We start from the raw sequence: 57,671 nt of genomic DNA, 5'->3' as shown, positions 1-57,671 counted from the left end.
TCAACCACGCTTTTCAACCAGGCCAGTGTTCCGGCAATATCTTTATCATGTAGCATACCGATAACCGCCAGCACGCGCCCGTTTTTCGGTAACGCTTTCATGCGTCCGGTAAGATATTCCGCCGCATGAGGATTATGGGCGACATCAAAAATAACGCGTGGCGTCTCGCTCACAATCTGGAAACGTCCAGGCAAAATTGCGCTGGCGATACCGTCGCGAATTGCCTTTTCACTGACTTCCAGGCCGCTGGCACGCAGTGCCGCCAGCGCCGTTGCGGCATTCGGTTGCGGGACAAGTGGCAACGGTAATCCCGCCAGCGTGCCGTGAGCATCGGTAAATGACCAGTCATGGTCAGTGACGGAATAATTCCACTCAACGCCACAACGTTGCAACAGTGCGCCTTTCTCCTGTGCTACATCGGCAATGGTGTAAGGCATTTCCGGTTCACCGACGATTGCCGGTTTTTCGCTGCGGAAGATCCCCGCTTTCTCACGACCAATGCTTTCACGATCTGGCCCCAGCCAGTCGGTATGATCCAGCGCGATACTGGTCACCACGGCAACATCAGCATCGACAATGTTAGTAGCATCCAGACGACCGCCCAGACCTACTTCCAGAATCACCACATCGAGTTGCGCCTCTTTGAACAACCACAATGCCGACAGCGTACCGTATTCAAAATAAGTCAGAGAAATATCGCCGCGCTCGGCCTCAATCTCGGCAAAAGAAGCCGTATGGGCCGACTCCGCCAGTTCTTTGCCCTGTATACGAACGCGCTCGGTATAACGCACCAGATGCGGCGAACTGTAGACCCCCACCCTGTACCCTGCCGCCATCAGAATCGACTCCAGCGTACGGCAGGTCGTGCCTTTGCCATTAGTTCCCGCAACGGTAAACACAAACGGTGCAGGTTTAAGGACGCCAAGACGCGCCGCAACCTGGCTGACGCGATCAAGGCCGAGATCGATAGTTTTACTGTGCAGGTTTTCCAGATAAGAAAGCCACGAAGCCAGAGGCGACGCGGCTTGAGGAGTGCGTTTGATAATCATGGTATCCGCTGATTCGTTACGGGGAGAATAAATAGCAAAAGGGCAGAGCCAGTGGCCCTGCCCTTATCAGTTATCAGGCCTCTGGTTCCTGATCCGGCACCGGTGGCACCACTTCGCCTTCACGCGGCGCATCAGGATTAGGCGCTGGCAGATTCATCAGCTTCGCCAGAATGCTCGCCAGTTTCAGGCGCATTTCCGGTCGACGGACGATCATATCGATGGCGCCTTTCTCGATCAGGAATTCACTGCGCTGGAATCCTGGCGGCAGTTTTTCGCGAACGGTCTGTTCGATAACGCGCGGACCGGCAAAGCCGATTAACGCTTTCGGTTCAGCAATATTGAGATCGCCCAGCATCGCGAAGCTTGCAGAAACACCGCCCATAGTCGGGTCGGTCAGTACAGAAATGTACGGTAACCCGCGCTCCTGCATTTTCGCCAGTGCTGCAGAGGTTTTCGCCATCTGCATCAGCGACATTAACGCTTCCTGCATACGTGCGCCACCAGAAGCGGAGAAGCAGATCAGCGGGCAGTTATCTTCCAGCGCTTGCTCAACGGCACGCACGAAACGAGCGCCAACCACTGAACCCATTGAACCGCCCATAAAGGCGAATTCGAATGCCGCAGCGACAACCGGCATACCGTACAGAGTGCCTTTCATCACCACCAGCGCGTCTTTTTCGCCGGTTTCTTTCTGCGCAGAGGCCAGACGGTCTTTATACTTTTTGGAGTCACGGAACTTCAGCACATCTTTCGGCTCAAGCTCGCTACCCAGCTCCACAAGGCTGCCTTCATCTAACAAGCTATGCAGGCGGTTACGCGCCGACATACGCATGTGATGGTCACACTTCGGACAGACCTCAAGATTACGTTCCAGTTCAGCGCGGTATAAAACCTGACCGCAGCTATCACACTTAGTCCACACACCTTCAGGAATGCTCGCCTTGCGGGTGGGAGTAATGTTGCTTTTAATTCGTTCAATCCAGCTCATTAGGGACCTTTCTGTCTGAACCTGGTTCGATGCCAGTTTTATCTTTGGGGACGCATAATGCCATTTTTGCCCCCAACAGACCATGAATGTTGCACATTAAAACATAACAGCCCGAAACTTTGGATAAAAAAGTGGTCGAACCGCGGAGTTACTTTTTATTTTGCAGCGCGTTTGTGACGAATAAATTCGAAAACCCCAGGCAATATTGAAACAAAAATAATGCCAACAATCATCAGTTTAAGGTTACTCTGAATGAAGGGGAGCGTGCCGAAGAAATAACCTGCGTAGGTAAAAATCAGTACCCACAACAGTGCACCAATCACGTTAAAAGCGGCGAAATGACGATACGACATGTGACCCATTCCCGCAACGAACGGCGCGAACGTTCTGACGATCGGTACAAAACGGGCGAGAATAATTGTTTTGCCGCCATGTCTCTCGTAAAACTGATGAGTCTTATCAAGATAACTACGACGAAAAATTTTCGAATCCGGATTACTGAACAGTTTGTCACCAAATAACCGCCCAATGGTGTAGTTGACCGCATCACCCACAATTGCAGCAATCAACATCAGTACCACCATCATATGGACGTTGAGATCATTAGTCTCCAGAGATGCCAACGCGCCAGCGACAAACAGCAACGAATCACCAGGCAGGAATGGCGTTACCACAAGCCCGGTTTCACAGAACAGAATCAAAAACAGAATGGCATAAACCCAGACGCCGTACTCTGCGACCAGTTCCGCCAGATGCACATCAATATGCAAAATAAAATCGATGAGGAAATAAATCAGGTCCATAATTGCCTATGCCTTGTACTCTTCATTTCTCAGGCTGTAACTGCATTGGCTACAGCCTGAAATTTTTAGAGCATTATTCTCATTAGTCCGCCAGAAACAGCGGGCCCATTGGCGGTTTTGGAAGATCAAATCGGTCAGGGTAATCTACCGCAACCAGATACAGCCCTTCCGCTTTCGCCGTTGCTGCCGCCAGCGTTCTGTCCTTTGCCGCTAACAGCTCTGCTATCCAACTCTCTGGCTGGTTGTGGGCGCCTACTTCCATCAGGCTACCGACAATATTCCTCACCATATGATGTACAAAGGCATTCGCTTTGATATCTACCACCACATAAGGACCATGTCGCGTGACGTTAATATGCATAACGTTGCGCCACGGCGTTCGGGACTGGCACTGCACCGCGCGAAATGAGGTGAAATCATTCTCGCCCAACAAGCATTGCGCAGCCCGATGCATCCGTTCGGCATCCAGCGGTTCGTAGAAGTGGGTCACACCTTTACTCAGCACTGCCGGGCGCAGCCGATGATTGTAGATGATGTAGCGATAACGGCGAGCCGTGGCGCTAAATCGGGCATGAAAATCATCAGGTACAGCTTTAACCCAACGCACGGCGATGTCACCAGGTAAATTCGCATTTACGCCTAATGTCCACGCGGCGTCTTTGCGCTGCGCGGTGGTTTCGAAATGCACTACCTGCCCGGTGCCGTGTACGCCTGCGTCAGTACGCCCGGCGCAGAAGACGGTGATGGGCTCGTTCGCTACCTGGGAGAGCGCCTTTTCCAGCTTCTCCTGCACACTGCGGACTTCGTTCTGCCGTTGCCAGCCGTAATACCTACTGCCGTCGTACTCAATGCCCAGCGCAATTTTATAAACTGGCGGTTGTTGCTGGTCGGACATTAGTACAGATACTCCTGCACCAGTTTCTCGGCGATTTTCACTGCCATCAGTGCGCCGCCAAAACGGACGTTATCGGCCACCGACCAGAACTGGATTTGCTCTGGAATACCGTAATCATTGCGCACGCAGCCCACAGAAAGATGCGGCGTACCGGAAGCGTCACCCACCTGAGTAGGAAACTCGTTCTCTTCAGAGAGCACAATATCTTCGCCCTGGGTAAAGGCATCACGCGCTTCTTCTGCCGCCAGCGGACGCAGAGCTTCAAAGTTGACCATCTGAGCGTGACCGTAAAATACTGGTGCCTGCACGACGCTTGCCGAAATCATCAGCCCTTCGTCCTGCATGATTTTGCGCACTTCATCGACGATACGACGTTCTTCACGCACGCTACCTTCCCTGTCCGGCAGTAACGGCAGCATGTTGAACGCCAGCTGACGTCCGAAGAAATCTTCTTCGTCAATCGGAATGCCGTTGAGCAATTTCGCACTCTGCCCCGCTAACGCATCGACCGCTTTTTTGCCCTGGGCGGAGGCTGAAATCAGGCTGGTAACGCTAATACGCGACAATCCGCCCTGATCGATTAACGGTTTCAGAGAGGCCAGCAGCTGGCTGGTCAGGCTGTCCGGTACGGCAATGACATTACGGTTACGGTAATCAGCAAGTACAAACGGGTTTACTTCCGGCACCACCAGCGGTACGTCGGGTTCGAGAGCAAACAATCCGCTGCTGTCGATAACCAGGCAGCCTGAGTTGGTTGCTTCTTCAACCCAGGTCGCGGTCGCTTCTTTGCCTGCGACAAAAAACGCCAGTTGCGCCTGCGTCCAGTCAAATTCGGCAGCATCCTGCACGGTGATTGTCTTACCACCAAAGCGCAGATGTTCGCCTGCGCTTTCGTTACGTGCCAGTGCATAAATTTCCCCAACCGGGAACTGACGTTCAGCCAGCGTTTCAATCAGGGCTTCGCCCACAGCGCCAGTTGCGCCCAGGACGGCAATGTTCCAGCCTTCAGACATGGTGGTTTACTCCAGAAAATGCAAAGCTCCCTGCCTATGTTACAGCAGAGAGCATGAAGAAGAGATTAACGAGCCGGATGATGAACGGCGTTAAAACCCAGTTTACACAGTAATGATGCCGCACTGGCGTCATTACAAATCACATACAGAGACGACCATTCACGGCGCTCAAGGTAATTTTTGCGCAGTTTATCGAACTCACCCGGTATTCCGGCGACTTTACGCAACGGCGCATCGTCGCGGCGCACATCATACACCAAATGCACCAGCCTTTTTAGCGTCGGCTGATCGAGCGGACCATGCAGCGTGATGCGGCCAAACTCCGGCGCGGGCAGCAATGTATCCAACGCCACGTGCTGTTCATGGCCAATAAACTTGCTGTAGGCTTCAAACACTTGCGTTGTGCCACGCGCTTTACCTTCGAGGGTATAGCCCGCGATATGCGGCGTGCCGATATCCACTTTTTGCAGCAGCTCGACGTTGAGTTCTGGCTCGCCTTCCCAGACATCCAGCACCACGCTTAACTTCTGACCTTCATTCAGGCAGGTCAGCAGTGCCGTATTATCGACAACGGCACCACGGCAGGCGTTAATCAGAATTGCCCCCGGCTTCAGGCTGCGAATCAGTTTTTCATCCGCCAGATGCCGCGTTTTGTACGGACCATCTTTAAAGAGTGGCGTATGGAAAGTCAGAATGTCTGCTTGCGCGACCAGTTCATCAAGAGGACGGAAATCCCCCTCATCCCCACGATCGGCGCGTGGTGGATCGCAAAGTAAGGTGTTGATCCCCCACGCTTCCAGCCGCGCCTGTAACCGTCGCCCGACGTTGCCGACGCCCACGATCCCCACGGTACGCTCGTGCAGTGAAAATCCATCGCGTTCGGCGAGCATCAGCAGTGACGAGAAAACATATTCCACTACCGCAATCGCATTGCAGCCAGGTGCAGCAGAAAAACCAATTCCCGCCTGCTTTAACCACGCTTCATCGACATGGTCCGTCCCCGCGGTCGCGGTGCCAATAAATTTTACTGGTTTTCCTGCCAGTAAAGATTCATTCACTTTCGTGACCGAACGCACCATCAAAGCATCTGCATCATCCAGTTCAGCAACTGGAATTGGACGCCCCGGAACCGCTTTCACCTCCCCCAGACGACTAAATAATTCGCGGGCATAAGGCATATTTTCATCAACAAGGATTTTCACGTTTGTGGTACCTGTATGAGAACGAGAGTTAACCGGACAAGTGTGCCATAATCTCGCGGCCAGGCATACTTGCGATGATTTCAGGTATAAGGATACGTAATGATACAACCAATTTCCGCCCCTCCTGGGCAACCACCGGGTCAGGGGGATAAACTGTCGTCTGGCGCAGGCAATCAGCCTTTATCCAGCTTGCAACGTACAGTGCTGGAAAGTTTGATAACCAAAGTGACTTCGCTGACGCAACAGCAGAGCGCGGAATTGTGGGCTGGTATAAAGCACGACATCGGTCTGCCGGGCGATTCACCGTTACTTTCACGCAATTTCCCCGCCGCAGAACAAAACCTTGCACAACGTTTACTGGCCGCGCAAGAAAGCCATTCTGTCCGCCAGCTTTTGGCGCAATTGAGCGAGTACTTACGGCTGGGGAATAATCGTCAGGCGGTCACAGATTACATTCGTCATAACTTTGGTCAGACGCCGCTGAATCAACTCTCACCGGAGCAATTAAAAACCGTCCTGACGCTGTTACAGGAAGGGAAGATGGTTATCCCGCAGCCGCAACAGCGCCAGGCGACCGATCGCCCCTTGCTACCGGCAGAACACAATACGCTTAAGCAACTGGTGACTAAACTCGCGGCGGCAACAGGAGAACCCAGCAAACAGATTTGGCAATCTATGCTGGAACTTTCTGGGGTAAAAAATGGAGAGTTGATCCCGGCCAAAATGTTTACCCACCTGGTTACCTGGTTGCAGGCACGCCAGGTGTTAAGTCAGCAAAATACACCGACACTGGAGTCGCTTCAGATGGCGCTAAAACAGCCACTGGATGCCAGCGAGTTGACAGTATTATCGAGCTATGTTGAGCAAAAATATGGCCTTTCTCAGCATTCAGCCCTGACTTCCGCGCAGGCCGAGGATATCCTCAACCAGCTTTATCAACGGCGGGTGAATGGGATTGAACCGCGAGATATTCAACCGTTGCTCAATCCCTTTACGCCATTCATTAACACGATGCAAGAAATGGCCATGCGCCCCAGCCTGTGGATATTGCTGACCGCCATCATCGTGATATTGGTCTGGTTATTGAGTTAACCACGACGAAATGACAGTATCGTCACGATAATCCCCAGCACCGCCGATATCGCCCCGGCAAGGAATACCGACGAGTAGCCAAATGTGGTCGCCAGGACACCTGCCAGTGGCCCGGAAACACCGAGGGCGATATCCTGAAACGCCGCATAACCGCCGAGCGCAGTACCGCGAACCTGAGACGGAACGCGCTTAACCACTTCCACACCAAGCGCCGGGAAGATAAGTGAACACCCGGCCCCGGTTAACGCCGCACCGGCTAACGCCACCCACGCGCCAGGCGCTTGCCAGAGCAGCAACAAACCTACCGTTTCGACAAGCAAAGAGACAATCGCCACTTTCACGCCGCCAAAACGGTCTGGCATCCAGCCGAACATGACGCGCATCACGACAAATGCGCCGCCAAATGCGGTGAGCGTAAAGCCTGCCATCGCCCATCCTTTGCTGGCAAAGTAGAGCGATACAAAGGTTCCGATAACCGCAAAGCCAACGCCCTGAAGCGCCAGACCAAGACCCGGTTTCCAGATAAGTCCGACAACGCTCCACAGTGATGGACGTTCTCCCGCCATTGCCGGTACTTTGCGTACTGTGCCGTTACAAGCCCACGCCAGCAGGGGCAATTCCATTGTCGTAAGCGCCAGTGCGGCAAAACCGTAATGGCTATGAATCAACAAGCCAAGCGGTGCGCCCACCGCCAGTGCGCCATAAATCGCCATTCCGTTCCACGACATCACTTTGCCTGAGTGTTTTGGCCCGACAATGCCCAATCCCCAGGTCAAAGCGCCCGTCAGTAACTGGCTTTCGCCAAAACCAAGAATCAAACGCCCGACGACCAGCAGGGCAAATTTAATTGGTGCGGAGACAGGCAAAAGCGCCGCCAGCAGCAGCGCGCCGCCAGCCAGACCACAGGCGAACATGCCCTGAAGCGCCGAACGTTTTGCACCATATTGATCGGCCAGTCGTCCGGCGTAGCCACGCGTCAGCACCGTAGCCAGAAACTGAATGCCGACGGCAATCCCGACCATGGTGTTGCCATAGCCCAGTTCATGATGAACAAACAGCGGGATAACCGGCAACGGCAGTCCTACGGTCATGTAGGTTAGAAAAACCGCAAAAGCGATGCGGAAGAGCGAAAAATTGGCAGAAGATCGTGTTTCTGTTTGGCTTACAGCAGTCATGCATTACTCCAGAATGCAGCGCAAGGCGAGGAGTCTCCCCGTCTCATCTCTCTGGTTTTCAGGGTTACGGTGCGTTGGCAGGATTTAACGCGTACGTCTTTTCAGAAGGAAATCGACAAAACGGGAAGTTTGCCTGGAACAGGCGGCGATTGTCAATGATGTGAAAAAGGGAACCATCGGGTTCCCTTTTGCGTTAGTGCCGGATGCGACGCTGACGCGTCTTATCCGACCTACTCCGAATTAATCTTTCAGCTTACGCATTACCAGCGTGGCGTTGGTGCCGCCGAAGCCGAAGCTGTTAGACATCACGGTGGTCAGTTCGCGATCGGTCGTTTCGGTCACGATGTTCAGACCCGCAGCCTGCTCGTCCAGCTCTTCAATGTTGATGCTCGGGGCGATAAAGCCGTGTTCCAGCATCAGCAGAGAGTAGATAGCTTCCTGTACGCCAGCAGCGCCCAGAGAGTGACCGGTCATTGCTTTGGTTGCAGAAATCGCCGGGCTCTTATCGCCGAACACTTCACGGATAGCCGCCAGCTCTTTCACGTCGCCAACCGGAGTCGAAGTACCGTGGGAGTTCAGGTAGTCGATTGGGGTATCAACACCGTGCATCGCCATCTTCATGCAGCGCACTGCGCCTTCGCCAGACGGAGCAACCATGTCTGCGCCATCAGACGTTGCGCCGTAGCCAACGATTTCAGCGTAGATATGAGCACCACGTGCCAACGCGTGTTCCAGTTCTTCGACCACCACCATACCGCCGCCGCCAGCGATAACGAAACCGTCACGGTGAGCGTCATAAGTACGGGAGGCTTTTTCCGGGGTGTCGTTGTATTTGGTAGACAGCGCGCCCATTGCGTCGAATTCGCAGGCCATTTCCCAGCACAGCTCTTCGCCGCCGCCGGCAAACACGATGTCTTGTTTGCCCAGTTGGATCTGCTCTACTGCGTTACCAATACAGTGTGCGGAAGTCGCACACGCGGAGCTGATGGAGTAGTTAACGCCGTGGATTTTGAACGGCGTGGCGAGGCAGGCAGAAACGCCAGATGCCATCGCTTTAGTGACCACATACGGGCCAACCGCTTTCAGGCCACGCGGGCCGCGCATTGCGTCAGCGCCGAACACCTGGAAACGCGGAGAGCCGCCGCCGGAACCTGCAATCAGGCCAACGCGCGGGTTATTCTGGTAAGCTTCCGGGGAGAGGCCAGCATCTGCAATTGCCTGCTCCATAGAAAGGAATGCATAAATGGATGCGTCGCTCATAAAGCGCACAACTTTGCGGTCAATGAGGCCAGTGGTATCCAGTTTTACGTTGCCCCAAACGTGGCTACGCATGCCGGAATCCTTCAGCTCCTGAGAGAAAGTGATCCCTGAGCGTCCTTCACGCAGAGATGCCAGGACTTCCTGCTGGTTATTACCGATGCTGGAAACAATGCCCAGGCCAGTAATCACTGCACGTTTCATTCAATACCTCTGTAAGTCGCACATAGAGTAAGTTTCGAATGCACAATAGCGTACACTTGTACGCCGAACAAGTCCGATCAGCCAATTAATAGAGAAATTTGCGTAGCCTGGCACACATCGCTAAGATCGAGCCACCGCCTGTAAGACGAGTAACTTACGTGAAACACTACTCCATACAACCTGCCAACCTTGAATTTAATGCTGAGGGTACACCTGTTTCCCGAGATTTTGACGATGTCTATTTTTCCAACGATAACGGACTGGAAGAGACGCGTTATGTTTTTCTTGGGGGTAACCAATTAGAGGCACGCTTTCCTGAGCATCCGCATCCTCTGTTTGTGGTAGCAGAAAGCGGCTTCGGCACCGGATTAAACTTCCTGACGCTTTGGCAGGCATTTGATCAGTTTCGCGAAGCGCGTCCACAGGCGCAGTTAAAGCGCCTCCACTTTATAAGTTTTGAGAAATTTCCCCTCACCCGTGCGGATTTAGCGCTAGCGCACCAACACTGGCCAGAACTGGCTCCGTGGGCGGAACAGCTTCAGGCGCAGTGGCCTTTGCCCCTGCCCGGTTGCCATCGTTTATTGCTCGATGAAGGCCGCGTAACGCTGGATTTATGGTTTGGCGATATAAACGAACTGACCAGCCAACTGGACGATTCGCTAAATCAAAAAGTAGATGCCTGGTTTCTGGACGGCTTTGCGCCCGCGAAAAACCCGGATATGTGGACGCAAAATCTGTTTAACGCCATGGCACGACTGGCGCGTCCGGGCGGCACGCTGGCGACATTTACTTCTGCCGGTTTTGTCCGCCGCGGTTTGCAGGAAGCCGGATTCACCATGCAAAAACGTAAGGGCTTTGGGCGAAAACGGGAAATGCTTTGCGGAGTGATGGAACAGACAGTACCACTCCCCTGCTCCACGCCGTGGTTTAATCGTACGGGCAGCCGCAAACGGGAAGCAGCAATTATCGGCGGCGGCATTGCTAGCGCGTTGTTGTCGCTGGCACTATTACGTCGCGGCTGGCAGGTAACGCTTTATTGCGCGGATGAGGCCCCCGCGCTGGGTGCTTCTGGCAATCGTCAGGGAGCGCTGTATCCGCTCTTAAGTAAACACGATGAGGCGTTGAACCGCTTTTTCTCTAACGCGTTTACTTTTGCTCGTCGGCTTTACGACCAATTACCCGTTAAATTTGATCATGACTGGTGCGGCGTAACGCAGTTAGGCTGGGATGAAAAAAGCCAGCATAAAATCGCACAGATGCTGTCGATGGATTTACCCGCAGAGTTGGCCGTAGCCGTTGAGACAAATGCGGTTGAACAAATTACGGGCGTTGCGACAAATTGCAGCGGTATTACTTATCCGCAAGGTGGCTGGCTGTGTCCGGCGGAACTGACCCGTAATGTGCTGGTACTGGCGGAACAGCAAGGTTTGCAGATTCGTTATCAACATCAGTTACAGGATTTATCCCGTAAGGATGACGGTTGGTTGTTGAATTTTGCAGGTGATCAGCACGCGACGCATAACGTGGTGGTACTGGCGAACGGGCATCAAATCAGCGGTTTCAGCCAAACATCATCTCTGCCAGTATATTCGGTTGCCGGGCAGGTCAGCCATATTCCGACAACGCCGGAACTGGCAAAACTGAAGCAGGTGCTGTGCTATGACGGTTATCTCACGCCGCAAAATCCGGCGAACCAACACCATTGTATTGGTGCCAGTTATCACCGTGGTAGCGAAGAGACGGCATACAGTGAGGACGATCAGCTGCAGAATCGCCAGCGATTGATTGATTGTTTCCCGCAGGCACAATGGGCGAAAGCGGTTGATGTCAGTGATAAAGAGGCGCGCTGCGGTGTGCGTTGTGCCACTCGCGATCATCTGCCAATGGTAGGCAACGTGCCTGATTATGACGCTACACTCGTGGAATATGCGTCGCTGACGGAGCAAAAAGATGAGGCGGTAAGCGCGCCGATTTATGACGATCTCTTTATGCTTGCTGCTTTGGGTTCGCGTGGTTTGTGTTCTGCCCCGCTGTGTGCCGAGATTCTGGCGGCACAGATGAGTGAAGAACCGATTCCGATGGATGCCAGTACGCTGGCGGCGTTAAATCCGAATAGGTTATGGGTGCGGAAGTTGTTGAAAGGTAAAGCGGTTAAGGCGGGGTAATCTGCTTTGGCATTGTTTGTCGGATGCGACGTGAACGCCTTATCCGACCTCGTGTGACCTGTAGGCCTGATAAGACGCGATAAGCGTCGCATCAGGCATGGTGCTCCAGACGCCGCAACTTACTGCTGTGACGCCTGCTGAAACAGGTGTTCCCACATATCGGTTACCAGCGCCTGGTCCCGCGGCGACAACTCACCGGCACCAATAGCTTTTTCCAGACTCTGGCTAACGGTCGTATGCACCGCCTGAGCGGAGTGGTCATCACCACTTTCCAGTTCTGCGATGGCTAATGTCAGGTGGCCACGCAAATACCCACTGGCAAACAACTCATCATCACTGGCATGGTCAACCATACCGTCGATTAATGCCAGAATGCGTGATTCAAACTCCGCGATCATCTTCTTTCCTCATTGTAAAACGTGGCGCCGGCTTCAGTTGAGCGCTTCCGGCCACGGGAATTGTTCCGCCGTAAGTTCCGGCGTGTGATAATAATTTTGTAATGCTTTAATTAAGCGTGCCGGACGTTCTGGAATACCGTTAGCCAGATAATCCATCACCTGCGCATGTACTCGCCGTTGAAACACCACACGATCCGGTTCGAAATCCCCTTCCAGATTGTCGCAACTGACGTTAAACGGATATCCAGCCGCCACGCAGAACAACCAGTCGAGCGCCTGCGGCTTCACTTCAACATCTTCAAACTGGCTTTGCGTTTGGGCATCGCGACCGTCCGGGCAATACCAGTAACCGAAATCAACCAGTTCACGGCGCGCTTTCCCGGCAATACACCAGTGCGAAATCTCATGAATTGCGCTGGCATAAAAGCCATGAGCGAAGACGATTCGGTTATACGGTACTTCCGCATCAGCAGGAAGATAGATCGGTTCGTCGTCGCCTTTAATCAGACGGGTATTAAATTCATCGGCAAAGCAGCTATTAAAAATTTCAATCAACTGCTCATAGTGGTGTGTACTGTTCATTAGTTCATCCCCAACCAGTGGAGGATCTCCTGTCCGTGGCTATCATAAAGTAATTTGGCACTCATCACCGCCGAGACGATAACGATCATCGGGCGGATCAGCTTTTGTCCTTTGCTCAACACCAGTCGTGAACCCATGCGCGCCCCGAGGAACTGCCCCACCAGCATCACAAATCCCGTCGCCCAAATCACTTTGCCGCCGAGAATAAACAGCAGCAAACCGCCGATGTTTGACGTTGCATTAAGTAATTTGGCGTGAGCCGTGGCTTTGGCGAGGTTGAATCCGCACAGCGTAACAAAGGCCAGCGCGTAAAACGATCCGGCTGCCGGACCAAAGAATCCGTCATAAAAACCGACGCAGCCACCGGCAATTAACGCGAAGGGCAAACCGTACATCCGGCGCTGGCGATCTTCTTCACCCAGCTTTGGCATCAGCAAGAAATAGAGGCCGATGCAAATCACGAGGATGGGCAATATCTGCCGTAATATATCGGCCTGAACATATTGCACCAGCAGTGCGCCACTCATTGAGCCGACAAAGGTCATGGCGATATTGAGTTTTTGATCGCTTAAACTAACCACTTTGCGGCGAATAAAGTAGATAGTGGCGGAAATAGAGCCACCGCAGGCTTGCAGTTTATTGGTTGCCAGCGCGTTAGCGGGAGACATCCCCGCCGCCATCAATGCCGGAATAGTGAGTAACCCACCGCCACCGGCAATCGAGTCGATAAATCCCGCCAGCATGGCGACAAAAAAGAGAACTCCCAGCAGCAGCGGGGAAACCATAAACAGGCTATTAAACGTTTCCATTAGATCACGTGCTCATCCAGTAGCGCCTGGCAGGAAGGCGGCAACGGAGGCGGTGTCTTCTTCTCAGGCTTTGTTGTTCCCGGTTTTGGAGGTTCAAACCAGCTTTGCAGTTCTGCCCCGCAACCATCGCCTGGTGGCGGTAAAGGTTGATCTTCACACTCCAGACTATCGGCAGGACAACGTAATCGTACATGCATATGCGCGCGATGCTGGAACCAGGGTCGCACTTTGCGCAACCAGTCTCGATCGGTGCCCGCATCAAGGCAAAGTTGTTGTTTAATCGCCGGATTAACAAAAATGCGCGTGACGTCTTTGTCCTGGGCGGCAAGTTTGATCAAGCTGAAAATTTCCGGCTTCCACAGCGTCGGGACAACGTGTTTACCGTCGCGGGAAACCAAATCTAATGCTTGCGGGCGCAAGAGCTGCGCAGAGGTCCAGCGTGTTTTCGGCAGTTGCAGGAAGATATCGACATCCAGTCCGGTCTGGTGGCTGGCGTGACCGCCGTTGAAACGCCCACCAGCAGGCATCCCCATATCGCCAATCAACACCGTCCCCATGCCCAGATTGCTCACCTGACTACTCAGACGTTGGATAAACATCACCAGGTCCGGGTGACCGAAGTAGCGACGCTGATCGGTACGCATGACCTGATAATGTTCGGACTGTATCGGCAGCGTGTCAGCGCCGACGATACAACCATTGGAGAAACTACCTATCGATTGTGCGCTACCCGGCACAGGTTGGGTTATTTTTTGCCACGGCGTCGCTGCCAGGCTGGCGCTACTGGCAAGCAGAGCCAGCAGCGCAATCGCGGTTTTGTTCATTTTTTACCAGCGTGGAATATCAGTCTTCACATCGGCATTTTGCGCCCGCTGCCGTAGCAGGTGATCCATTAAAACGATCGCCAGCATCGCTTCAGCGATCGGCACCGCGCGGATCCCGACACAGGGATCGTGACGGCCTTTGGTGATCATCTCAACTTCTTCGCCAAAGCGGTTAATGGTGCGCCCCGGCACGGTAATGCTGGAGGTCGGTTTCAGCGCCATATGGGCAATGATTTGCTGCCCGCTGCTGATACCGCCAAGAATGCCGCCCGCATGGTTGCTCTGGAAACCGTCTTTGGTGATTTCGTCACGGTTCTGGCTGCCACGCAGCGCCACCACGTCAAAACCATCGCCAATTTCCACACCTTTCACCGCGTTGATGCTCATCAGCGCATGGGCGATGTCGGCATCCAGGCGGTCAAAGACCGGCTCGCCAAGTCCGGCGGGGACGCCACTGGCAACAACGGTGACTTTCGCGCCAATGGAGTCGCCCTCTTTTTTCAGCGCGCGCATCAGTTCATCTAAGGCTTCTATTTTGTCCGGGTCCGGGCAGAAGAACGGATTTTGCTCGACCTGCGACCAGTCTTTGATTTCCAGCGGAATGTCGCCCATTTGGGTCAGGCAGCCGCGAATTTCGACACCGAATTTCTCAGCAAGATATTTTTTGGCAATCGCCCCTGCCGCCACGCGCATGGCGGTTTCACGGGCGGAAGAGCGTCCACCGCCGCGATAGTCGCGCAAACCGTATTTTTGTTCGTAGGTGTAATCGGCATGGCCTGGACGGAAAACGTCCTTAATTGCGCTGTAATCCTGAGAACGCTGGTCGGTGTTTTCTATGAGTAGGCCAATGCTGGTGCCGGTGGTCACACCTTCAAAAACACCGGAGAGAATTTTGACCTGATCCGGCTCGCGGCGCTGGGTGGTATAGCGCGATGTCCCAGGGCGGCGGCGGTCAAGATCGTGTTGCAGATCCGCTTCCGTCAGCGGAATGCCTGGCGGAACACCATCGACGATGCAACCGAGCGCCAGCCCGTGCGATTCGCCGAAGGTGGTTACGCGAAAGAGTTGTCCAATTGTGTTTCCAGCCATCACGGCTCCGTTATTGTTGTGTTTGCGTGTTTATTTAATCTTTATAAATCGCGAAATGTTCACGTGCGGCAATAAGCTGCGCTTTGGTGAGCATAAACACACCGTCGCCGCCGTTATCAAACTCCAGCCAGGTGAACGGAACATCCGGATATTGTTCCATAAGATGTACCATGCTGTTGCCGACTTCACAAATCAGCACACCATCATCAGCAAGATAATCTGCCGCGTTACCGAGAATGCGGCGGGTCAGTTTCAGGCCGTCGGTACCAGACGCCAGGCCCAGTTCCGGCTCGTGACGGTATTCATTTGGCAGGTCGGACATATCTTCCGCATCGACATACGGCGGGTTGGTGACGATCAGGTCGTACTGCACTTTCGGTAAATCACGGAACAGATCGGAACGAATCGGGATGACATTGTGGATCAGACCGTGTTCTTCGATGTTCTGTTCGGCAACCGCCAGCGCGTCTGGAGAGATGTCCACCGCGTCGACTTCCGCTTCCGGGAAAGCATAAGCGCAAGCAATAGCGATGCAGCCGCTCCCGGTACACATATCTAAAATGTGCTGCGGTTGCTTGCTGATGAGTCCGGCAAATTTATTGTTGATCAGTTCACCAATCGGCGAGCGCGGCACCAGCACGCGTTCATCGACGTAAAATTCATGGCCGCAGAACCACGCTTTGTTGGTCAGATAAGCCACCGGAATGCGTTCGTTGACGCGGCGGATCACGCGCTCAACAATGCGGTGTTTTTCGCTGGAGGTCAGACGCGCATTGCGCATATCTTCCGGAATATCCAGCGGCAGGTAGAGCGAAGGCAACACCAGCTGTACGGCTTCATCCCACGGGTTATCGGTGCCGTGACCGTACCAGATATTTGCCGCGCTGAAGCGGCTAACCGACCAGCGCAACATGTCCTGAATGGTTTGCAGCTCATTTACTGCTTCATCAACGAAAATTTTATCCACGTATTCCTCCAGGGCATGATCGCAATAATTTCGGCGGCTAGTTTGCCATGAAGATGACGATAAATCAGCATTCACGCGCGGTGAGTGAGGAAAAATACGTTTAAAACGATCGATTGCGCGACGAGTCGGGTAAACTGTAGGGAAATTAGAAATAGAGACACATCAATGAAAAAGAAAACAACACTTAGCGAGGAGGACCAGGCTCTGTTTCGCCAGTTGATGGCGGGGACTCGCAAGATAAAGCAAGATACGATTGTCCATCGACCACAGCGTAAAAAAGTCAGCGAAGTGCCGGTGAAACGGTTGATTCAGGAGCAGGCCGATGCCAGCCATTATTTTTCCGATGAGTTTCAGCCGTTATTGAATACCGAAGGTCCGGTCAAATATGTTCGCCCGGATGTAAGCCATTTTGAGGCGAAAAAACTGCGGCGCGGTGATTATTCGCCGGAGTTGTTTCTTGATTTGCACGGTCTGACGCAGCTACAAGCCAAACAGGAGCTGGGCGCGTTGATTGCCGCCTGCCGCCGTGAACATGTGTTTTGCGCCTGTGTGATGCATGGGCATGGTAAGCATATTTTGAAGCAACAAACACCACTGTGGCTGGCGCAACATCCGCATGTGATGGCGTTTCACCAGGCCCCCAAAGAGTACGGTGGTGATGCGGCGTTATTGGTGTTGATTGAGGTGGAAGAGTGGCTGCCGCCTGAGTTGCCCTGAACGCAAAACCGGATACGGCATAAACGCCGTATCCGGTTTGGTCGCTACAACATATTCAGCACATACTGGAATCGGCAAGTGGAATCTATTGGCTGCGGTGTAGTAGTATCGACACGCACCACAATATCATGTAGTTGTTTGTCGGTTATCGCATGTCGGTTTGGTATGGTTGTCACTTTGCTATCTGTACAACCATATGACGTAAAAGTGATCATTTGCGAAATAAAACGACAATATGCGCCACGCTCGTTAAATTGGCTACCATCACACAACTTGCCATCCTTCATCAAAAAGGTAGGGAGTGTATTTTCGATTATCCCTCCCGTGGATTTCAATGATAACAGCTTGCTATGCACTACCGAATTTGGACTCCATGAAACATCATAAGGGTCTAAAGGAACTGGCGGACAGGTGGAGTTAAACGCTGAAGGCCCCAGGTAAACAGTACCAGTCGCTCTTGCTTGTGTTTTGATATTACTGGTCACTATCCAGGGACAGCTACCGGGATCGCCTTCAACGATAATATCCATGATAACCTTACTACAACTAAAACCTCCCGATGTCGGCAACCCTGGGCAATTCGATGAGTCAATATAATCCCCACTTTTCACATTAATTTCTGGTGCTGTCCCTGGCCCATTCCAGGATATATTGGGAATATCTCCGGTATAAAGAGTATAACCATCCCGGTGATATGTTCCCTGATAGACGCCAGATAAAGTTTGGACATTAAGTTCATACCAGATTGCGGTATTACCGTTACCGGCATACCCCATCAACGTGTGCATATCACGAAATATTGTTGATGCCATCGCGGTGGGTACCATTAGTATCAACACTAGTAAGCAAAAAACATGGCGTAATTTTTTCATTTTAAAGGTACTCAAACGTTGCGGTTAGCTGGGCGGTAAAATTGCCAGGAGTCACATCACGACCGCTTTTTGCCTGTAACCAGGCCCAGAAATTAAGACTATTGCTGCCGTTATTAAGTACAAAGGTCGCTCCAGTAGAACTGTTGATGGCAACAGGTGTGCCGTCGTTTTTTTCCATTCCTATACCAACTCCCTGCGCACCCGATGACGCATCCAGCGCCAGAATACCCGGCTGTTCGCTATCTTCCGTGCCGGTCAAGGTTACCTTTACGTTGTATGACGTTGGTCCCTTACAGTCTTTCAGTTGAAAAACCACCGGCACACGGGCCGACTGCCCGGCGACCACTAAATCTTGTGCACTCACCGTAGGAAACTGTACTTCCGCCAGCAATCCTTGTGTCTCTACCGGTGTACAGGTTTTATTCAATAAATTACCGTAAAAATGCAGGTTGTCAGCCGCCTGCACCGGCGCTACACAGAGCAGCATTAAGCTCCCCAGCAGCGTTGCGAGAACATATTCTTGTGTTTTCATTGGTAATCCACCTGTAGCGTGGCATACGCGGAAAATGCTCCGTCTCCCAACACCGCGCCGCTGGCTTTCACCGGTACCGCCTTGAGCATTGGGGGGCTGGCAGGATCAATACTCAGAGGTTTATCCAGCTCAAACGGACTGCCATTTTGTTGCATTTCAATGCCCAGGTCGGTAACGCTGGTCTGGACTGCCGACGTATTGTAATTGGTGGGAGTCCCCTTCCAGGTCAGAGTCATCTCCCAAACCGCATCACGAACTCCAGAATCACAGGAGATCTCATAGGGTACAGTCTGACGAAAGTTAACACCGTCAATGTCATTAATAAGGATGTCGCCAAAATCCACTTCAATGGTTTTCCCGCCGCTAATGGTACAAACTGGCGGTGATACCAAAGTTCCGTGAAAAGTAATGTCTGGTGTTGCCGCCTGTACCACGCAACAGCAACCACAAATCACAAAAAAACCGAGTCGTTTCATTGGTAATCCACCACCATCGTCATACTGGCGTTAAATTCCGATGCCGCGAGTGATACACCGCTCTCTTTTACTGGCACCGCTTTCAGTTTCGGTTGGCTGTTGATGTTGAAAGGCGTCCAGTTGTTTTCGCCAATCGGAAACAGCGAATTATCAGACGCACTTTCAATTCGAATCCCAAATCCAGAAATTCCTGTACTCAACACTGTTTCGCCATTAATCGTGGTAGTCGTTCCCTTAAACTGCATTTGCAGGTCGTCACTTAGACTTCCCTTACAGTCCAATTTGTACTCAGCATTCATGCGATAGTTGGTGCCATTGTTCTTTTTGATGATCACATCACCAAACTCCACAGCACTACCCGTTACTGAACAAGGTGGCGGAGCATCGACCAGCACCCGCAATATCAGATCAACGGATTTCGATTCTCCGCCTGCCGCAGGATGGCTCACCACACCAAAAACCAGCAGTAATTTAACCAGAAACATCTTTCTCATCGGATTCTCCTGGAATCAGCCTTTGCTGCTTAGTTCTTCATCCACCAGGCAGGCACTACCGCTACAGCGGAAAAAGAGCGGCATACGCGCACCATAGTCGTTGACGGTGTGCTATCCATTTTCACGTTTAACGGGGCGTTGGTTTTGGGCGGCATGACTAACGGCGAGAAACCTGCCGCTGGATTGCCATTTTTCTGCGTACTGGCGTTGCTGATGATGACGTAATACGCCGTTGGGTTATTGACGGTAAATTCCTGGCCGCTGCGGGTTAGGGTCACTTTATGCTGCCAGGGAGTTTGTGTGCTGCTTTTTTCCAGTACCTTAGGACGCCAGAAAAGTTTGATACGTGTCTGCAGAGCAATTTGCAGCGTGTTAGCTTTATTCGATTTAGGCGGGATCTCGCGAACGTTAAAGTAGAACATCGTTTCGCGATCGGCAGGCAATTTGTGGATATCTGGCAATCCCTGAATTTTCACCTGACCGTTCATCATCGCATCAATACGCTGTACAGGAGGTAAAACAGCTAATGGTGAACTCACCTTGTTACCCTTTTCATCTTCAATCCAGCTTTGCGCCAGGTAAGGAAGTTTAGGATCGTTATTATGTAGGGTAACACTAATAGATTTATCACTTTCGTTAAAAATCAAACGGGTACGATCGGGCGTCACTGAAGCCTGTGCGTAAAAACTTGCAGCCGCCGCCATCAACGTCAATGCAGTGACGATCTTTTTTGAAGAGATATGTTTAGACATGGATCATTCCTTAATCACGTTATTAATTCGATGAAACAGACATTGGTGGTTCCATTGGTGTCACCTGTTGTGTCTGCTCCTGAATGACGGGCTGAATATCATGTGATATTGCGGGAGCACTTCCCCCAATTTGCAGGCATGGCAACAGCAAGCCATTGAAGAGATCATCCGGTAGCGGGTCCGGCAGACTGATATCGCAGTGGGATTCTCCCTCCCAGGATACCGTCATGCGTTCACCCGGTTTAACGCCCGCCAGATAGACATTCCCTTCATCATCAACCAGACCAACTTGCTGTTTATTAACATTTTTCACTTCCGCACCAAATGGCGGATGACTACCATCCTGCAATCGCAATACCGCCATTGCTTTCTGCCCACTGATCACCGCAAATTTACGATAACCAATGGCACCTTCCGTTAGCGTTGCCTGGACCACCGACTGGGTGGCCTCAGCATTTTCTGGCAGGTTATTCAAATCGATATAAGCCTGATTACGGTAGTAGTCGTTAACATCGGCCACCACAGCTTTACCAAACATGTTGGTATAAACAGCAGCACCGTTGCCTTCTACTGGCACATTGGCAACGCCATCGGCATCAATCAGCAAACGCGTGCCGCCCATGTTCTGCGTGCGATGCAGCGCGCCGCCGTGGGCAGTCAGCGTTGCACCGCCCTGTAAAGAGATACCCGCGGAAGTGTATTGCCCTTCATGATAGTTGGCGCTCAGATCAACTTTTGCCATAGTGCCATCGTGGCTGTAATAACCATCTACACTGGCGTGGTTTTCACTGGTCCCTGTGCTCACCGTATAGTGGCTGGCGTCATCTATTCGATGGTACAAGCTCGCCTGGCTGCTGTCGGCACCACTGCCATAGTTGCCGTTGTAACTAATGGTGCTGCTGTCACCCCACGGCAGGCTTAAGGAAAGATAAATACCTTTATCGGCATTGTTATCGTATTCATAGCGATAACCGGTCAGAGAAATGCTCATGTTTCTGATACTTCCCATATTGAAATAATGAGAAAGCATCATGTTGTAGTTGGTTTGATCTTCGCGGTCCCAGTAGGTGTGGTGGGAATAGTTGAGATAGACCGAAACACGCGCATCCCTGAAGTTCTGGTTGTAAGTGACCGTATACATCTCTTTGTCGTTACCCGTGCGCGCCCGATCGGCGTTGTTAGCATCCAGGTATTCGCTCATGGTCATGTAGTTTTTTTCAGAGAAGCGATATCCGGCAAAGGTCACACGGCTGTTGAGTTCATCAAAATCTTTGGCATAACTGACGCGATAAGAGTTACCATCCAGCGTTTTGTTACCGTATACGCTGTTGTCGTCAAAACGAGTACGGGAGTTGGTAACGTCAAACGCTAACGCGCCGAACAGTGCCAAATCGCGCCCAAGTCCAATTGCCGCTGACTGGTAGTTTTCATCCGCTAACGCACCGCCATAGAGCGACCAGCCATTGGCAATCCCCCATGATGCCTCGCCTCCCGAGAAGAAACTCCCTTCGACATGATGATCCCAGTTTTGCGGACGGCCCATCGCCACTTTATATCGCACCTGGCCTGGTCGGGTCAGAAACGGCATGGAAGCCGTGCTGACGTCATATTCCTGCACCTGACCATTTTGTTCTTCAATGCGGACATGCAGCGTGCCAGATACCGAATCACCGATATCCTGAATACGGAACGGGCCTGCGGGGACCTGGGTTTCATAAAGGACGCGCCCCATTTGCGTTATCGTAACTTTCGCGGTGGTATGTGCTACACCGGAAATATCCGGGGCGTAGCCGCGAAGGTTTGGCGGCAACATTTGATCGTCGGTGCTGATGCTACCGCCAATGTAGCTAAAGCCATCAAAAATATCGGAGTTGAGGTAATCTTCACCCAGCGAAAGTTTGGCTTTTAATGACGGCAAGGCGCGCCAGGCGTAATAACGGCTCCACTCCCAGTTTTTTTGCGTGCCGCTATCGTTAGCATCACCATCATCGTTACTGCGGGTATGCTGATAGTCGCTCTGCCAGTCGGCACGCAGGCGCCACGGGCCAACGTTAACGCCAACCGTACCATTACCACTAATATCGTTAGTATCATCCCCACCCTCTTCATGCCGGGTCTGGGCGTTGATACTGTAATCGGCAATAAGACCGGGAATACCTTCATCCCAACGTGAAGGTGGATCCCATTCACTGTCGGTATATTCAAGATAAGCCTGTGGCAAAGAAATCACGAGAACTGACTGGCTTAAATCACCAGTCATTTCCATGCCATTTAACGGTTCAGTATTCAAACACTGACCATCACGAATCCATTGCAAATTTTTCGTGATATCTTCTTTAAAGCCTAACTGAGCAACCAGTTCAGGCGGTAAGCAGGCATACGATTTATCAGGATTGTTTTCGACTGCGTACCAGTAGATATCGTATTCATCAGGTAAGGATTGGTTATTTACATGAACCTGTAAATTATATTTACCCGGCTCAACATAACCTTTTTGGGAAAAACGACCCAAATCAATTTTGGTATTCCCTTTTAACTCGAGAAATCGGGCATCAAACTGAATGGTATCATCTGCCAGGGCATAAAATGGACTTCCGGAAATTGCCAGAGCAATCCACCACGAAAGGCCCCGTAAACGGAGAAAAGAATGTTCGGGCATTTACGTATCCATCCGTAATTATTATAATTTAATTATCTTTCATTTAAAAACCCCATAACTTTGCAGTTATGGGGGAGTCACATTAAAGATACGTAATCTGGAATGTTGTTAGCGTTTCAAACGGAGCCGGAGTTGGTGTTACCGCAGCAGTTTCACCGACTAACCAGGCTTTAAATTTCAGCGTTTGTTTCTGTTTGCCTTTACCCGTTGAACTGTCCATTGCGATGGCCTGATCGATACCTTTGCCCAGGTCATAGCCTTTACCACGCTGGTCGCCAATCACCAGACTTACGTTTGGAACTTCGGTGCCATTATCCAGGTTAGACAGGGAGTAATTATTTGGATTACCGGAATATGGATTACCGGTAAATGTCGTGGTCATCGTTGTTTCAGTATTGAAATTGCAATCCTGTAAACGAATCTGGAAATCCTTTGGTGTGGTAGTTTTGCCACCCGTTAAAGAACCGGTACCGATGCTCCCCATATCCACTTCCAGCTTATGGTCATCAGGAACAATTGAGCACGGAGAGTCTTCAATTATACCGAAAAATCTCACTGTACCGTTGTTCCCTGCGGCTACGACCGATGCTGAAGTCAGCGCCCCCATAAGCATTGCTGTGGCGACGGCTGCTTTTACAAACTTACTCATTATTTGTCCTTAAATCATAAATAATTAAAATGTCAGCCAACTGACACATTAATACTGAATATAATAACTTTCAGTGTAATTTGCAGTGGCTTATAACCCACCATTGAATAGGATTTCTGAGGTCTCGTGAGATGATATTCTTTGGCGTGGCGAGCATGTTGATATTATAGAGCGCGTGACACAATTTAAATTTACTAACAACAATATTTAGAAATATTTAAATAATTAACAAAACAAATAATATTTTGAGAACTTTCCTGGAATTACGTGGCAAATGGCTAAAATATGGTATAAACACATCATGGAGTGAATGATTGAAGAGCAAAAAACAACCAACAGCAAATAACACGATTGTATTTTTATTTTTTGCCGATACAATATTAAAACACTACAATTAATATAAAATCAAGACCAAAAAGTATCTCTTTTCTACTCTCTTATTTTGCGTTCACAGTGGTTAACTCTGGAAATAAAATACAAGAAAAGTTAATGAATGTTTCTAGATGTAACTTTATACAAATCGGCGATTAAACGCTAAAAAGACGCCATCTGCATCGTTATTGGGAGAATTTCAATAAGGTATGAAAAATTCAGGCCCGATAGCTTGCGCCATCGGGCACTTTACGATCACATCAGATTGCTTTTGCCATTTTCAAATTACACGGACTCATCTGCCAGTTGAATGTGCCGTTTCCGCTTTCATCAAGCGTTACGCTGGCAATGGCCGAAGTGGTAAACATAGGCGGCGTTTCGCCCGGACATAACTCGGCAACCAGATATCCGACTAACGGTAAGTGGGAGATAACCAGTACCGAAGCGACACCTTCGTTGGTCAGCGCCTGTAAATATGCACTGACCAGCCCTACATCGCCGCAGGGCGTCAACTCCGGCAGAACTTCCACGTTGGAAGGCAGGTTCATACAATCCCCTACTTCCTCCAGTGTTTGCTCGGCTCGCAGGAACGGGCTCACCAGAACACGTTCGACTTCCACTTTTTGACCTTTCAACCAGTTCGCCATCAGGCGAGATTCGTCACAACCGTTAGTGGTCAGAGGACGAACCGAATCACTGGCGGCATCGAGGGCTGCGTCGCCGTGACGCATGATAAAAACTTGCATATTGCACCGCTTTTGTTAACCAGATTCACCCGCCCCGTTCATCTGAAACCAGAGAAACAAGGCGGTGGCCGGCATTGTGCCTTATCCATTCACCGAATGAAACGCTGTTTTTTACCTCAATGGCGCAAGTATAGTCAATATGTGTTTACATTTTGACCAACACTCCGCCATTCAGCGCGGATTCATATAGCTTTGACCTTTTTATTGAGGGTCAGTTGCACTTGTTTTCCAAAAACTTTCCCCGCGCTCGCTCACCTCTAATAGACGCTCGCAAGGGGTAAAACGAGAACCATACTGCGTGGCCAGTCGTTGCATTGTTGCAACGGCTTCCCCCGCGCCGAGAGCATCGATATATCGGAACGGGCCACCAAGAAACGGTGGGAAGCCTATTCCAAATACCGCGCCAATATCCCCGTCACGCACACTTCGGATAACCTGCTCGTCCAGACAACGTACTGCTTCATTCAGCATCAACATCACACACCGTTCAGCAACCTGCGGTGCGGAGAGTCGCCCCTGCCCTTGTACACCAATTAGCGGGTAAATGGCGGGATCGACCTGTTTTTTGCTTTTACGCCCTTTTTGGCCATAAAGATAGAAACCTCGGCCATTTTTTCTGCCTTTGCGATCATCATTCAAAATTGAAGAAACAACATTTGCAGGCGCGCTAAAACGTTCTCCATAAGTTGCTTCCAGTACAGGAATAATTTTAGTCCCGGTATCAATTCCTACCTCATCCAAAAGTTGGATTGGCCCCACCGGAAAACCAAATTTCACCAGCGCGGCATCAATATGCTCAACACGTTCGCCTTCGGTCAACATGCGGATAGCTTCATTAATATACGGCGTCAGGATGCGATTGACATAAAACCCAGCTTTATCCTTTACCACAATCGGCGTTTTGCCCTGTTTTTTCGCCAGTTTTACCGTGGTGGTGATGGTTTTCGCCGATGTCCCCGCATGAGGAATGATTTCCACCAGCGGCATTTTTTCCACCGGGCTGAAGAAATGCAGGCCGATAACTTGCTCTGGTCGCGTGGCGTGCGCGGCAATATCGCTAATCGGTAAAGAGGACGTGTTCGAGGCAAAAATGGTATGAGAAGCGCAGTTTTGCTCAACTTCTGCCACCATCTGCTGTTTTAATTCGAGATTTTCAAACACCGCTTCAATAATCAGATCTCGATGGGCAAAGCCACGGTAATCCGTCGTCCCCGAAATTAAAGCCAGTTGCTTGTCGCGTTCGCTGGCTTTGAGATGACGACGGCGCACTTTACCCTCCAGCTGCTCCCAACTGTATTTCAGCGCATGATTTATGCCCTGGGCATTGATATCTTTAATTCTTACCGGCAGACCCGCTTTACAGGCAGTAACGTAGGCAATTCCACCGCCCATCAACCCGCCGCCTAAAATCCCCACGCTGTTTAATGGCGCAGGAGGAACATCACTGCCGGGATCTTTCTTCACTTCAGTACTGGCAAAAAAGATATTGCGCAGCGCCTGCGATTGCGGCGTCATCGCCAGTTCACCAAACGCCCGAGCTTCGGCGTCATAGCCACTGCTGGCCCCCTGCGCTAAACCGGTTTCAATAACGTCAAGAATGCGTTTTGTCGCTGGATAGTTACCCTGAGTTTTTTGCTCTGTTTTCTTGCCTACCATTTTGAACAACAATGCACGACCTAACGGCCCCGCCAGAATACGCTCGCGTACAGGTAGAGGGCGGGAAGATGGACGATCCTGCTTTGCCAGCTCAACAGCGGCTTCCAGCAAAATGGAGTGCGGAACGACGTCATCCACCAGCCCCAACTTTAATGCCTGTTTCGCCCGAAGTTGTTTTCCGGTGAGGATCATCTCTAATGCTGTGCTGACACCTGTCAGGCGTGGCAAACGCTGAGTTCCGCCTGAACCTGGCAATAATCCAAGCTGAACCTCCGGCAAACCGAGCACAGTTTTAGGATCGTCAGTACAGACACGGCCATGACATGCCAGCGCCAGCTCCAGCCCGCCCCCCAGGCAAGCGCCGTGAATAGCGGCAATAACCGGAACAGGCAGAGCATGAATCTCCGCCATCAACTGTTGGCCCTGCCGCGCCAGTGCTTCCGCTTCTTGCGCCGTTTTGCAGTTACCGATCATGTTGATGTCTGCGCCAGCAATGAAGTTGTCTGGTTTAGCGGAGACAAACACCACGCCGCGCAACTCTTTGTTTTCACGGAGTTGCTTAATAATGGCGCGCACCTGCGAAGCAAATTCCGCCTTCAGGGTATTCATTTTCTCGCCGGGAACATCAATGGTGATAACGGCAATGTTGTCCAGACGGACATTGAGGCTAAACGCTGATGCCATTTCCATTATTCCGCCTCCACAACCATTGCCGCGCCAAGCCCACCTGCGGCACAGGCAGTCACCAAACCAAACCCACCGCCGCGACGCCGCAGCTCATGTAAGGTCTGGGTAATCATCCGTGCGCCGGTAGCCGCAAAGGGATGACCATAAGCAATCGAGCCGCCAAGCACGTTAAATTTGCTATCGTCAACTTCGCCAGTGGCATGTGCACGCCCCAGTACGTCGCGGGCAAAACGTTCGCTGCCAAGCAACTGAATATTGGCCAGCGTCTGGGCGGCAAACGCTTCGTGCATATCAATCAACGTCAGATCGGCCATTGTCAAGCCAGCACGTTCCAGCGCCAGCGGTGTTGACCAGGCCGGACCGAGCAGCATGTCCTGCCAGACATCTATAGCGGTAAATGCGTAGCTGCGCAGATATCCCAGCGGCACCAGCCCTAATTCTTTCGCCCGGGATTCAGTCATCAGGATCACCGCTGCCGCGCCATCGGTCAGCGGCGTACTGTTTGCCGCCGTTACCGTCCCGTGTTTGCGATCAAACGCCGGGCGCAGCTTTGCGTAGTCGGCAAGCGTGGAATTGCCGCGAATATTATTATCTTCCGCAAGAGGCTGTTTATAAGGCGGGATATAAGCGGTCATGACTTCTTCTTTTAATTTACCTTCTGACCACGCCTGGGCGGCACGTTGATGCGAACGGTGGGCCAACGCATCTTGCTGTTCACGGGTGATGCCGTACGTTTTTGCCATTTGTTCGGCGGTGTCGCCCATCCGTAATCCAGTGGAGTATTCCGCCACTGCCGGAGGCACCGGCATTAAGTCACGCAAACGTAAGCGAGAAAAAAGTTTCAGGCGCTGGCTCATGGTTCGTGCTTTGTTGACATCAACCAGCACGCGCGCCAGTTTTTTACTGACGCCAATTGGCAATACAGAAGAGGAATCTGCCCCACCAGCAATCCCCGCTCGAATAGTTCCCGCCATCAGGCTTTCTGCGACGTTTGCAACCGCCTGGAAACTGGTAGCGCAAGCGCGGCTGACGCTGTAAGCATCGGTATGCACATTCATTCCAGTGCCGAGAACAATTTCACGCGCAATGTTGGGCGCTTCCGGCATTTGCACAACCTGACCGAAGACCAGTTGCTCAATCACTTCTGCGGGAATTTCGCTGCGTGCCAGCAATTCGCCTACGACCATCTTCCCCAAATCAACAGCAGGAATGCCATGAAAAGCCGTCGCCTGGCGGGCAAAAGGCGTACGTAACCCGCTAACGATGGCGATACGATCGCCCTGACGGGTAATCAGCGGTAAAACCTGACCCATAACACTCCCCTGTAAAAATAAGATATAAAGTGGTCTGACCTGATCATAGTCTTAACCATTTTTTTACATTTAGCCAAGCGGAGAAAAGGGAAAGTGGGAGCTATGACACAGTGAAGACAGGAGAAAGAAAAGAAAACGCCCCTGCCTGTTGCTGGCAGGGGCGTACGTACCCGAGAGGAATTAACGCAGACCCAGCTGGAAGATCAGTGTTTCAGCTTCGCAGGCAAAAGTGAAATCGATATCCAGGCGCACACCGTCAGACTCTTCAGTGAAAGTCGGGGTGATTTTGCATGGTTCGGATTCCACGCTACGGGCTTTTTCAGTCAGCGCCGCCAGCGTTTGTTCTGCTTCTGCGCGGTTTGCAAACACGCGGCTGTAAGACGCGGTGCAGTCGGAGTTGTCCATAATGGTGCCAACATCCATACAGCAGCAAACCGGGGTTTCATCAGCACTACATTTACTCATCGTTGATTTCCTCTGTATGTGCACCTAAGGTGCCAGATAAACGTTGCGGATATTTTACGCTTCTGAAAAGTGCCACTCCAGTTGTTAATTCTGCAAAATCGGATAAGTGACCGAAATCACACTTAAAAATGATCTAAAACAAAATTCACCCAAATCTATGAGTGCACTACCTCCAAATTTTGCCAGCTGGATCGCGTTTCTTAGATCATATTTGAAAAAACATAGAAACATACTTGCAACATTCCATCTGGTCCGACCTATACTCTCGCCACTGGTCTGATTTCTAAGATGTACATCAGACCCTACACTTCGCGCTCCTGTTACAGCACGTAACATAGTTTGTATAAAAATAAATTATTGAGGTTATGGTCATGAGCCAGAAAACCCTGTTTACAAAGTCTGCTATCGCAGTCGCAGTGGCACTTATCTCCACCCAGGCCTGGTCGGCAGGCTTTCAGTTAAACGAATTTTCTTCCTCAGGCCTGGGCCGGGCTTATTCAGGGGAAGGCGCAATTGCCGATGATGCCGGTAACGTCAGCCGTAACCCCGCGTTGATTACCATGTTTGACCGCCCAACTTTTTCAGCGGGCGCGGTTTATATTGATCCGGATGTAAATATCAGCGGAACGTCTCCGTCTGGTCGTAGCCTGGACGCGGATAATATCGCGCCTACGGCATGGGTTCCGAACGCTCACTTTGTTGCGCCAATTAACGATCAATTTGGTTGGGGGGCTTCCATTACCTCTAACTATGGCCTGGCGACAGAGTTTAACGATACTTATGCAGGCGGTTCTGTCGGTGGTACAACCGACCTCGAGACCATCAACATGAACTTAAGCGGCGCCTATCGCTTAAATAACGCATGGAGTTTTGGTCTCGGTCTGAATGCCGTCTATGCCCGTGCGAAAATTGAACGCTTCGCAGGCGATCTGGGGCAGCTGGTTGCAGGTCAGATTATGCAATCTCCCGCCGGGGCGACTCTACAAGGACAGCAACTGGCGGGCATGGCTAATAGTATCCCAAGCGATGAGAAAATTGCCCATCTGAATGGTAACAAATGGGGCTTTGGCTGGAATGCCGGCATCCTGTATGAACTGGATAAAAATAATCGCTACGCGTTGACCTACCGTTCTGAAGTTAAAATTGACTTCAAAGGTAACTACAGTAGCGATCTGCCAATTGCTATTAACAACTACAATTTCGGTCTGCCAACGGCTACGGGCGGAGCTACGCAGTCAGGTTATCTGACGCTAAATCTGCCTGAAATGTGGGAAGTGTCTGGTTATAACCGTGTCGCGCCGCAGTGGGCGATTCACTATAGTCTGGCTTACACCAGCTGGAGTCAATTCCAGGAGTTGAAAGCTACGTCCACCAGTGGTGATACGCTGTTCCAGAAGCATGAAGGCTTTAAAGATGCTTACCGCATCGCACTGGGTACCACTTATTACTACGATGATAACTGGACCTTCCGTACCGGTATCGCCTTCGATGATAGCCCCGTTCCGGCACAGAACCGTTCGATTTCCATTCCGGATCAGGACCGTTTCTGGCTGAGCGCAGGTACGACATATGCATTTAATAAAGATGCATCTGTCGATGTTGGTGTCTCTTATATGCACGGTCAGAGCGTGAAGATCAACGAAGGCCCGTATCAGTTCGAGTCTGAAGGTAAAGCCTGGCTGTTCGGTACTAACTTTAACTACGCGTTCTAATAACACGCTAGCTTAATAAGAAAAAAGGTGAGTTTTCCAACTCACCTTTTTTATTGGCTTCTTATTCAGAATCGATATCTTTTAAATCATCCTGAATCGCTTGCGCATTCGGGTTTTCCTGCGGTTTGAGTTCTCCGCCATTGGCGATGAAATCATGACGCTGGAAGTACGCCTCGCGCACCATGACGTAAGGATCGGACGACTGACGAAGCAGGCCATCAGAATCCAGCAGTTGCGCACGCGTTTCGATACCTTCAAGTGTCCATTTTCCTACCGACATCGGCCAGGTCAACCACGAAAGCACTGGATAGAGGCCATCAGCCATATCACCGCCGTCATCACGCAGCGTGAAGCTACCGTAGAACGGTAACTGAACATAAGGCCCATACCCCACGCCATAGTGACCGAGCGTGCTACCAAAACGGTGAGGTTCCGTTCGTTGCAGTTTCGGATTCGCCATCCCAGCAACATCAATAAAACCCCCCATCCCCAAAATAGTGTTCAGGAAAAAGCGGGTAAAGTGGACCATCCCCTGATAAGGGTCGCCCTGCAGGAAGTAGTTAACCATCACTGCAGGTTCTTCAAGGTTGCCAGTAAAGTTGCTTAACCCATTACGTGCCGGTTGCGGAACATAATCACGCCACACGACAGCCACCGGTCGAACCACATACGGGTCTAACACATTGAAGTTAAAATTGTACATGGTGCGGTTGAACCCTTCTAACGGGTCAGAACGCCCTTGCTGATCTGTTCCGGAACTCGCACACCCCACCAGAAGCGTAGTTCCCAGAGCAAGCGCCGACAGGCGAAGCTTCATAAATGTCTCCCTGTTTTTTTTATGGCTTATGCAGTTTGCCATCCATGACGGAACGATACCGTATCCGCCTGTTTAGGTGTGGGCGATTGTAACAGCACGTCAAATGATGTCCATACGCCCTGTTTTGCTGATTTGATCATAGCCTGGTAATCACCGCCCTGTAGGCTACTTGATTCTATAGAAACAGAAAAAGGCAAACGTTGCCTTTTATTCATTTTCAGAGTAACTCCCGCCAGTTGCGAGCAAAAAAGCCGCTACGCTTTAGCCATACGTGCTAATCAAGAGAACTCACCATGGATAACGATAAAATTGATAAACACAGCGACGAAATTGAAGTCGAGAGTGAAGAAAAAGAGCGCGGAAAAAAAATTGAAATAGATGAAGATCGGCTCCCTTCCCGGGCAATGGCTATCCACGAACATATTCGTCAGGACGGCGAAAAAGAGCTGGAACGCGACGCAATGGCGCTACTGTGGTCAGCTATTGCAGCAGGTCTGTCGATGGGTGCATCGCTACTGGCAAAAGGGATATTTCATGTCGAACTGGAAGGCGTGCCAGGGAGTTTCTTGCTGGAGAATCTCGGTTATACCTTTGGTTTTATTATCGTTATTATGGCGCGCCAGCAATTATTTACTGAGAACACCGTGACAGCGGTACTACCCGTAATGCAAAAACCGACAATGGGCAATGTCGGTTTATTACTACGACTTTGGGGCGTTGTTCTGTTAGGTAATATTCTGGGAACGGGTATTGCGGCGTGGGCTTTTGAGTATATGCCTATTTTTGATGAAGAAACCCGCGATGCGTTTGTCAAAATCGGCATGGATGTGATGAAGAACTCGCCCAGCGAGATGTTTGCCAATGCGATCATTTCCGGCTGGCTAATAGCTACTATGGTATGGATGTTTCCGGCGGCGGGTGCGGCAAAAATAGTAGTGATTATTTTGATGACCTGGCTTATCGCCCTGGGAGACACCACTCATATCGTTGTCGGTTCCGTAGAGATCCTCTATCTGGTGTTTAACGGCACACTACACTGGAGCGATTTTGTCTGGCCATTTGCGCTTCCCACTCTGGCGGGAAACATCTGTGGCGGCACCTTTATCTTCGCGTTGATGAGTCATGCGCAAATTCGCAACGACATGGGCAATAAGCGAAAAGAAGAAGCACGTCAGAAAGCAGAACGTGCGGAAAACATTAAGAAAAATGATAAAAATCCGGCGTGAGTGGCGAGCGTTTAAGCAATCGAGCGGCAGTGTACTTACCCCGCAGTCCATTAGCGGGTATACTCATGCCGCGCTGTCCTCTTAGTTAAATGGATATAACGAGCCCCTCCTAAGGGCTAATTGCAGGTTCGATTCCTGCAGGGGACACCATTTATCAGTTCGCTCCCATCCGTACCAGTCCGCAAAATCCCCTGAATATCAAGCCTTCCGTATATACACGGTTCGTCATGGTTCGCGTCAGATCGTTGACAGCCGCACACCATGACGGGTAAAAAGTGGATAAAATAATTTTACCCACCGGATTTTTACCCATGCTCACCGTTAAGCAGATTGAAGCAGCAAAGCCGAAAGAAAAACCATACCGCCTTCTCGATGGTAATGGCCTGTACCTTTATGTTCCTGTATCCGGGAAAAAGGTATGGCAGCTTCGCTACAAGATTGACGGTAAGGAGAAAATCCTGACTGTCGGAAAATATCCGCTTATGACTTTGCAAGAGGCAAGGGATAAGGCATGGACCGCGAGGAAAGATATCTCGGTTGGCATAGATCCGGTAAAGGCGAAAAAGGCTTCGTATAACAACAATTCCTTTAGTGCGATTTACAAGGAATGGTACGAGCATAAGAGGCAAGTATGGTCAGTCGGCTATGCGACTGAACTTGCCAAAATGTTTGACGACGACATTTTACCTATCATCGGCGGTCTTGAAATTCAGGATATTGAGCCGATGCAACTTCTTGAAGTAATCCGCAGATTTGAAGATCGCGGTGCAATGGAGCGAGCCAACCTTACTATATCTCGAATAGCACAAAGCCTTGCAATCCAGTGCAAAGCTTTGTGTGTCTCAGTTTTGTCTTACGCTTAAACGTATCTTTTTATTTAGAATTATTTGATGCATTTAATTTTAGATTTTCTTTTCAAAATTAAGCCGCATGGAATCTCAATATATTTATAGCTTAAGTATGAAGACAGAAGAATAAGTACTATAATTGGTACAACCATCAATAATTTATCTAACATATAGATATCACATAGCTTATTTATTATACATATAATGATCACATGCGAAAGATATGTCGAGTATGACCAATCTCCAAGTTTAGATGCAACTCTTGATATAGTGCTATTGCCAATATTGTTTTCAAGACATAAAGCGGAAACAATTAAAGCAGCGCAAGGGATTCCAATTTGGAGAAGTCTTTTTGATTCATTGCTAAAAAATATACTTATCAGTGATAATACGGATATTGTTAGTGCAGTTTTAACACCGATATTTCTGAATAGCCCATTATTATAACATATAGCTATTACCCCCCCCATAACAAACTCAAACAACAGTTCATCATTATAGAAAAGAAATACAGTAGACTCATTATTGCCAAGCCATGAAAACAAATTCATTACAACAAGAGGAATTAGAATACAGCAAATTTTTTTGTTGTTTTCAGGGAATAACAGAGAAATAAATACGCACGTATAAAATAGCATTTCAAAATTAAGAGTCCACCCAACCGTTAGGGTTGGAATATACCAACCTATCTGTTGATTCATTACCGGAATAAAAGCAAGGCTTTTTAATACATTATTTAATCCAATCTCAGCAAACGGAATAACTCCGTGAAAATTGTATGATATTACCACTACCAGCAATGTGTAGAACCAATATGCAGGAATAATTCTTACCATCCTATTGAGAGCAAATGACGTAGGTGTAATATTATTTTTCGATATTGACTTATAAATAATAAAGCCACTTATGATAAAAAACATATCGACACCATTGCCAGCCTTAAGTGCAATAGTGTGCATCAATTTGGATGATGCAGACCATTGAAACATGACTTGAGAAATATGATGATAAACAACTGCCCAAGCAGCAAGTGCTCTTAAGATTTGTATTGACTTAATCACGGATAAATCCTAATGTTTTTTCATGCATTTTATACTATACCGATCGAAAGTCCAGTTCTCTTTTCCCATATCATACTATTCGCAATATACGGTGTAAAAATATGATAAACATCAACTTCCTTATTAATGTGTTAATAAACCATTTTTGTTAAATGTTTTCTATGCCCAATAAGAATCAATACTATAAGTTATAGAACCTTTTATTGTGGCATCAACATTGACATCGCTTTTATGTACAGGATCACAATCAGGGTTGTTAAATTTGTAAAAATCAATGTAATCATTTCCGCGATCGATGGCTCGCCGTAAACACTTGCCACCCAGTTGTCAAACCAAAAGTTATGGAAATAACGCCAGATACTTGGTTTGCGGCTTTGTGCGGTAGGTTTTTCATTCTCATTTAACCTGATTGTTCTGCGAATACGTTCAGTCTTATAATAAACTCTATAGTAACCAAACTTCCATTTTGATGATATTTAACATCCCTAGCTAAAAGTCAAATACCATTTGTCGAATCACCAAATGTTATCGTAATCTCACCATCAATAGAGCGTCGTTCTCTTAATGACTCTAGTTGCAAGGCATTCTGAACAGATGTAATTCATGCTGCATAGATATTAGCCGAAGTGTTATATACAATAGTTGACCCCTGCCAATAGTTAACCCTGCAGCGTCATCTGTACAGCCAATTAGCGGCATTCCCGTGCCAAATTTACCGCCATTTATGACAATATGATTACCTGGGCCATGTATGTAGAAGTTCCATGAATATGATTTCCCCCACGAAAGCATTGGATTATTAAAAGTTACGTAATTATTATCTTTAACAGAAACAATCTGATCCCCCCCCATCTTTTGGTATGCATATATACCCAATAAACATCAAGATGTGGGTGTGAACACCCGAAAGTGATCATTAATTCTGGATGTCAGCCGCTATATCCGGCAGCGTCTGGTTAAAAAAGACAGATATTGCGTCCCTGAACACTCGCGTACTGCTGAAGTAGCGATTATTCCGCGCATGTTCGTTCCTTAATTTCCACATTCTTTCTATCGGATTCAGGTTTGGACTGTAAGGGGGAAGGTAATGCAGCCTGATATTTACCACTTCCGTCCAGTCTTTCACTAACTGTGAACGGTGATAACCTGCTCCATCCAGAATAACGTGGATTTTCTGGTTATAATCAGGATAAACCTTTCGTATATCATTGAAAAAACGGTATACATTATATTCATTAATGGTTTTATATTCGCAGATTAGCGGTGACGTCAGTGCTTTCAGATTTAGCGCCCCATGATATTCAGGCGTGTGCGGCTGCCTGTTGTTTTTACTGCTTTTTTCTGGCCTTTGCGTATCCAGCCATAGCTGATTTTAGTGGCCTGAGTCGGATGGACTCCATCAATAAAAAGAATCGGTTCATCACCCACAGTTGTTTTCAGTTCCACATAATATTCAATGAATTGCCTTTGTTTCTCTTCACAGAATTTATGGGGAACGCCTGACGGTTTTTGTAGGTGAAACCATTACAATGCAGCCACTTATTCATCCCCGGAATGCTGAAAATGATGTTCCATGTCCGGGTGACAAACGCAATAACATCGCGGGTACGGTGAAATAAATTATCGGATAACTGACTGATAAAAAGGGCCATTTGTTCAGCTCTGAGTTTGCGGCCTGAGCCGCCGTTTTCGGCCTTCAGTTTCCCTTTATTCAGGAATTCACTGATATGGTGATCAATCGTTGTCTAATGTAGGCGTAAAGCCTGAGCAATCATGGCAGAACTCCAGCCTTCGGAGGCCAGAAGAATAGCTTAAATACGAGCTCTGACTCGCCCGTCACGGCTGGAATCATGAAGGCGTTCAAGTTCAGCTTTTTGTTGCTCAGTGATGAATATTTTCATGTTGGACAGCATGATCTCCGATTGCTGAAAAATCAATCAGTTCCAATGATCACGGGTATAAAATCGTTAATTGTATTATCGTTACCTGACTGCAAATGCATTCCTACCCCCATTCCAATATCAGTTGCAGATGGTAACTCATAGGCACAACTGGTCATGGTGGGGCCATTACAGTTATTGATATAGTAGGCCGTTCTGACAGTACCATCACTTGTACAACAAACCATGTTCGAATACTGACCGTTCTCTATCCGGAAAGCTCCTGGCAAGACTTAAGCATCGTTTACCCGTCCAGAGTTGAAGTGGTCAACAAAAACTGGCCACCGAGTTAGAGTTTTTCCAGTATCGATTTTCCGATTCGTTTGGGGGTAACCCACCGTTATATTCGTGCGGTCTTAGTGCGCTGTAATATCCAACGATATAGTCCGTTATGGCGTGAGCAGCCTCGCTGAAGCTTACGTAACCCACCACCGGTATCCACTCGTTCTTCAGACTCCTGAAGAAGCGTTCCATTGGGCTGTTATCCCAGCAGTTTCCGCGCCGGCTCATACTCTGCCTGAACTGGTATCGCCACAGTAACTGCCGAAACTGCCTGCTCGTATAATGACTGCCCTGGACGCCCTTCTAAGAGTCAAGCCGTTATCGGGATGCTGTTGATCTGCCTGTTTTGATTACGCAGTAATGTATAAACTTCGCGTGAGATATAGCGCTTCAGACAGCGTATTGCTTCCATTTTTGTATGCCCTTTCGCTACTCGTCTGGCGACATATTCCTTCGTTTTATCGTCAGTTCGCAACCGTCCGATGGCAATGATGTGAAGTGCACTATTTGCAGCACGATCTCCACCCCGGTTAAGTCGGTAACGATTCGTTTTTCCTGAAGATACGGGAACAGGGCTGACACCACACAGTGCCGCAAAACCTGATTCTGATCTTAATCGTTGGGGATTGTCTCCTGCCGTGATCAGCAACTGCGAAGCGCTTTCGTATCCAATAGCATTACGTTTAATCAGTTCAGGCGCCAGCTCATCGACAATTGCCGCAATCATGACATCCAAATCAGCGATTTCGTCATGTAACTCGAGATAGCGTCGGGCAAGGGACTTTAATGAAATACGATAAACGTTGGTAACATTGCGGTATTCACTGGCATCAGGCCGCCAGGATCCCAGAGTCCTGATGAGCTGCATGCGCGTCATATTTCTGAGCTGTTCACGTAATTCATCCGGGGCAGAGATAATATTGGAATGGATAATCTGGAGAGCGACTCTGCGGGCTGATATTGCTGTTTTTCGGCAAGTTTTTAATACCCGCAGAGACTCAATCATGCCATTGCGCGTTTTGGGTGTGACGGTTCTTATTCCGGAGAATGCGGCGTGAGCGGCACATTCAGCATCAATCGTGTCACTTTTACCCCGTTTGCGTCGCTCCATCCGATCTGGCGCAGTCACCTCAAGAACTTCTAACCCGGCATTCTGTAAATAGCGAAGCAGACCTGATCCATAGGTGCCTGTACACTCAACACCAATTCGCTTTAATACCCCAAACGAAGTCATCCATGCCAGCATCTGCCGGTAACCTTGCCGTGTTGTGGAGAAAAACCGGGTCCCCAGAACTTTATTGTTCTGATCTACGACAGCGGCAACGTGCAGATCTTTATGTGTATCCACGCCACCCACAACAGCGGCTTCCGTAACTTTACCTGCCATGACAGAGCTCCTGTGAGGAAACAGAGTTGAATCTCCAGACAGATACCCCGGACAGGACAGTAACGAGACAAGCCGTCAGGCCCTTCTTGAGTCACGCGCATCGGTGAGGAGATGCCTCGCATGAAGGCGCTTCCGGCAACCGACAGGTCCAGGGCAGGACACAAAAGGTCGATCGCTGTGTGAGTCAGGATGCGGGAAGGTCTTCACTGCATCAGTAATCACACCAATCTGGTTAAACAGCAAACAGAGTGATGATAAAAACTGATACCGGCATTATTACTATCGCTGTGGAACATCACCCCGCCGGGCTTACCACGGGTTTCCCATGCCATTTCCAGCGCTTTCATGGTGAGCCTGCTGTCCGGCGAGAACGACATGGCCCAGCCCACTGGTTTTCTTGCGAACAGGCCTAGAACAACGGCGAGGTACGCCCAGCGCTTACCCGTCCAGATATAGGTCACATCACCGCACCTGATTTGGCTCGGTTACGGCGAACTGCCGTTCAAGGTAGTTAGGGATAGCAACATGTTCATGACCACCACGTTTATATCGGTGAGTCGGCTGCTGGCAACTGACCAATCCCAACTCTTTCATGAACCTGCCAGCAAGCCAGCGTCCCATCTGGTAGCCTCTCCGGGTTGCCATTGTGGCGATGCTTCTTGCTCCGGCCGAACCGTGGCTGATGCCATGTAGCTCAAGTACCTAACTGCGTAATACAGCCCGTCTGCCGTCTGGTTTTTCAGGACGGTTTTTCCAGTATCTGTAGCCAGAGTGTGACCACAGGATAATGCGCTCTGAGTTTCCCGATTATCGAGAACTGTTCAGGGAGTCTGACATCAAGAGCGCGGTAGCCTTTTTTAATATTTCGTTTTCCATTTCAATTCGTTGTAGCTTTTTCTTTAGCTCACGTATTTCGATTTGTTTCGGAGTTATCGGGAAGTCTGTTTGTGTTTTTCCCTGACGCTCATCACGCAGTTGTTTGCCCCATCTTGTCATCGTGGAAAGGCCAACATCAATAGTTTGGCGGCATCTGCCACTGTGTAGTTCTGGTCAACAATCAGTTGAGCGGATTCGTGTTTGAATTCAGGACTAGATTTTCGGCTTTTCATTTGTGCACCTGTATTGTTCTGAGGTGAGCATATCACCTCTGTTCAGATGAACAAATTAAATAAACCACTAAAATTCACAATAGACTTTCATTCATCTAACGAATTAAGTATTATCCCAATATTAAGGATAATCTAAAAATATAGCCGCAGTTAAATTTTTGTACACCCAAACTTACCAATATTAATACTTATCAACGTTAATACTTATAAACATTAATACTTATAAACATTAATACTTACCAACATTAATACTTCTAGTTTTAACGTATTTTCGGAGGTTTCGATTATGGGGAGTAAAAATATTGCAATCGCAGGAGGCGGTTTTTTTGGTTTGTATCTGGCAGAACAACTTGCATTGAAGGGTTGTAAAGTTACAGTTTATGAGAAAAGTCAAGAACTCATGTCCCGAGCATCCTATGTTAATCAGGCTCGAGTGCACAATGGCTATCATTATCCACGCAGCATCTTGACAGCGTTACGCTCTCGTATCTCTTTCCCCCGTTTTGTTACTGAATTTCGCGACTGCATTGAAGATGATTTTGCCAAATATTACCTTGTTGCAGGTGCGTTAAGTAAAATAACAGGTGCACAATTTAGCCGATTTTGTCAACGTATAGGTGCTGAATGTGAAGATGCTCCTCCGTCAGTGAAACGTTTGATTAATCCTGTACTTATCGATGCGGTGTTTACTACCCGTGAGTATGCATTTGATTCCCATAAGCTGCGTAATATAATGCTACAACGGCTTTCAGCGGCAAAAGTTACTATTGTAACGGACGCGGTTGTTGAAAAAGTTAGCAAATCTGGTGAGGGGTTAGAGGTAATCACAACAATATCTGGACAACCAGATATTAGCTATGTTGATCATCTTTTCAATTGTACTTATTCAAGAATTAATTATCTCTTGAATGGTTCTGAGCTTACATTAATTCCCCTTCGTCATGAAATGACGGAAATGTGCCTTGTAACTGTTCCAGATGAGCTAAAAAAAATGGGGTTAACACTAATGTGTGGTCCATTTTTTTCTGTTATGCCATTCCCACCAGCTCAACTACATTCCTTCAGCCATGTTCGATACACACCCCATTACCAATGGAATGACAGACCAAATGAACCTTACGAGGATGCATATAGAAAGTATGAACTGAATGAACGGCATTCAGCCTGGGGGCATATGATAAGAGATGCCACGCGTTATATCCCTTGTTTGAGTGAATGCCAATATCAAAGCTCTATCTGGGAAGTAAAAACAATCCTTCCACGAAGTGATAGCGATGATTCTCGCCCAATTTTATTTCGCCCGAATTATATATTGAAGGGGCTTCACTGCGTGATGGGTGGGAAAATTGACAATATTTATGATGCTCTACATGAAATAGAACGCGTGATCGAGTTGAGTTGATAAAAATGAAAAGTGAATCTTTTGTATCAGTAGTTATTGTCATTCCAGACCACTTGAATGATATCTATACTCCTTTATCTAAACTTGCCTCACTTCTGGATACGCTATACAGTGATTACGAATTAGTCGTTATAGCACCGGGGTTAGACAGTACAAGTGCACAGGTAGAAGATCGTGTGTTGAAGGATATTCCTTGTGTACGAATAATCCAGCTATCCACTCCCGTATTTCATGATGTTGCGTTAGCGGCTGGATTAGAAAGTGCTATTGGTGATTTTGTTGTTTTATGGAATCCACTGGCCGATCCGGTAGAAGTCGTACCTCAAAGTGTTAACAAATGTCGTGAAGGTGCCGATGTCGTAATTGGTGTCTCGAATAGCGTTCGTTCACTACGTTATCGGATACTTCGTCGACTCATGAATGTTGCATTGCGCACCATAGATTATGAGATTCCTTCTAACTCAACGGGGTTACGTTGTTTAAGCCGTCGCGCTGTAAATGCCGTTACTCGAATCGGTCGATTTCACCACCAATTCTATCTTCGTATTCACAAAACCGGCTATCCAGCCGAAGCCCTCATCTACAACCCTCTGAAACAATCAGAGGGCGCCGGGGTAGTAAAATCATTACATCGATTGATGCACTTGGTAATATTTAACTCCACGAAGCCGCTACGTTGGATGTCTATTCTCGGTTTCGGCGGAAGTCTTGCAGGTTTTCTATTTGCTTGTTATAGCGTGTTGATCCATCTGTTCAGTGGGCTTGTTGTTGAAGGCTGGACAACGTCTATATTAGTTGTAACTTCATTATTTATAATTCAGTTCGTCATGATGGCTTTTTTTGGCGAGTATTTGGGACGCCTGCTAGATGAAAGCAACTCACAGGCAGAGTATGCAGTGGTTTATGAACGAACAAGTGAAGTCATGGTTAATACCGATAGGTTTAATGTTATGCACACTTCTCTGCCACTAGAGTCTAATTATGTACAAACTGGTCGTGATGGTTTAACACCACAGGCTATGGGGGAAGAATGGACGCATTGATTGGATATACCGGTTTTGTCGGTACAACTTTATTAAGACAACGTCGATTCGATGCACTATATCGCTCAACCAACATCGACGAAATTGTTGGAAAAACATTTGATACTGTAGTTTGTGCCGCTGCCCCTGCACAAAAATGGCTTGCAAATAAAGCCCCTGCCGACGACATAAAAAAAATCAATGACCTAATTGAAAAATTAAAAACCATATCTTGTCAAAAATTTATTTTGATTAGTACTGTGGATGTTTTTAAAGATCCAGTTAATGTTGATGAGACTACATCAATCGAAACAGAAGGATTACATGCTTATGGTGCACATAGATATTATTTAGAACAATTTGTTAGCAAACAATTCCCTGACAATCTAATTATACGATTACCTGGCCTCGTTGGGCCAGGTCTCAAAAAAAACATTATCTATGATTTTTTGCATAAAAATAATATTTTACAAATTGAAAGTCGTAGTGTTTTTCAATTTTACCCGATGATCAACTTGTGGTATGACATTAACATTGCGCTACAACATAAATTATCACTGGTACATTTGACTGCGGCACCAATAAGCGTCGCTGATATAGCACAACATAGTTTTGGCTTCGAGTTTTGCAATCACATTCAGGATAAACCTGGATATTACGATATGAAAAGTTGCCATAGCCACCTATTTACTAACGATCATGACTATCAGTATAACCGTCGTGAATCATTGATGGCAATACGCGCTTATGCACAATCTGAAATAGGTAGTAATTAAAATGAGACTTTCACTCTCAGGTTTGGCCTGGAATATAACCAATGATGATTCTATCTGTCACCTACTACATTCCAGACAGATTGATGCAATAGATATTGTCCCTGGGAAATACTTCCCCAATCCGTTAGATGCTAGTGAACGCGAAATATTTGCCGTTCGTAATTACTGGCATGACAATGGAATTTCATTAGTTGGTATGCAATCATTATTATTTGGAACCCAAGGGTTAAATCTTTTTTCAACCAACGAAGTACAAAAAAAAATGTTGGTTCACTTACAGGCTATCAGTCGTATTGCTGCTGGTTTAGGAATTCCAGCATTAGTGTTTGGATCACCTAAAAACCGCGACCGAAAGGGATTATCTGATAGTATCACTCTTGAAACTGCAATAAATTTCTTTAATCATCTTGGTGATATTGCGCGGCAAGAAGGCGTTTATTTTTGCCTTGAACCTAACCCAGTCTGTTACGGGGCAAACTTTATGATTGACAGTGCTGAAACTGCTTTTGTTGTTCGGCAAGTAAATCACCCAGCAATTAAAATGCAGCTGGATACTGGTGCCATCATAATTAACAAAGAAAATATTAATGATATTCTTCAGCAAGACGCTGACATTATAGGTCATATTCATCTCAGTGAACCAGATCTGGCTCCTTTAGGCTGTAGTGGTGCGAACCATACACATATTGCTAATGCTCTCTTTCACGCATTACCGAACTCTATTGCAACAATCGAAATGCTCGATCCCCAAAATAAACATTCGCTTTCCTCTATTGAGGATGCTCTTGTTTTCGCAATTTCTCATTATCGCCAGTAGAAAGGGGGAATAGCATGAAGTGGCTCATTTTAATTCTTGGCATATTTTCTAATGCCTCGGCCAGTGTTCTTATAAAATTAGCAATTACCCCTCCCAGAAGGCTCCCAAGTTTGGCTGAACCTCTTGCCGCGCTTGCAAATTGGCCATTATGGTTAGGGATATTTCTATATGGAATTGCCTTTTTGTTATATGCTGTTGCACTGGCATTTTTACCTTTGAATGTAGCACACCCAATACTGACCTCTGGTGCAATTGCCTGTGTCGCATTATTCTCTGTCATTATTTTCCGCGAACCAGTTTACTGGTCTACCATTACTGGAATTCTGTTGGTGATGAGTGGTGTCGCCCTTATTACCCTTAAAGTTAAGTAAACATTATGACTGAATTCATATCTCAAACACTTCGCGCCAAATGGCAAGTCCCAGCCTACGAAAACCAAATGTGGCTTGGTAAAAAACACAATTATTGCGTCGTTATCCCCGTAATTAACGAAGGCAATCGTATACATAACCTATTAGCAAGAATGGCTGCCATAAATGTATCAACTTATGCGGATATAATTATTGTTGATGGTGGTAGCACCGATGGTTCTCTGAATCCCAATATCCTACAGGAAAAAGGCGTTCGTGGTCTAATACTGAAAACAGCACCGGGTAAGCTAAGCGCACAGCTAAGATGTGCCTATGCTTTTGCTCTTGAGCGAGGTTATGAAGGCATTGTGACTATTGATGGAAATGACAAAGATGATCCTGTAGCTATTCCACAATTTATCACAGCTCTAAAAAATGGTGTACATTTCGTCCAGGCGTCTCGTTTCCTTAATGGTGGTTTAGCAGAAAATACTCCTCTCACCCGAGATATTGCAATACGTTTTATCCATGCGCCTATGCTTAGTTTCTTTTCAGGATTTAAATGGACAGATACTACTCAAGGATTTAGGGGTTATAGTAGTAAAATGCTGCTTGACGAGCGTGTTGCACCGTTCCGAGATATTTTCTCATCTTATGAACTACTGGCATATCTTTCATACCGAGTCCCACAACTTGGTTATCGTTGCTTAGAAATTCCGACCATTCGTCGTTATCCTAAAGGTGAAATACCTACAAAAATAAATGGAATCAAAGGAAATTTTTCCGTATTGATTGTCTTATTTAAAGCGTGTTTTGGATTTTATAATCAGAGAAAAGGAAAATGAGAAATATAAACATCAGCAGTTATATTATTTTAATAATATTTGGCATGATAATTTTGGCTATGCGTTATACAACTCCAATCATCAACCCCTGGCTTTATGCGGAAGATGGCATCTGGGTTGCTAATGCATTGAATCATGGTTGGCTAGAAACCTTCATCAATGCCAGAGAAGATTATTTTGTATTCTTTAATATTTTCTTTTTGTTTGTATCAACATCAATCAGCAGTATTATAAGCGGGAGTCCATTATTACTTCTTCCGCAATCCCTAGCTATAGTATCGTATTTTTTCTATAGCCTAATGGCCGTTATGGCTTTTCATTTAATCATTAAAATATCCAATCCATTATTTTCTATTTTAGCATATTTCATAGCTCTCTTATTGCCTTTAGGTCATTCTCAATCTGAAAATATCGGTCATTTGCTACAAATTGGTTTTTACATGCCAGCTATAGCGAGTTCTCTTATTATACAGAGAGAGCACGTCAATAAAAAAATTGCTAAACTTATTATTGACATGATGATCTGGTTAACTGCCGCAACAAACCCAGTAGTATTTATAATTGTAGGAGTTTATTATTCCTTCAAGTTTTTAAATATTGAAAAAAAATATATTTTAATTAAAGATATGCTACCTTTAGCAATATCCATGGTCATATTAGCTTTATTTATACTTCCTCGAATCAACGGCACTGGTGGACTTGGTGACGCTGGCTACAATCCTAATAACATTATTGAAATGGTAACGGCTCGACTGCTACTTTATCCATTTGTATTTCCGTGGTATGAAAAATTAAATGATTCAATATCGATAATTCTATCATTTGTATATATTATCTTTTGTACAACTATTATTTACAAAACTAAAGATGTAACAATAAAAAAACATTTACTTACTTTAGCGATCGCACTCTTTATCTGTCTTGTTACGACTGTTTTTGGTAGAATCGGCCTCAGTGATCTCCTGAATAACTATCAAACCACATTTCCCGATAGATATTTTGTAGGAACAAACTTTCTCTCTATCTTATTGTTCATAGCATGTTTATCTCAATGTAATTTCTCAAAACCAATCAGTTATTTATCTTATTTTATTTCCGGAGTGTTATTGTGTATTTATATTGTGAATGCAGACATAATATCAGAAAGTGAAATGGCGAAGAAAAACATTTTTTTAAATGATCATTTTTATTATTCAATATGTCACGCTGAAAAAATTGATAACGCAAATTCAGCCATACAAATCAAACCAGCAAACTGGGTTATGATTGTTCCAACAAACTTAATTAGCGAAATTCACTGCCACTAAAGTATTGCATGATTTATGCCCCGAAGCTGGGGCTTTAATTTTGCTAGTCACTTAATACAAATGACCAGAAACTAGCGATTCTTTTTTAAGCCGATACAGACTCAGAACTTCTTTTTACTTTCCAGATTCAGCTCTTGTATCGTCTTAACTGCTTTGTCCTGATAACGGTCATCTTCCTGTATTTTATATTGAATGGCATCCAGACAGACGATAGAACTTTTCCAGTGGACGTTGTTGCCACTGGTTTAACTCAGAAATGGCCTTATTTGTCATGGCGATAATGGTCATAGCGGGCACGCTGAAAGCATATAAATCTTCAATCTCACTACAGAGATCCTGCAGCGTACCCCAGGCACAACAAGAGAATGATAATCCGTTCGATCTTATAGGGGAACGTGGTCTAGCGCCTTTTTCACTAATTGGGAATCAACCGAGCGATTAGAGTCGCGTGACGTAGTCCGTAGTCCATTCGAAACTGCCCGTTGTGGCTTTAATAATCTTTTTACTGGAACCGTTTTTAGACCTGGCTTCCAACTACTGAACCAGACGAGAGCCAAATTCCTCAGTCAATGCAGCTGAGGTTAACTATTTGATTAAATGATCTAAAATGCCGTCCTCATCCGTTAGCTCCGGACTGAAGCACCTAAGGGTTTTATCAAAATCGAAGGGCTGGACATACGTCATTCCTTTCTGATTGCAAGTTACTGAAATGCCCCAGAATTTCTCACACTCTCTTTTTTCGTGTTTGTACACAATTTTACGCAAAGACCTTTTATCGGAAATGACGTAAAAACGGCCACCAACTCAACAATAACGGTCATTTCCAGCCGATTGCTCTAAAGTGGCATTATATATTCACGAAATGGATGGTCACAGGTGAACAATCTCTTCAGTTGGTGCTCTGAACACCTGCCATTAAAATTTTCGCTCCACTACCGCCTTCCATACCCCACCATAAAGCGAATCATCAATCCGCAGGCTGGTGCAAGAAACATAAATATTCCCGTGACCAACTCATTGCTACTGGTTAACCGCATCGTGGAGTAATAAATGAGTGCGGCAAGGATGACCATACCGAAAAATGAAGAGACAGCAGAAACTACATTTAATACCTGACCGATATATCCGCTAACGCAGACGATACACAGGGCGAGAAACATCCATAAATAAATCATAGCTCAACCTCCTGCCGTGCTAAAAAACGTGTTACTTCAATTACTCCAATAGTAAGACAATTCTTAACCACTGGCAATTTCAGCAAAATATCAATAAAAACAATATATTATCAACATAACTATAAATCACTGAAAAATATTCACTTGAGTGATAAATAATCAGTAGCTGAAAATAATCAGCTGGTGATAAAATAGAAATACCGTATTCATGCTCCTCGTGGTTATGTCCTGACTAGTCTTTACACTCTTTACAGGAACCATTGTCGTACATGATGGCCCAATCAATTGAGTGTACCGCTGTAGACATGGAATCTTCTGCGATACAACAATTCGTATCTACAGAAGGTAACTATGTTTCCACAATGCAAATTTTCCCGCGAGTTCCTGCATCCTCGCTACTGGCTGACGTGGTTTGGTCTTGGCGTACTCTGGCTTTGGGTACAACTTCCTTACCCTGTTCTGTGCTTCCTTGGCACGCGTATCGGCACAATGGCCAGACCGTTCTTGAAACGTCGCGAATCCATCGCCTGCAAAAACCTTGAGCTTTGCTTCCCGCTGCTTTCCTCCGAAGAGCGCGAGAAGATGATTACTGACAACTTTCGCTCGCTCGGAATGGCGTTGGTAGAAACTGGAATGGCGTGGTTCTGGCCAGATCGTCGCGTGCGTAAATGGTTTGATGTCGAAGGGCTGGATAACCTGCAACGCGCGCAAATGCAAAATCGCGGCGTGATGGTTGTCGGTGTGCACTTTATGTCGCTGGAGTTGGGTGGCCGCGTAATGGGGCTTTGCCAACCGATGATGGCAACTTACCGTCCGCATAATAATCAACTGATGGAATGGGTACAGACCCGTGGTCGCATGCGTTCCAATAAAGCGATGATCGGTAGAAATAATCTGCGCGGCATTGTCAGTGCGCTGAAAAAAGGTGAAGCCGTATGGTTTGCACCTGACCAGGATTATGGTCGTAAAGGTAGCTCCTTCGCGCCGTTCTTTGCGGTAGAAAATGTTGCTACAACCAATGGCACCTACGTTCTCTCTCGCCTCTCTGGCGCAGCTATGCTAACTGTGACGATGGTACGAAAAACCGATTATAGCGGTTACCGTCTGTTTATTACGCCAGAAATGGAAGGCTATCCGGCTGATGAAATTCAGGCCGCCGCCTATATGAATAAAATTATTGAGAAAGAGATTATGCGCGCACCAGAGCAGTATCTCTGGATCCATCGCCGCTTCAAAACGCGTCCGGTGGGTGAAGCCTCGTTATACGTTTAACAAATAACCCAGGCTTTTTCCCTCCTCAGATAAGCCATAATAACATCATGGTTTTTATGGCTTTTTTCTTAAGATTTTTCCCTTCGCTGAATCGTGAATTATTACTTCCAGAAATCAATCTGTCGCCGATATGCGACACTCGTAAGTTACTAAAAGTAAATAAGAAAATGCCACTTGTTTCGATTTAGTTTTAGGCGTACATTAGCGCCGTCTCGAGCCAATATGCTCAGAATTCTGAGGTGATGCCCGCGGGTGTCAGCTCACTGTAACAGGTGTAATGAAGTCATTCAGGCGTAACAGTAATTACGCGGAGAGATGTAAAGTGAAATATTTCTTTATGGGCATTTCTTTTATGGTCATCGTTTGGGCCGGTACTTTTGCCCTGATGATCTAAAAGTTAACTGCGAAACGAAAAACAGGAGCCATCAGGCTCCTGTTTGCATTTCTGGCGATGGTGTTTATTCCGCGTTTTCGTGAATATGTTTGCTGCTGACGGGCAGTAAGCCGTCAGCGCGGAACATCGCTTTAATCCCACGAATCGCCTGACGAATACGGTCGCGGTTTTCAATCAGCGCAAAGCGGACATGCGTGTCGCCGTAGTCGCCAAAGCCGATGCCGGGTGAGACACAAACCTTCGCTTCGTTAAGCAGCTTCTTGGCAAATTCCAGCGAGCCCATTGCCGCATACGGTTCCGGGATTTTCGCCCAGACATACATCGAGGCTTTCGGCATTTCAACCATCCAGCCCGCTTCATGCAGCCCTTTTACCAGCACATCGCGGCGGCGTTTGTACTGTTCGGCAATGTCGCGCACGCACTGTTGATCGCCCTCCAGCGCCGCAATCGCCGCCACCTGCAACGGTGTAAAGGTACCGTAATCGTGATAGCTTTTAATACGTGCCAACGCGCTGACCAGTGTTTTATTGCCGACCATAAAGCCAATACGCCAGCCCGCCATATTGTAGCTTTTCGACAGCGTAAAGAACTCGACCGCTACGTCACGTGCGCCCGGCACCTGCATGATTGACGGCGCTTTCCAGCCATCGTAGACGATATCCGCATAGGCCAGGTCATGGACCACCAACACATCGTAGCGTTTCGCCAGCGCCACTACTTTTTCGAAAAACTCCAGTTCCACACATTGCGCGGTTGGGTTTGACGGGAAGCCAAGGATCATCATCTTCGGTTTCGGATAACTTTCACGAATAGCGCGTTCCAGTTCATTGAAGAAATCAACACCTTCCACTAGCGGCACTGAACGTACCTGAGCACCAGCAATCACCGCGCCGTAAATATGAATGGGGTAGCTTGGATTCGGCACCAGCACGGTGTCACCGTGATCCAGCGTCGCCAGCATCAGGTGCGCCAGCCCCTCTTTCGAACCGATGGTGACGATGGCTTCTGATTCCGGGTCGATTTCAACGTCGTAACGTTCCTGATACCAGCGGGAAATCGCGCGACGTAACCGAGGAATACCGCGCGAGGTGGAGTAACCGTGTGTGTCCGGTCGCTGCGCCACAGTACATAATTTTTCGACAATATGCGGCGGGGTCGCGCCGTCCGGGTTGCCCATACTGAAATCGATAATATCTTCGCCGCGCCGACGCGCAGCCATCTTCAGTTCAGCGGTAATGTTAAAAACGTAGGGCGGGAGACGATCAATGCGCGTAAAGCGACGTTCAGGGCGAGTGTCAGCCATAATTTCCTCAGATTAACGTTAGCGCCCGGACCGTCCGAGCGACGCTGCCACGATGGTGGCTGTTTTGAAAATAGCCTGATTAATTTCTGTCTGTCCAGCGTATTGGAAAATTTTTATTAATGCGAAAAAAGAGGAACAAAACCTTAAAAACAGGAAAGTCAGATTCGCCAACAAGAAAATTATCACCCATTACATTAACAATATAATTTCAATAAATTTACTAATTGGCTTGATGCTGACAAGAGATGCATTGCCAGTACACCATTTAGCTTTCAATCCCCTTTTAAATTTGTGGTTTTTCCTCAAAAGTAGCGCACTGGTCATCAGCCTTCAGGTTACCTATCATAGAGGTTTAAACCTTATTCAGAGTCACCCGTGCACGAAATATTCAACATGCTGCTGGCGGTCTTCGATCGGGCAGCGCTAATGCTTATCTGCCTGTTTTTCCTCATCCGTATCCGCCTGTTTCGCGAGCTGTTGCACAAGTCGGCGCACTCAGCGAAAGAGCTGCTCGCTGTTACCGCCATTTTCTCGATGTTCGCCTTGTTCAGCACCTGGTCCGGCGTACCGGTGGAAGGTTCGCTGGTTAACGTGCGTATTATTGCGGTGATGTCGGGCGGGATTCTGTTTGGCCCATGGGTGGGCATCATTACCGGGGTAATCGCGGGTATTCATCGTTATTTAATTGATATCGGCGGCGTGACGGCTATCCCCTGCTTTATCACCAGTATTCTGGCGGGATGCATCTCTGGTTGGATCAACCTGAAAATCCCCAAAGCGCAGCGTTGGCGCGTCGGTATTCTCGGCGGCATGCTCTGTGAAACGTTGACCATGATTCTGGTGATTGTCTGGGCGCCGACCACTGAGCTGGGGCTGGATATCGTCTCCAAAATCGGTATCCCGATGATCCTCGGCAGTGTCTGTATCGGCTTTATTGTGCTGCTGGTACAAAGCGTTGAGGGCGAAAAAGAGGCCAGCGCCGCGCGGCAGGCCAAGCTGGCGCTGGATATCGCCAACAAAACGCTGCCTCTGTTTCGCCATGTCAATAGCGAGTCATTACGCAAGGTCTGCGAAATTATCCGCGATGACATTCACGCTGACGCGGTGGCAATCACCAATACCGATCATGTGCTGGCGTATGTCGGCGTGGGCGAACACAACTATCAGAATGGCGATGACTTCATTAGCCCGACTACCCGCCAGGCGATGAATTATGGGAAAATCATTATTAAAAACAATGATGAAGCCCACCGTACACCAGAGATTCATTCCATGCTGGTGATCCCATTGTGGGAGAAAGGCGTTGTGACCGGAACGCTGAAAATTTACTACTGCCACGCGCACCAGATTACGTCATCATTACAGGAGATGGCGGTCGGTCTGTCGCAAATCATCTCTACCCAACTGGAAGTTTCTCGCGCCGAGCAGCTACGGGAAATGGCAAATAAGGCAGAGCTTCGCGCCCTGCAAAGCAAAATTAATCCCCATTTTCTGTTTAACGCTCTGAACGCGATTTCATCGTCGATTCGTCTGAATCCAGACACTGCTCGCCAGCTAATCTTTAATTTGTCGCGCTATCTGCGCTATAACATTGAATTAAAAGACGATGAGCAAATTGATATCAAAAAAGAGCTGTACCAAATTAAAGACTATATCGCCATTGAGCAGGCCCGCTTTGGCGACAAGCTGACGGTTATCTATGATATTGATGAAGAGGTGAATTGCTGCATTCCCAGCCTGCTTATCCAGCCGTTGGTGGAGAACGCCATTGTCCACGGTATTCAGCCTTGCAAGGGAAAAGGTGTTGTCACCATCAGCGTTGCGGAGTGCGGTAATCGGGTCCGTATTGCGGTAAGAGATACCGGGCATGGCATCGATCCAAAGGTGATTGAGCGGGTCGAAGCGAATGAAATGCCGGGCAATAAAATCGGCCTGCTGAATGTGCATCATCGCGTGAAGTTGTTATATGGCGAGGGGCTGCATATCCGCCGCCTGGAACCAGGAACGGAAATTGCGTTTTACATTCCTAACCAACGCACCCCTGTCGCCTCACAGGCTACGTTATTGCTTTGAGCCGGAGTGATATTGTGAAAGTCATCATTGTTGAAGACGAATTCCTGGCACAACAGGAACTTAGCTGGCTTATTAAAGAGCACAGCCAGATGGAGATTGTCGGCACCTTTGACGACGGTCTGGACGTGTTGAAGTTTTTGCAGCATAACCGCGTCGACGCCATTTTTCTGGATATCAATATTCCGTCGCTGGATGGCGTGCTGCTGGCACAAAACATCAGCCAGTTCGCCCATAAGCCGTTTATTGTGTTCATCACCGCGTGGAAAGAACATGCAGTAGAAGCGTTTGAACTGGAGGCGTTTGACTACATTCTCAAACCGTATCAGGAGTCACGCATTACCGGGATGCTGCAAAAACTGGAAGCAGCCTGGCAACAACAGCAGACCAGCAGTACGCCTGCCGCGACGGTAACGCGTGAGAATGACACCATTAATCTGGTGAAAGATGAGCGAATAATCGTCACGCCAATTAACGATATCTATTACGCCGAAGCGCACGAGAAAATGACCTTTGTCTATACGCGGCGTGAATCCTACGTAATGCCGATGAACATTACCGAGTTTTGCAGCAAACTGCCGTCGTCGCACTTTTTCCGCTGCCATCGCTCGTTTTGCGTCAACCTGAACAAAATCCGCGAGATAGAACCGTGGTTTAATAATACCTATATTCTGCGGCTGAAAGATCTGGATTTTGAAGTGCCAGTCAGCCGCAGCAAAGTTAAAGAATTCCGCCAGTTAATGCATCTGTAATCGGGAACTTTCATGAAAGCAGCAGGCTTGCCCGCCGATCAACAATTTTTCGCCGATCTGTTCAGCGGCCTGGTGCTTAACCCGCAACTGCTTGGGCGCGTCTGGTTTGCCTGCCAGCCCGCCTCGCTGCCGGTAGGCAGTTTGTGTATTGATTTTCCCCGACTGGATATTGTGCTACGCGGCGAATATGGCAATCTGCTGGAAGCAAAGCAGCAGCGTATGCTGGAAGGAGAAATGCTGTTTATTCCGGCGCGCGCGGCTAATTTACCGGTCAACCACAAACCGGTAATGCTGTTAAGCCTGGTGTTTGCGCCGACCTGGCTGGGGTTATCGTTTTACGATAGCCGCACAACGTCGTTGTTGCATCCGGTTCGCCAGACCCAACTTCCCAGCCTGCAACGCGGCGAAGGTGAAGCGATGCTTACCGCCCTCACCCATCTTAGCCGTTCGCCACTGGAGCAGAGTATCATTCAACCGTTGGTGTTAAGTTTGCTGCATCTTTGCCGCAACGTGGTCAACATGCCACCGGGTAATTCGCAACCGCGCAGCGATTTTCTCTACCACAGCATTTGTAACTGGGTTCAGGATAACTACGCTCAGACGCTCACTCGCGAGAGCGTGGCGCAATTTTTTAATATCACGCCCAATCATCTGTCAAAACTGTTTGCGCAGCATGGGACGATGCGTTTTATCGAGTATGTTCGCTGGGTACGAATGGCAAAAGCGAGAATGATTTTGCAGAAATATCATCTGTCGATTCATGAAGTGGCGCAGCGTTGCGGCTTTCCGGATAGCGACTATTTTTGTCGCGTCTTCCGGCGTCAGTTTGGCCTGACGCCGGGAGAGTACAGCGCCCGTTTTCAGGGCTAAGTTTAGAAGGTTATTTCCGTTTCCAGCAGCGTCAGGATGCTTTGCGCATCACTTGCGGCGAAAAGCGACTGGCGGAAGTTTTTATTCACCAGTTTACGCGCCAGCTGCGAGAAGACTTTCACATGATTCATCCCTTCGTTAGCGCCCAGCGTCAGCATGATCACCAGTTCGACTTCGCCCATTTCTGACTGCCAGTCAACCGGTTTCACCAGTCGGGCAATGCTGATACTGGAATGGCGGATCCACTGCGATTTGGTGTGCGGGATCGCCACGCCAAAACCAACGCCAGTAGTAACAATCTCTTCCCGCTGCCAGACATCTTCTTCCAGCTCGAACGGATGCTCAGTACGCCCGTTAACGCCGAGGTTACCGCACAGGAACTGAATCGCCTGCTCTTTATTGCTAAAGTCCTGATCAACGAAGATATTCTCCAGCGCCAGCAGTGGGCGAACGTCTTCTTCCGGCGTAAACGTGGTGAGTAACGCTTCAATTTCCTGCGCGCTGCGGCATTCACATGCCTGACGCGCCAGTTCCCGACACGCCTCGCTATCCAGTTGACGAAGCTGGCTTTTCACCGCCGGAATGCGTGGGCTACTCATGCTTAGCTCATCCAGGCCCAGCCCAAGCAGAAGCGGCAGATAACGGCTTTCACCACCCAGTTCACCGCAAATACCTACCCATTTGCCCCGCTGATGCGCAGTGGTAACTATCTGCTGCAACATGCGCAGAAACGATGGCGAGATCGGGTTATACAGCGGCGATACCCGCGGGTTATTACGATCAACCGCATACAGATACTGGGTCATATCGTTGGAGCCGATACTGAAGAAATCGACCTCATCGCAGAAGTGATCAATGATGTAGCACACCGACGGCACTTCCACCATGATACCCAGCGTAATCGTCTCTGCATGACGCAGGCCATCGCGCTTAAGCTCAACGATCGCTTTTTGGATCTCGCCTTTCACCCATAAGATCTGATCAAGGCTGTGGACCATCGGGATCATCAACTGGGCGTTGCCGAAACTGGCGGCGCGCAAAATCGCCCGCAGTTGAGTGCGGAACAGGCCAGCAAATTCCGGATAAATACGTACCGCACGATAGCCGAGGAACGGGTTCTCTTCCTGGGGAATGTTGAGGTAAGGAATGTTTTTATCACCGCCGATGTCCATCGTGCGGAAGATAATCGGTTTGTCGCCCGCCGCCAGTAATACCTGCTGGTAGGCTTCAAATTGCTCCTGTTCGTCCGGTGCGCTGTCACGATCCATATAGAGCATTTCGGTACGAAACAGCCCGACGCCTTCCGCGCCGTTAGCAAACGCGCCTGGTGCTTCCAGAGCAGTGCCAATATTCGCCGCAATATCAATACGCTTGTTATCACGAGAATAGGCCAGCTGCGCGGCGGCCTGCGCCTGTTGCTGCTGACGTTTATCCGCCAGCGTCTGCGCAACCTGATAATAACCGCTCACCGCGTCATCAGGATTTACCGCCAGCACGCCGCACTGGGCGTCAAGCACCGCCGGTTGTCCGGCATAACGGGCAATCGCATCCAGCGGCAGGCCGCTCAAAACCGGGATCGCCGAGGCGCGGGCCAGAATCAGAGTATGCGAGGTGCGCCCGGTTTTCTCCAGAATCATACCCGCAAGATTTTTTAAATTGAGGCTCAAAAACTGGCTAGGGGTTAAATCTTCAGCCACCAGAATGGTCGGTTTTTCGAGCACCAGATTATTACGCGGCTTCAGTTCCGGCCAGGTAATATGCAGCAACTGTTCGCTGATATCACGAATGTCGCTGACCCGCTCGCGCAGATAATCGCTGGCAGAGGCAGAAAGTTTGGCGCAAACCTGCTCCATATTGCTGATGATCGCCGCTCCCAGCCCCTGATGCTGTTCTGCCATCAGGCGACGGATATTCCCTGCAAATTCATCATCCTGAATCAGCGACAAATGGGCGCTGAGGATGGTTTTGCTTTCGCCGTCACGCTCGCGCAACTGCTGGTTCAGTTGCTCGGCAAGCGTTGCCAGGCTGTGTTCCAGCCAGGTGGAGTCTTGCGCACTGGCCGGGATTGCCCGATAACTGTCGAGGCTGTTGCTCTGTAACAGGGTCAGCGTACCCACGCCGACGCCGCTTGCCAGCACATTGCCGTACAGTAAATCAGGGTTCAGGCGGCTTAATGAACGCGGCAGCGGGTGCGCCGTCAGTTCTGCCTGCGTCGGCTGGACGCTGTCGCTGTCGATAAAGCGCACCTGGATGTACTCTTCCAGCACGCGCCGCGCCTGCTCTTCATCGCTGCCGCTAATGTTCAGGCTGCAACTGTCATTAAATAATGTGCCGGTGCCAATCAGCGCCAGCGAACTTTTGGCATCCGCCTTCGCGTTCTGGCGATGGTTGATGAAGGTGATTTCGCTTTGCCAGTGGCTGCACTGCTCTTTAAGTTCCCACGCCGGACGAGCATGCAGACCGTTTGGCAAAGGACAGAGAAATTGAATCGTTAACATAACCGCTCCGGGTTAATCAGGAGATCATCTGAAATCCGTCAATTGAACAACCGTCTCACGGGTAAGACGTTGAATAAGGGCAGATAAAAGCCGCTGCATCTGCAAAATGTCGCGGCAGTCGGCAATCGATGCGGCGCAATGTCCATGGCGGGTTGCTGGCCCCATCACCACTGTTGGTACGCCAGTACCGGTTAAGTGCACCGCTCCACCGTCCGTGCCGCCGTTACTGAACATATCCGCCTGTAACAGCACGCCAATTTCTGCCGCCACAGTTTCGATCCAGGCGGTAAGTTTTGGCGGCGCAATCAGTGACTTATCGCTTAACACCAGCATCGGTCCGTGACCAATCTGGCGATGGTTAGCTGCGCCATAATCAAAGTTTTTCGCCCAGCAGGCGGTATCAAGCACAATGGCGACATCCGGCGACACCGCACGCGTGGCGGTTTGCCCGCCGCGTAAGCCCACTTCTTCGCTGGAACTTGCCACCAGCCACACTTCCGCAGGCAGTTCAGCGTCGTGCAGCTCGCGCAGCAAAGTCACCAGCAGGTAGCAACCGAGGCGATCATCAAAGGCTTTCCCCATCACCCGCTGGTGAGGGAGAACCTGAAAAGTAGTATCAAACGTGACGCGATCGCCTGGACGAATTCCCGCCTGCATCACTTCGTCATACGAGCGCGCGCCAATATCCACGCGCATGGCGCTAACGTCATTCCCCTGCCGCTCGCCATCAAGCAGGCCGGGAATTTTGCACTCTTCACGGGTGGTGATGCGCACCGGCTGCAACTGACGGGCAGTCATGCGCACATTGCCAACTGGCAGCACATCAATCGCCCCTTCGCGGGAGATGCTGCGCACCATAAATCCCACTTCGTCCATATGCGCACAGATCATCACCTTCGGACCTGTCGATTCATTGAGGCGGATCAGCACCGATCCCAGGCCGTCAAATCGCACTTCTTTTTGCAGGCGATCCGCTTCATCCAGCAGGATCTGCCGCACTTCCTGTTCCGAGGAGGCGATCGCATCTGCCTCGCTCAATGCTTTTAATAGCGATAAATCCATTATGCCTCTCCCGTGAGCAACACTGTTTTCGGCATGGCGTAGAGCACTTCTGCGCCTTGCGGGGTGACCAGCACGACATCTTCGATGCGCACGCCCCCTTGCCCTGGCAAATAAATCCCCGGCTCCACGGTCAGTAGCATGCCTGGCTGTAGCGTCGTGGTGTCCCGCGGTGAAAAACGCGGATCTTCGTGTACTTCAATGCCGATAGCATGACCGGTGTTATGACCGAAATAGTCGCCATAACCGGCTTCTGTAATCACCCGGCGCGCGGCATCGTCAACCTGTTGGCAGCGCACGCCGGGGCGAATCGCGGAGATTGCCGCTAGCTGTGCCTGCAGGACAATCTGGTAGACGTTAAACAGCGGGTGAGATTCGGCGCTCACCCCTTCGCCATTCACCAGCAAGGTGCGCGTCATATCAGAGCAGTACCCCTGATACAGCGCACCGAAATCGAGAGTGACAAACTCGCCTG

Annotated in this window: 53 protein-coding genes, 1 tRNA gene and 4 pseudogenes (2 of these 58 running past the window's edge); 19 read left to right on the top strand and 39 right to left on the bottom strand. The window is 48.7% G+C overall.

Features of this window, described 5'->3' with window-relative positions:
- The 6 genes from folC to pdxB form a co-directional block, all read right to left on the bottom strand.
- Positions 1-1,049 carry the 5' portion of a bifunctional tetrahydrofolate synthase/dihydrofolate synthase gene (gene folC, locus FEK43_RS10165; RefSeq protein WP_130207258.1) on the bottom strand. The gene continues 220 nt to the left of window position 1, outside the view, so the window shows 1,049 of its 1,269 coding nt (coding positions 1-1,049); the start codon lies at positions 1,047-1,049; the stop codon falls past the left edge of the window.
- Between the two features lie 73 nt (positions 1,050-1,122).
- A complete protein-coding gene (gene accD / locus FEK43_RS10160; RefSeq protein WP_064526523.1) occupies positions 1,123-2,037 on the bottom strand; it encodes an acetyl-CoA carboxylase, carboxyltransferase subunit beta in 915 nt (304 codons plus the stop codon).
- A 155-nt stretch (positions 2,038-2,192) separates the two neighbouring features.
- Entirely contained in the window at positions 2,193-2,840 is a 648-nt protein-coding gene (locus FEK43_RS10155) for a DedA family protein (RefSeq protein WP_130207260.1), read from the bottom strand.
- Positions 2,841-2,922: 82 nt separating this feature from the next.
- A complete protein-coding gene (gene truA / locus FEK43_RS10150) occupies positions 2,923-3,735 on the bottom strand; it encodes a tRNA pseudouridine(38-40) synthase TruA (RefSeq protein WP_001283597.1) in 813 nt (270 codons plus the stop codon).
- A complete protein-coding gene (locus tag FEK43_RS10145; protein WP_130207262.1) occupies positions 3,735-4,748 on the bottom strand; it encodes an aspartate-semialdehyde dehydrogenase in 1,014 nt (337 codons plus the stop codon). Before FEK43_RS10145 ends, truA begins: the two co-directional genes overlap by 1 nt.
- A 65-nt stretch (positions 4,749-4,813) precedes the next feature.
- Positions 4,814-5,950 (bottom strand): 4-phosphoerythronate dehydrogenase PdxB, encoded by a 1,137-nt coding sequence (pdxB, locus tag FEK43_RS10140; RefSeq protein ID WP_131162048.1) that lies wholly within the window; start codon positions 5,948-5,950, stop codon positions 4,814-4,816.
- A gap of 99 nt (positions 5,951-6,049) precedes the next feature.
- Here pdxB and flk point away from each other — a divergent pair, with 99 nt between their 5' ends.
- Positions 6,050-7,042 carry a flagella biosynthesis regulator Flk gene (gene flk, locus FEK43_RS10135; protein WP_131162049.1) on the top strand — a complete coding sequence of 331 codons (993 nt, stop codon included), beginning with the start codon at positions 6,050-6,052 and terminating at the stop codon, positions 7,040-7,042.
- On the opposite strand, the gene FEK43_RS10130 is transcribed toward flk, so the two are convergent.
- Both FEK43_RS10130 and fabB read right to left on the bottom strand, forming a co-directional pair.
- Positions 7,039-8,217, bottom strand: coding sequence for an MFS transporter (locus FEK43_RS10130; RefSeq protein ID WP_135408107.1), 1,179 nt, complete (start codon positions 8,215-8,217; stop codon positions 7,039-7,041). The two genes, flk and FEK43_RS10130, sit on opposite strands and share 4 nt — an antisense overlap.
- 240 nt (positions 8,218-8,457) lie before the next feature.
- The gene (gene fabB / locus FEK43_RS10125; RefSeq protein WP_000817178.1) at positions 8,458-9,678 is read right to left on the bottom strand and encodes a beta-ketoacyl-ACP synthase I; all 1,221 of its coding nucleotides are present in this window, start codon (positions 9,676-9,678) and stop codon (positions 8,458-8,460) included.
- A 158-nt stretch (positions 9,679-9,836) separates the two neighbouring features.
- Between fabB and mnmC the strand changes: the two genes are divergently transcribed.
- The gene (mnmC, locus tag FEK43_RS10120) at positions 9,837-11,843 is read left to right on the top strand and encodes a bifunctional tRNA (5-methylaminomethyl-2-thiouridine)(34)-methyltransferase MnmD/FAD-dependent 5-carboxymethylaminomethyl-2-thiouridine(34) oxidoreductase MnmC (RefSeq protein ID WP_135408105.1); all 2,007 of its coding nucleotides are present in this window, start codon (positions 9,837-9,839) and stop codon (positions 11,841-11,843) included.
- Between the two features lie 119 nt (positions 11,844-11,962).
- Here the strand turns inward: mnmC and FEK43_RS10115 are convergent, their stop codons facing one another.
- The 6 genes from FEK43_RS10115 to prmB are packed head-to-tail and all read right to left on the bottom strand — an operon-like array spanning position 11,963 to position 16,512.
- Positions 11,963-12,241: a YfcL family protein gene (locus FEK43_RS10115; protein ID WP_000559761.1), complete on the bottom strand. Its 279-nt coding sequence runs from the start codon at positions 12,239-12,241 to the stop codon at positions 11,963-11,965.
- 33 nt (positions 12,242-12,274) lie between these two features.
- Positions 12,275-12,823, bottom strand: coding sequence for an elongation factor P hydroxylase (gene epmC, locus FEK43_RS10110; RefSeq protein ID WP_130257453.1), 549 nt, complete (start codon positions 12,821-12,823; stop codon positions 12,275-12,277).
- Positions 12,823-13,632 carry a sulfite exporter TauE/SafE family protein gene (locus FEK43_RS10105; protein ID WP_064526496.1) on the bottom strand — a complete coding sequence of 270 codons (810 nt, stop codon included), beginning with the start codon at positions 13,630-13,632 and terminating at the stop codon, positions 12,823-12,825. Before FEK43_RS10105 ends, epmC begins: the two co-directional genes overlap by 1 nt.
- Entirely contained in the window at positions 13,632-14,456 is an 825-nt protein-coding gene (gene mepA, locus FEK43_RS10100; protein WP_001043813.1) for a penicillin-insensitive murein endopeptidase, read from the bottom strand. Before mepA ends, FEK43_RS10105 begins: the two co-directional genes overlap by 1 nt.
- A gap of 3 nt (positions 14,457-14,459) precedes the next feature.
- Positions 14,460-15,545, bottom strand: coding sequence for a chorismate synthase (gene aroC, locus FEK43_RS10095; protein WP_130260696.1), 1,086 nt, complete (start codon positions 15,543-15,545; stop codon positions 14,460-14,462).
- Positions 15,546-15,579: 34 nt separating this feature from the next.
- The gene (gene prmB, locus FEK43_RS10090) at positions 15,580-16,512 is read right to left on the bottom strand and encodes a 50S ribosomal protein L3 N(5)-glutamine methyltransferase (RefSeq protein ID WP_130207278.1); all 933 of its coding nucleotides are present in this window, start codon (positions 16,510-16,512) and stop codon (positions 15,580-15,582) included.
- Between the two features lie 165 nt (positions 16,513-16,677).
- On the opposite strand from prmB, the gene smrB reads away from it, so the two are divergent.
- Positions 16,678-17,229, top strand: a complete 552-nt coding sequence (gene smrB, locus FEK43_RS10085; RefSeq protein ID WP_000730816.1) for an endonuclease SmrB — start codon at positions 16,678-16,680, stop codon at positions 17,227-17,229.
- 44 nt (positions 17,230-17,273) lie between these two features.
- Here the strand turns inward: smrB and FEK43_RS10080 are convergent, their stop codons facing one another.
- The 11 genes and pseudogenes from FEK43_RS10080 to FEK43_RS10030 all read right to left on the bottom strand — a co-directional run bounded on the left by FEK43_RS10080 (position 17,274) and on the right by FEK43_RS10030 (position 28,902).
- Positions 17,274-18,101: a StfH/YfcO family fimbrial adhesin gene (locus FEK43_RS10080; protein ID WP_130260695.1), complete on the bottom strand. Its 828-nt coding sequence runs from the start codon at positions 18,099-18,101 to the stop codon at positions 17,274-17,276.
- Between the two features lies 1 nt (position 18,102).
- Positions 18,103-18,588, bottom strand: coding sequence for a fimbrial protein (locus FEK43_RS10075; protein WP_138158546.1), 486 nt, complete (start codon positions 18,586-18,588; stop codon positions 18,103-18,105).
- A 41-nt stretch (positions 18,589-18,629) separates the two neighbouring features.
- Positions 18,630-19,109, bottom strand: a complete 480-nt coding sequence (locus tag FEK43_RS10070; protein ID WP_135408103.1) for a fimbrial protein — start codon at positions 19,107-19,109, stop codon at positions 18,630-18,632.
- Positions 19,106-19,603 (bottom strand): fimbrial protein, encoded by a 498-nt coding sequence (locus FEK43_RS10065; protein ID WP_135408101.1) that lies wholly within the window; start codon positions 19,601-19,603, stop codon positions 19,106-19,108. The genes FEK43_RS10070 and FEK43_RS10065 overlap by 4 nt, the downstream gene beginning before the upstream one ends.
- A 15-nt stretch (positions 19,604-19,618) precedes the next feature.
- Positions 19,619-20,307 (bottom strand): annotated as a pseudogene (locus FEK43_RS10060) (fimbria/pilus periplasmic chaperone).
- A 70-nt stretch (positions 20,308-20,377) separates the two neighbouring features.
- On the bottom strand, positions 20,378-23,014 hold the full coding sequence (locus tag FEK43_RS10055) for a fimbrial biogenesis outer membrane usher protein (RefSeq protein ID WP_138158532.1): 2,637 nt from the start codon (positions 23,012-23,014) through the stop codon (positions 20,378-20,380).
- A gap of 82 nt (positions 23,015-23,096) precedes the next feature.
- Positions 23,097-23,663 (bottom strand): fimbrial protein, encoded by a 567-nt coding sequence (locus FEK43_RS10050; protein WP_130207292.1) that lies wholly within the window; start codon positions 23,661-23,663, stop codon positions 23,097-23,099.
- A gap of 632 nt (positions 23,664-24,295) precedes the next feature.
- Positions 24,296-24,781, bottom strand: a complete 486-nt coding sequence (gene sixA, locus FEK43_RS10045; RefSeq protein ID WP_130207294.1) for a phosphohistidine phosphatase SixA — start codon at positions 24,779-24,781, stop codon at positions 24,296-24,298.
- Between the two features lie 201 nt (positions 24,782-24,982).
- A complete protein-coding gene (fadJ, locus tag FEK43_RS10040) occupies positions 24,983-27,127 on the bottom strand; it encodes a fatty acid oxidation complex subunit alpha FadJ (protein ID WP_135408099.1) in 2,145 nt (714 codons plus the stop codon).
- Positions 27,127-28,437, bottom strand: a complete 1,311-nt coding sequence (gene fadI, locus FEK43_RS10035; RefSeq protein ID WP_130260689.1) for an acetyl-CoA C-acyltransferase FadI — start codon at positions 28,435-28,437, stop codon at positions 27,127-27,129. The genes fadJ and fadI overlap by 1 nt, the downstream gene beginning before the upstream one ends.
- Before the next feature lie 180 nt (positions 28,438-28,617).
- Complete coding sequence (locus FEK43_RS10030) at positions 28,618-28,902, bottom strand: YfcZ/YiiS family protein (RefSeq protein ID WP_130207300.1); 285 nt, start codon at positions 28,900-28,902, stop codon at positions 28,618-28,620.
- Positions 28,903-29,273: 371 nt separating this feature from the next.
- Between FEK43_RS10030 and fadL the strand changes: the two genes are divergently transcribed.
- Positions 29,274-30,614 carry a long-chain fatty acid transporter FadL gene (fadL, locus tag FEK43_RS10025; RefSeq protein WP_130207302.1) on the top strand — a complete coding sequence of 447 codons (1,341 nt, stop codon included), beginning with the start codon at positions 29,274-29,276 and terminating at the stop codon, positions 30,612-30,614.
- 61 nt (positions 30,615-30,675) lie between these two features.
- On the opposite strand, the gene mlaA is transcribed toward fadL, so the two are convergent.
- Entirely contained in the window at positions 30,676-31,431 is a 756-nt protein-coding gene (gene mlaA / locus FEK43_RS10020) for a phospholipid-binding lipoprotein MlaA (RefSeq protein ID WP_130207304.1), read from the bottom strand.
- A 26-nt stretch (positions 31,432-31,457) separates the two neighbouring features.
- Complete coding sequence (locus tag FEK43_RS10015) at positions 31,458-31,646, bottom strand: hypothetical protein (RefSeq protein WP_130207306.1); 189 nt, start codon at positions 31,644-31,646, stop codon at positions 31,458-31,460.
- A gap of 78 nt (positions 31,647-31,724) precedes the next feature.
- Here FEK43_RS10015 and FEK43_RS10010 point away from each other — a divergent pair, with 78 nt between their 5' ends.
- From FEK43_RS10010 to intS, 3 genes and pseudogenes are all read left to right on the top strand, one after another.
- Positions 31,725-32,657 carry a formate/nitrite transporter family protein gene (locus FEK43_RS10010; protein ID WP_138158530.1) on the top strand — a complete coding sequence of 311 codons (933 nt, stop codon included), beginning with the start codon at positions 31,725-31,727 and terminating at the stop codon, positions 32,655-32,657.
- 75 nt (positions 32,658-32,732) lie between these two features.
- Positions 32,733-32,807, top strand: a tRNA-Arg gene (locus FEK43_RS10005).
- Between the two features lie 161 nt (positions 32,808-32,968).
- A pseudogene (gene intS, locus FEK43_RS10000) lies at positions 32,969-33,442 on the top strand (prophage integrase IntS); the annotation flags it as partial.
- A 98-nt stretch (positions 33,443-33,540) separates the two neighbouring features.
- Here the strand turns inward: intS and FEK43_RS09995 are convergent.
- From FEK43_RS09995 to FEK43_RS09970, 7 genes and pseudogenes are all read right to left on the bottom strand, one after another.
- Positions 33,541-34,566: an acyltransferase gene (locus FEK43_RS09995; protein ID WP_138158527.1), complete on the bottom strand. Its 1,026-nt coding sequence runs from the start codon at positions 34,564-34,566 to the stop codon at positions 33,541-33,543.
- A 916-nt stretch (positions 34,567-35,482) separates the two neighbouring features.
- Positions 35,483-35,926, bottom strand: coding sequence for an IS630 family transposase (locus FEK43_RS23060; protein WP_240783050.1), 444 nt, complete (start codon positions 35,924-35,926; stop codon positions 35,483-35,485).
- Positions 35,851-36,012 carry a hypothetical protein gene (locus FEK43_RS23055; protein WP_240783044.1) on the bottom strand — a complete coding sequence of 54 codons (162 nt, stop codon included), beginning with the start codon at positions 36,010-36,012 and terminating at the stop codon, positions 35,851-35,853. Before FEK43_RS23055 ends, FEK43_RS23060 begins: the two co-directional genes overlap by 76 nt.
- Positions 36,003-36,218, bottom strand: coding sequence for a winged helix-turn-helix domain-containing protein (locus tag FEK43_RS23375; RefSeq protein WP_346763266.1), 216 nt, complete (start codon positions 36,216-36,218; stop codon positions 36,003-36,005). Before FEK43_RS23375 ends, FEK43_RS23055 begins: the two co-directional genes overlap by 10 nt.
- Before the next feature lie 555 nt (positions 36,219-36,773).
- Positions 36,774-37,082: pseudogene (locus FEK43_RS09985) on the bottom strand (integrase core domain-containing protein); the annotation flags it as partial.
- A 16-nt stretch (positions 37,083-37,098) separates the two neighbouring features.
- Positions 37,099-38,175, bottom strand: coding sequence for an IS110-like element ISEc21 family transposase (locus tag FEK43_RS09980; RefSeq protein WP_135408097.1), 1,077 nt, complete (start codon positions 38,173-38,175; stop codon positions 37,099-37,101).
- Between the two features lie 281 nt (positions 38,176-38,456).
- Positions 38,457-39,284 (bottom strand): annotated as a pseudogene (locus tag FEK43_RS09970) (IS3 family transposase); the annotation flags it as partial.
- Positions 39,285-39,570: 286 nt separating this feature from the next.
- Here FEK43_RS09970 and FEK43_RS09965 point away from each other — a divergent pair.
- Genes FEK43_RS09965 through FEK43_RS09935 form a run of 7 tightly spaced genes read left to right on the top strand, consistent with a single transcriptional unit; the run spans position 39,571 to position 45,803 of the window.
- Entirely contained in the window at positions 39,571-40,686 is a 1,116-nt protein-coding gene (locus FEK43_RS09965; RefSeq protein WP_135488980.1) for an FAD-dependent oxidoreductase, read from the top strand.
- A 5-nt stretch (positions 40,687-40,691) separates the two neighbouring features.
- Complete coding sequence (locus tag FEK43_RS09960; protein ID WP_130207314.1) at positions 40,692-41,729, top strand: glycosyl transferase family 2; 1,038 nt, start codon at positions 40,692-40,694, stop codon at positions 41,727-41,729.
- On the top strand, positions 41,717-42,484 hold the full coding sequence (locus FEK43_RS09955) for an NAD-dependent epimerase/dehydratase family protein (protein ID WP_138158526.1): 768 nt from the start codon (positions 41,717-41,719) through the stop codon (positions 42,482-42,484). The genes FEK43_RS09960 and FEK43_RS09955 overlap by 13 nt, the downstream gene beginning before the upstream one ends.
- Position 42,485: 1 nt before the next feature.
- The gene (locus tag FEK43_RS09950; RefSeq protein ID WP_130207318.1) at positions 42,486-43,301 is read left to right on the top strand and encodes a TIM barrel protein; all 816 of its coding nucleotides are present in this window, start codon (positions 42,486-42,488) and stop codon (positions 43,299-43,301) included.
- A gap of 14 nt (positions 43,302-43,315) precedes the next feature.
- Entirely contained in the window at positions 43,316-43,672 is a 357-nt protein-coding gene (locus FEK43_RS09945; protein ID WP_130207320.1) for an EamA family transporter, read from the top strand.
- A 5-nt stretch (positions 43,673-43,677) separates the two neighbouring features.
- Positions 43,678-44,496 (top strand): glycosyltransferase family 2 protein, encoded by an 819-nt coding sequence (locus FEK43_RS09940; RefSeq protein ID WP_130207322.1) that lies wholly within the window; start codon positions 43,678-43,680, stop codon positions 44,494-44,496.
- Positions 44,493-45,803, top strand: coding sequence for a hypothetical protein (locus FEK43_RS09935; protein WP_138158524.1), 1,311 nt, complete (start codon positions 44,493-44,495; stop codon positions 45,801-45,803). Before FEK43_RS09940 ends, FEK43_RS09935 begins: the two co-directional genes overlap by 4 nt.
- 932 nt (positions 45,804-46,735) lie before the next feature.
- Here the strand turns inward: FEK43_RS09935 and FEK43_RS09925 are convergent.
- Positions 46,736-46,978 carry a YfdY family protein gene (locus FEK43_RS09925; protein ID WP_135408095.1) on the bottom strand — a complete coding sequence of 81 codons (243 nt, stop codon included), beginning with the start codon at positions 46,976-46,978 and terminating at the stop codon, positions 46,736-46,738.
- A gap of 351 nt (positions 46,979-47,329) precedes the next feature.
- Between FEK43_RS09925 and lpxP the strand changes: the two genes are divergently transcribed.
- Positions 47,330-48,250, top strand: a complete 921-nt coding sequence (gene lpxP, locus FEK43_RS09920; RefSeq protein WP_130260687.1) for a kdo(2)-lipid IV(A) palmitoleoyltransferase — start codon at positions 47,330-47,332, stop codon at positions 48,248-48,250.
- A gap of 322 nt (positions 48,251-48,572) precedes the next feature.
- Complete coding sequence (ypdK, locus tag FEK43_RS09915) at positions 48,573-48,644, top strand: membrane protein YpdK (protein WP_010723117.1); 72 nt, start codon at positions 48,573-48,575, stop codon at positions 48,642-48,644.
- Positions 48,645-48,708: 64 nt separating this feature from the next.
- On the opposite strand, the gene alaC is transcribed toward ypdK, so the two are convergent.
- The gene (alaC, locus tag FEK43_RS09910; protein ID WP_130207332.1) at positions 48,709-49,947 is read right to left on the bottom strand and encodes an alanine transaminase; all 1,239 of its coding nucleotides are present in this window, start codon (positions 49,945-49,947) and stop codon (positions 48,709-48,711) included.
- Between the two features lie 375 nt (positions 49,948-50,322).
- Between alaC and ypdA the strand changes: the two genes are divergently transcribed.
- From ypdA to FEK43_RS09895, 3 genes are read left to right on the top strand one after another with little or no spacing between them, the layout of a single operon-like run.
- Positions 50,323-52,020, top strand: a complete 1,698-nt coding sequence (gene ypdA, locus FEK43_RS09905; protein WP_130207334.1) for a two-component system sensor histidine kinase YpdA — start codon at positions 50,323-50,325, stop codon at positions 52,018-52,020.
- Positions 52,021-52,034: 14 nt separating this feature from the next.
- Positions 52,035-52,769, top strand: coding sequence for a two-component system response regulator YpdB (gene ypdB / locus FEK43_RS09900; protein WP_130207336.1), 735 nt, complete (start codon positions 52,035-52,037; stop codon positions 52,767-52,769).
- Between the two features lie 12 nt (positions 52,770-52,781).
- Positions 52,782-53,639 (top strand): AraC family transcriptional regulator, encoded by an 858-nt coding sequence (locus FEK43_RS09895; RefSeq protein ID WP_130207338.1) that lies wholly within the window; start codon positions 52,782-52,784, stop codon positions 53,637-53,639.
- A gap of 2 nt (positions 53,640-53,641) precedes the next feature.
- Here FEK43_RS09895 and ptsP read toward each other — a convergent pair whose 3' ends face one another.
- The 3 genes in view from ptsP to ypdF are tightly spaced (at most 24 nt apart) and all read right to left on the bottom strand, a layout consistent with a single transcriptional unit that may run on beyond the window.
- The gene (gene ptsP, locus FEK43_RS09890) at positions 53,642-56,137 is read right to left on the bottom strand and encodes a phosphoenolpyruvate--protein phosphotransferase (protein WP_130207340.1); all 2,496 of its coding nucleotides are present in this window, start codon (positions 56,135-56,137) and stop codon (positions 53,642-53,644) included.
- Positions 56,138-56,161: 24 nt separating this feature from the next.
- Positions 56,162-57,199: an aminopeptidase gene (ypdE, locus tag FEK43_RS09885; RefSeq protein WP_135408093.1), complete on the bottom strand. Its 1,038-nt coding sequence runs from the start codon at positions 57,197-57,199 to the stop codon at positions 56,162-56,164.
- Positions 57,199-57,671 carry the final stretch of an aminopeptidase gene (gene ypdF / locus FEK43_RS09880; RefSeq protein WP_130207344.1) on the bottom strand. 613 nt of this gene lie beyond the right edge of the window, so the window shows 473 of its 1,086 coding nt (coding positions 614-1,086); its start codon lies off the right edge, out of view; the stop codon is at positions 57,199-57,201. The genes ypdE and ypdF overlap by 1 nt, the downstream gene beginning before the upstream one ends.

Origin of the sequence: Escherichia sp. E2562 (assembly GCF_005781075.1) — a bacterium.
In the GTDB taxonomy this organism is placed as follows: Bacteria; Pseudomonadota; Gammaproteobacteria; order Enterobacterales; family Enterobacteriaceae; genus Escherichia.
The sequence above is the reverse complement of the archived record's forward strand: the minus strand, read 5'-3'. Positions and strand labels throughout refer to the sequence as shown.

Excerpts from the sequence above, each read along its gene's own strand:
- FEK43_RS09955 (WP_138158526.1), top strand. The coding sequence starts at position 41,717 with ATGGACGCATTGATTGGATATACCGGTTTTGTCGGTACAACTTTATTA.
- FEK43_RS10130 (WP_135408107.1), bottom strand. The coding sequence starts at position 8,217 with ATGACTGCTGTAAGCCAAACAGAAACACGATCTTCTGCCAATTTTTCG.
- flk (WP_131162049.1), top strand. The coding sequence starts at position 6,050 with ATGATACAACCAATTTCCGCCCCTCCTGGGCAACCACCGGGTCAGGGG.
- FEK43_RS09950 (WP_130207318.1), top strand. The coding sequence starts at position 42,486 with ATGAGACTTTCACTCTCAGGTTTGGCCTGGAATATAACCAATGATGAT.
- FEK43_RS10055 (WP_138158532.1), bottom strand. The coding sequence starts at position 23,014 with ATGCCCGAACATTCTTTTCTCCGTTTACGGGGCCTTTCGTGGTGGATT.
- alaC (WP_130207332.1), bottom strand. The coding sequence starts at position 49,947 with ATGGCTGACACTCGCCCTGAACGTCGCTTTACGCGCATTGATCGTCTC.
- FEK43_RS09945 (WP_130207320.1), top strand. The coding sequence starts at position 43,316 with ATGAAGTGGCTCATTTTAATTCTTGGCATATTTTCTAATGCCTCGGCC.
- aroC (WP_130260696.1), bottom strand. The coding sequence starts at position 15,545 with ATGGCTGGAAACACAATTGGACAACTCTTTCGCGTAACCACCTTCGGC.
- ptsP (WP_130207340.1), bottom strand. The coding sequence starts at position 56,137 with ATGTTAACGATTCAATTTCTCTGTCCTTTGCCAAACGGTCTGCATGCT.
- FEK43_RS09895 (WP_130207338.1), top strand. The coding sequence starts at position 52,782 with ATGAAAGCAGCAGGCTTGCCCGCCGATCAACAATTTTTCGCCGATCTG.
- FEK43_RS23375 (WP_346763266.1), bottom strand. The coding sequence starts at position 36,218 with ATGGCCCTTTTTATCAGTCAGTTATCCGATAATTTATTTCACCGTACC.
- lpxP (WP_130260687.1), top strand. The coding sequence starts at position 47,330 with ATGTTTCCACAATGCAAATTTTCCCGCGAGTTCCTGCATCCTCGCTAC.
- FEK43_RS10155 (WP_130207260.1), bottom strand. The coding sequence starts at position 2,840 with ATGGACCTGATTTATTTCCTCATCGATTTTATTTTGCATATTGATGTG.
- accD (WP_064526523.1), bottom strand. The coding sequence starts at position 2,037 with ATGAGCTGGATTGAACGAATTAAAAGCAACATTACTCCCACCCGCAAG.
- mepA (WP_001043813.1), bottom strand. The coding sequence starts at position 14,456 with ATGAACAAAACCGCGATTGCGCTGCTGGCTCTGCTTGCCAGTAGCGCC.
- FEK43_RS10070 (WP_135408103.1), bottom strand. The coding sequence starts at position 19,109 with ATGAAACGACTCGGTTTTTTTGTGATTTGTGGTTGCTGTTGCGTGGTA.
- FEK43_RS10050 (WP_130207292.1), bottom strand. The coding sequence starts at position 23,663 with ATGAGTAAGTTTGTAAAAGCAGCCGTCGCCACAGCAATGCTTATGGGG.
- fabB (WP_000817178.1), bottom strand. The coding sequence starts at position 9,678 with ATGAAACGTGCAGTGATTACTGGCCTGGGCATTGTTTCCAGCATCGGT.
- mlaA (WP_130207304.1), bottom strand. The coding sequence starts at position 31,431 with ATGAAGCTTCGCCTGTCGGCGCTTGCTCTGGGAACTACGCTTCTGGTG.
- FEK43_RS09960 (WP_130207314.1), top strand. The coding sequence starts at position 40,692 with ATGAAAAGTGAATCTTTTGTATCAGTAGTTATTGTCATTCCAGACCAC.
- FEK43_RS09935 (WP_138158524.1), top strand. The coding sequence starts at position 44,493 with ATGAGAAATATAAACATCAGCAGTTATATTATTTTAATAATATTTGGC.
- FEK43_RS10065 (WP_135408101.1), bottom strand. The coding sequence starts at position 19,603 with ATGAGAAAGATGTTTCTGGTTAAATTACTGCTGGTTTTTGGTGTGGTG.
- FEK43_RS10145 (WP_130207262.1), bottom strand. The coding sequence starts at position 4,748 with ATGTCTGAAGGCTGGAACATTGCCGTCCTGGGCGCAACTGGCGCTGTG.
- sixA (WP_130207294.1), bottom strand. The coding sequence starts at position 24,781 with ATGCAAGTTTTTATCATGCGTCACGGCGACGCAGCCCTCGATGCCGCC.
- FEK43_RS09980 (WP_135408097.1), bottom strand. The coding sequence starts at position 38,175 with ATGGCAGGTAAAGTTACGGAAGCCGCTGTTGTGGGTGGCGTGGATACA.
- FEK43_RS10075 (WP_138158546.1), bottom strand. The coding sequence starts at position 18,588 with ATGCTGCTCTGTGTAGCGCCGGTGCAGGCGGCTGACAACCTGCATTTT.
- fadL (WP_130207302.1), top strand. The coding sequence starts at position 29,274 with ATGAGCCAGAAAACCCTGTTTACAAAGTCTGCTATCGCAGTCGCAGTG.
- FEK43_RS09965 (WP_135488980.1), top strand. The coding sequence starts at position 39,571 with ATGGGGAGTAAAAATATTGCAATCGCAGGAGGCGGTTTTTTTGGTTTG.
- FEK43_RS09925 (WP_135408095.1), bottom strand. The coding sequence starts at position 46,978 with ATGATTTATTTATGGATGTTTCTCGCCCTGTGTATCGTCTGCGTTAGC.
- FEK43_RS10030 (WP_130207300.1), bottom strand. The coding sequence starts at position 28,902 with ATGAGTAAATGTAGTGCTGATGAAACCCCGGTTTGCTGCTGTATGGAT.
- FEK43_RS10015 (WP_130207306.1), bottom strand. The coding sequence starts at position 31,646 with ATGAATAAAAGGCAACGTTTGCCTTTTTCTGTTTCTATAGAATCAAGT.
- FEK43_RS10105 (WP_064526496.1), bottom strand. The coding sequence starts at position 13,632 with ATGGAAACGTTTAATAGCCTGTTTATGGTTTCCCCGCTGCTGCTGGGA.
- smrB (WP_000730816.1), top strand. The coding sequence starts at position 16,678 with ATGAAAAAGAAAACAACACTTAGCGAGGAGGACCAGGCTCTGTTTCGC.
- fadI (WP_130260689.1), bottom strand. The coding sequence starts at position 28,437 with ATGGGTCAGGTTTTACCGCTGATTACCCGTCAGGGCGATCGTATCGCC.
- FEK43_RS10080 (WP_130260695.1), bottom strand. The coding sequence starts at position 18,101 with ATGAAAAAATTACGCCATGTTTTTTGCTTACTAGTGTTGATACTAATG.
- truA (WP_001283597.1), bottom strand. The coding sequence starts at position 3,735 with ATGTCCGACCAGCAACAACCGCCAGTTTATAAAATTGCGCTGGGCATT.
- FEK43_RS10115 (WP_000559761.1), bottom strand. The coding sequence starts at position 12,241 with ATGATCGCGGAGTTTGAATCACGCATTCTGGCATTAATCGACGGTATG.
- FEK43_RS09940 (WP_130207322.1), top strand. The coding sequence starts at position 43,678 with ATGACTGAATTCATATCTCAAACACTTCGCGCCAAATGGCAAGTCCCA.
- ypdE (WP_135408093.1), bottom strand. The coding sequence starts at position 57,199 with ATGGATTTATCGCTATTAAAAGCATTGAGCGAGGCAGATGCGATCGCC.
- FEK43_RS10010 (WP_138158530.1), top strand. The coding sequence starts at position 31,725 with ATGGATAACGATAAAATTGATAAACACAGCGACGAAATTGAAGTCGAG.
- epmC (WP_130257453.1), bottom strand. The coding sequence starts at position 12,823 with ATGAACAGTACACACCACTATGAGCAGTTGATTGAAATTTTTAATAGC.
- fadJ (WP_135408099.1), bottom strand. The coding sequence starts at position 27,127 with ATGGAAATGGCATCAGCGTTTAGCCTCAATGTCCGTCTGGACAACATT.